The 56,763-nt window shown below is 66.7% G+C and carries 53 protein-coding genes and 1 tRNA gene; 14 read left to right on the forward strand and 40 right to left on the reverse strand.

The features are described 5' to 3' along the window. Positions 1-129: 129 nt before the first annotated feature. The 5 genes from OXU42_03230 to OXU42_03250 form a co-directional block, all read right to left on the reverse strand. Positions 130-1,230, reverse strand: a complete 1,101-nt coding sequence (locus OXU42_03230; protein MDE0028401.1) for a hypothetical protein — start codon at positions 1,228-1,230, stop codon at positions 130-132. A gap of 50 nt (positions 1,231-1,280) precedes the next feature. Continuing rightward, positions 1,281-2,366, reverse strand: coding sequence for a tripartite tricarboxylate transporter substrate-binding protein (locus OXU42_03235; protein ID MDE0028402.1), 1,086 nt, complete (start codon positions 2,364-2,366; stop codon positions 1,281-1,283). A 223-nt stretch (positions 2,367-2,589) separates the two neighbouring features. After that, entirely contained in the window at positions 2,590-2,988 is a 399-nt protein-coding gene (locus OXU42_03240; protein MDE0028403.1) for a hypothetical protein, read from the reverse strand. 108 nt (positions 2,989-3,096) lie between these two features. Continuing rightward, positions 3,097-3,633 (reverse strand): tripartite tricarboxylate transporter TctB family protein, encoded by a 537-nt coding sequence (locus OXU42_03245; GenBank protein MDE0028404.1) that lies wholly within the window; start codon positions 3,631-3,633, stop codon positions 3,097-3,099. Then, positions 3,623-5,134 carry a tripartite tricarboxylate transporter permease gene (locus OXU42_03250; GenBank protein ID MDE0028405.1) on the reverse strand — a complete coding sequence of 504 codons (1,512 nt, stop codon included), beginning with the start codon at positions 5,132-5,134 and terminating at the stop codon, positions 3,623-3,625. The genes OXU42_03245 and OXU42_03250 overlap by 11 nt, the downstream gene beginning before the upstream one ends. Before the next feature lie 201 nt (positions 5,135-5,335). On the opposite strand from OXU42_03250, the gene OXU42_03255 reads away from it, so the two are divergent. Continuing rightward, a complete protein-coding gene (locus tag OXU42_03255) occupies positions 5,336-6,244 on the forward strand; it encodes an LLM class flavin-dependent oxidoreductase (GenBank protein MDE0028406.1) in 909 nt (302 codons plus the stop codon). A gap of 4 nt (positions 6,245-6,248) precedes the next feature. Here OXU42_03255 and leuD read toward each other — a convergent pair whose 3' ends face one another. From leuD to tolQ, 29 genes are all read right to left on the reverse strand, one after another. After that, a complete protein-coding gene (leuD, locus tag OXU42_03260) occupies positions 6,249-6,869 on the reverse strand; it encodes a 3-isopropylmalate dehydratase small subunit (protein MDE0028407.1) in 621 nt (206 codons plus the stop codon). A gap of 19 nt (positions 6,870-6,888) precedes the next feature. Continuing rightward, on the reverse strand, positions 6,889-8,286 hold the full coding sequence (gene leuC / locus OXU42_03265; protein MDE0028408.1) for a 3-isopropylmalate dehydratase large subunit: 1,398 nt from the start codon (positions 8,284-8,286) through the stop codon (positions 6,889-6,891). A gap of 195 nt (positions 8,287-8,481) precedes the next feature. Beyond that, on the reverse strand, positions 8,482-9,216 hold the full coding sequence (gene truA, locus OXU42_03270; protein MDE0028409.1) for a tRNA pseudouridine(38-40) synthase TruA: 735 nt from the start codon (positions 9,214-9,216) through the stop codon (positions 8,482-8,484). Positions 9,217-9,427: 211 nt separating this feature from the next. After that, positions 9,428-10,462, reverse strand: a complete 1,035-nt coding sequence (locus OXU42_03275) for an aspartate-semialdehyde dehydrogenase (GenBank protein ID MDE0028410.1) — start codon at positions 10,460-10,462, stop codon at positions 9,428-9,430. A 173-nt stretch (positions 10,463-10,635) separates the two neighbouring features. Continuing rightward, positions 10,636-11,730: a 3-isopropylmalate dehydrogenase gene (leuB, locus tag OXU42_03280; GenBank protein ID MDE0028411.1), complete on the reverse strand. Its 1,095-nt coding sequence runs from the start codon at positions 11,728-11,730 to the stop codon at positions 10,636-10,638. Then, a complete protein-coding gene (locus OXU42_03285) occupies positions 11,727-13,283 on the reverse strand; it encodes a 2-isopropylmalate synthase (protein MDE0028412.1) in 1,557 nt (518 codons plus the stop codon). Before OXU42_03285 ends, leuB begins: the two co-directional genes overlap by 4 nt. Before the next feature lie 72 nt (positions 13,284-13,355). Continuing rightward, positions 13,356-14,204, reverse strand: a complete 849-nt coding sequence (gene pssA, locus OXU42_03290; GenBank protein MDE0028413.1) for a CDP-diacylglycerol--serine O-phosphatidyltransferase — start codon at positions 14,202-14,204, stop codon at positions 13,356-13,358. 11 nt (positions 14,205-14,215) lie between these two features. Next, positions 14,216-14,854: a phosphatidylserine decarboxylase family protein gene (locus OXU42_03295; GenBank protein ID MDE0028414.1), complete on the reverse strand. Its 639-nt coding sequence runs from the start codon at positions 14,852-14,854 to the stop codon at positions 14,216-14,218. Positions 14,855-14,874: 20 nt separating this feature from the next. After that, positions 14,875-15,891 carry a ketol-acid reductoisomerase gene (gene ilvC / locus OXU42_03300; protein ID MDE0028415.1) on the reverse strand — a complete coding sequence of 339 codons (1,017 nt, stop codon included), beginning with the start codon at positions 15,889-15,891 and terminating at the stop codon, positions 14,875-14,877. A gap of 52 nt (positions 15,892-15,943) precedes the next feature. Next, a complete protein-coding gene (ilvN, locus tag OXU42_03305) occupies positions 15,944-16,426 on the reverse strand; it encodes an acetolactate synthase small subunit (GenBank protein ID MDE0028416.1) in 483 nt (160 codons plus the stop codon). Positions 16,427-16,450: 24 nt separating this feature from the next. Continuing rightward, positions 16,451-18,226, reverse strand: coding sequence for a biosynthetic-type acetolactate synthase large subunit (ilvB, locus tag OXU42_03310; protein ID MDE0028417.1), 1,776 nt, complete (start codon positions 18,224-18,226; stop codon positions 16,451-16,453). A gap of 12 nt (positions 18,227-18,238) precedes the next feature. After that, on the reverse strand, positions 18,239-18,466 hold the full coding sequence (locus OXU42_03315) for a DUF465 domain-containing protein (protein ID MDE0028418.1): 228 nt from the start codon (positions 18,464-18,466) through the stop codon (positions 18,239-18,241). Between the two features lie 93 nt (positions 18,467-18,559). Then, positions 18,560-19,306, reverse strand: a complete 747-nt coding sequence (tsaB, locus tag OXU42_03320; protein MDE0028419.1) for a tRNA (adenosine(37)-N6)-threonylcarbamoyltransferase complex dimerization subunit type 1 TsaB — start codon at positions 19,304-19,306, stop codon at positions 18,560-18,562. A gap of 11 nt (positions 19,307-19,317) precedes the next feature. After that, on the reverse strand, positions 19,318-20,391 hold the full coding sequence (gene rseP, locus OXU42_03325) for an RIP metalloprotease RseP (protein MDE0028420.1): 1,074 nt from the start codon (positions 20,389-20,391) through the stop codon (positions 19,318-19,320). Beyond that, a complete protein-coding gene (locus OXU42_03330; GenBank protein ID MDE0028421.1) occupies positions 20,388-21,554 on the reverse strand; it encodes a 1-deoxy-D-xylulose-5-phosphate reductoisomerase in 1,167 nt (388 codons plus the stop codon). Before OXU42_03330 ends, rseP begins: the two co-directional genes overlap by 4 nt. A gap of 2 nt (positions 21,555-21,556) precedes the next feature. Further along, on the reverse strand, positions 21,557-22,327 hold the full coding sequence (locus OXU42_03335) for a phosphatidate cytidylyltransferase (protein MDE0028422.1): 771 nt from the start codon (positions 22,325-22,327) through the stop codon (positions 21,557-21,559). 28 nt (positions 22,328-22,355) lie between these two features. Continuing rightward, positions 22,356-23,099: a polyprenyl diphosphate synthase gene (gene uppS / locus OXU42_03340; protein ID MDE0028423.1), complete on the reverse strand. Its 744-nt coding sequence runs from the start codon at positions 23,097-23,099 to the stop codon at positions 22,356-22,358. Between the two features lie 52 nt (positions 23,100-23,151). Next, positions 23,152-23,709 carry a ribosome recycling factor gene (gene frr / locus OXU42_03345; GenBank protein ID MDE0028424.1) on the reverse strand — a complete coding sequence of 186 codons (558 nt, stop codon included), beginning with the start codon at positions 23,707-23,709 and terminating at the stop codon, positions 23,152-23,154. A 28-nt stretch (positions 23,710-23,737) separates the two neighbouring features. After that, the gene (pyrH, locus tag OXU42_03350) at positions 23,738-24,469 is read right to left on the reverse strand and encodes a UMP kinase (protein MDE0028425.1); all 732 of its coding nucleotides are present in this window, start codon (positions 24,467-24,469) and stop codon (positions 23,738-23,740) included. Positions 24,470-24,500: 31 nt separating this feature from the next. After that, complete coding sequence (gene tsf, locus OXU42_03355; GenBank protein MDE0028426.1) at positions 24,501-25,106, reverse strand: translation elongation factor Ts; 606 nt, start codon at positions 25,104-25,106, stop codon at positions 24,501-24,503. A 6-nt stretch (positions 25,107-25,112) separates the two neighbouring features. Beyond that, the gene (gene rpsB / locus OXU42_03360) at positions 25,113-26,111 is read right to left on the reverse strand and encodes a 30S ribosomal protein S2 (GenBank protein MDE0028427.1); all 999 of its coding nucleotides are present in this window, start codon (positions 26,109-26,111) and stop codon (positions 25,113-25,115) included. A gap of 178 nt (positions 26,112-26,289) precedes the next feature. After that, on the reverse strand, positions 26,290-27,654 hold the full coding sequence (gene rho / locus OXU42_03365; protein MDE0028428.1) for a transcription termination factor Rho: 1,365 nt from the start codon (positions 27,652-27,654) through the stop codon (positions 26,290-26,292). A 192-nt stretch (positions 27,655-27,846) separates the two neighbouring features. Next, positions 27,847-28,821, reverse strand: a complete 975-nt coding sequence (locus OXU42_03370; GenBank protein ID MDE0028429.1) for a bifunctional riboflavin kinase/FAD synthetase — start codon at positions 28,819-28,821, stop codon at positions 27,847-27,849. An 87-nt stretch (positions 28,822-28,908) separates the two neighbouring features. Next, a complete protein-coding gene (gene ybgF, locus OXU42_03375) occupies positions 28,909-29,790 on the reverse strand; it encodes a tol-pal system protein YbgF (GenBank protein ID MDE0028430.1) in 882 nt (293 codons plus the stop codon). A gap of 104 nt (positions 29,791-29,894) precedes the next feature. Further along, positions 29,895-30,479, reverse strand: a complete 585-nt coding sequence (gene pal / locus OXU42_03380) for a peptidoglycan-associated lipoprotein Pal (protein ID MDE0028431.1) — start codon at positions 30,477-30,479, stop codon at positions 29,895-29,897. A 76-nt stretch (positions 30,480-30,555) separates the two neighbouring features. Further along, complete coding sequence (tolB, locus tag OXU42_03385; protein ID MDE0028432.1) at positions 30,556-31,938, reverse strand: Tol-Pal system beta propeller repeat protein TolB; 1,383 nt, start codon at positions 31,936-31,938, stop codon at positions 30,556-30,558. A 40-nt stretch (positions 31,939-31,978) separates the two neighbouring features. Further along, a complete protein-coding gene (tolA, locus tag OXU42_03390; protein MDE0028433.1) occupies positions 31,979-32,920 on the reverse strand; it encodes a cell envelope integrity protein TolA in 942 nt (313 codons plus the stop codon). Between the two features lie 96 nt (positions 32,921-33,016). Then, positions 33,017-33,436, reverse strand: coding sequence for a protein TolR (tolR, locus tag OXU42_03395; protein ID MDE0028434.1), 420 nt, complete (start codon positions 33,434-33,436; stop codon positions 33,017-33,019). Positions 33,437-33,465: 29 nt separating this feature from the next. Continuing rightward, positions 33,466-34,155, reverse strand: coding sequence for a protein TolQ (gene tolQ, locus OXU42_03400; GenBank protein ID MDE0028435.1), 690 nt, complete (start codon positions 34,153-34,155; stop codon positions 33,466-33,468). 108 nt (positions 34,156-34,263) lie between these two features. Between tolQ and OXU42_03405 the strand changes: the two genes are divergently transcribed. From OXU42_03405 to OXU42_03420, 4 genes are all read left to right on the forward strand, one after another. Next, complete coding sequence (locus OXU42_03405) at positions 34,264-35,451, forward strand: phosphoglycerate kinase (GenBank protein MDE0028436.1); 1,188 nt, start codon at positions 34,264-34,266, stop codon at positions 35,449-35,451. A 14-nt stretch (positions 35,452-35,465) separates the two neighbouring features. After that, the gene (tpiA, locus tag OXU42_03410) at positions 35,466-36,269 is read left to right on the forward strand and encodes a triose-phosphate isomerase (protein ID MDE0028437.1); all 804 of its coding nucleotides are present in this window, start codon (positions 35,466-35,468) and stop codon (positions 36,267-36,269) included. Next, the gene (secG, locus tag OXU42_03415) at positions 36,266-36,595 is read left to right on the forward strand and encodes a preprotein translocase subunit SecG (protein ID MDE0028438.1); all 330 of its coding nucleotides are present in this window, start codon (positions 36,266-36,268) and stop codon (positions 36,593-36,595) included. Before tpiA ends, secG begins: the two co-directional genes overlap by 4 nt. Positions 36,596-36,615: 20 nt before the next feature. Next, a tRNA-Leu gene (locus tag OXU42_03420) sits at positions 36,616-36,702 on the forward strand. A 79-nt stretch (positions 36,703-36,781) separates the two neighbouring features. On the opposite strand, the gene OXU42_03425 is transcribed toward OXU42_03420, so the two are convergent. After that, positions 36,782-37,081 (reverse strand): YggT family protein, encoded by a 300-nt coding sequence (locus OXU42_03425; protein ID MDE0028439.1) that lies wholly within the window; start codon positions 37,079-37,081, stop codon positions 36,782-36,784. A gap of 6 nt (positions 37,082-37,087) precedes the next feature. Then, positions 37,088-37,807, reverse strand: coding sequence for a YggS family pyridoxal phosphate-dependent enzyme (locus OXU42_03430; GenBank protein MDE0028440.1), 720 nt, complete (start codon positions 37,805-37,807; stop codon positions 37,088-37,090). A gap of 178 nt (positions 37,808-37,985) precedes the next feature. Here OXU42_03430 and OXU42_03435 point away from each other — a divergent pair, with 178 nt between their 5' ends. From OXU42_03435 to OXU42_03450, 4 genes are all read left to right on the forward strand, one after another. After that, entirely contained in the window at positions 37,986-40,034 is a 2,049-nt protein-coding gene (locus OXU42_03435; protein MDE0028441.1) for a transglycosylase SLT domain-containing protein, read from the forward strand. A gap of 79 nt (positions 40,035-40,113) precedes the next feature. Beyond that, positions 40,114-41,154, forward strand: a complete 1,041-nt coding sequence (locus OXU42_03440; GenBank protein MDE0028442.1) for an L-histidine N(alpha)-methyltransferase — start codon at positions 40,114-40,116, stop codon at positions 41,152-41,154. Further along, the gene (locus OXU42_03445) at positions 41,151-42,464 is read left to right on the forward strand and encodes an anaerobic glycerol-3-phosphate dehydrogenase subunit C (GenBank protein MDE0028443.1); all 1,314 of its coding nucleotides are present in this window, start codon (positions 41,151-41,153) and stop codon (positions 42,462-42,464) included. The genes OXU42_03440 and OXU42_03445 overlap by 4 nt, the downstream gene beginning before the upstream one ends. Positions 42,465-42,531: 67 nt before the next feature. Then, positions 42,532-44,514: an alpha/beta hydrolase domain-containing protein gene (locus OXU42_03450; GenBank protein ID MDE0028444.1), complete on the forward strand. Its 1,983-nt coding sequence runs from the start codon at positions 42,532-42,534 to the stop codon at positions 44,512-44,514. A 4-nt stretch (positions 44,515-44,518) separates the two neighbouring features. Here OXU42_03450 and OXU42_03455 read toward each other — a convergent pair whose 3' ends face one another. Then, positions 44,519-45,301 carry an alpha/beta hydrolase gene (locus OXU42_03455; protein MDE0028445.1) on the reverse strand — a complete coding sequence of 261 codons (783 nt, stop codon included), beginning with the start codon at positions 45,299-45,301 and terminating at the stop codon, positions 44,519-44,521. A gap of 126 nt (positions 45,302-45,427) precedes the next feature. Between OXU42_03455 and OXU42_03460 the strand changes: the two genes are divergently transcribed. Then, positions 45,428-45,817 carry an RNA-binding S4 domain-containing protein gene (locus OXU42_03460; protein ID MDE0028446.1) on the forward strand — a complete coding sequence of 130 codons (390 nt, stop codon included), beginning with the start codon at positions 45,428-45,430 and terminating at the stop codon, positions 45,815-45,817. Between the two features lie 17 nt (positions 45,818-45,834). Continuing rightward, complete coding sequence (locus tag OXU42_03465; GenBank protein MDE0028447.1) at positions 45,835-46,890, forward strand: RNA ligase (ATP); 1,056 nt, start codon at positions 45,835-45,837, stop codon at positions 46,888-46,890. Positions 46,891-46,971: 81 nt separating this feature from the next. Here the strand turns inward: OXU42_03465 and OXU42_03470 are convergent, their stop codons facing one another. The 3 genes from OXU42_03470 to OXU42_03480 form a co-directional block, all read right to left on the reverse strand. Further along, on the reverse strand, positions 46,972-48,219 hold the full coding sequence (locus tag OXU42_03470; GenBank protein ID MDE0028448.1) for a CinA family nicotinamide mononucleotide deamidase-related protein: 1,248 nt from the start codon (positions 48,217-48,219) through the stop codon (positions 46,972-46,974). A 69-nt stretch (positions 48,220-48,288) separates the two neighbouring features. Next, entirely contained in the window at positions 48,289-51,426 is a 3,138-nt protein-coding gene (locus tag OXU42_03475) for an efflux RND transporter permease subunit (GenBank protein MDE0028449.1), read from the reverse strand. After that, complete coding sequence (locus OXU42_03480) at positions 51,413-52,795, reverse strand: efflux RND transporter periplasmic adaptor subunit (GenBank protein MDE0028450.1); 1,383 nt, start codon at positions 52,793-52,795, stop codon at positions 51,413-51,415. Before OXU42_03480 ends, OXU42_03475 begins: the two co-directional genes overlap by 14 nt. Positions 52,796-53,043: 248 nt before the next feature. Between OXU42_03480 and OXU42_03485 the strand changes: the two genes are divergently transcribed. From OXU42_03485 to senA, 3 genes are read left to right on the forward strand one after another with little or no spacing between them, the layout of a single operon-like run. Further along, the gene (locus OXU42_03485; GenBank protein ID MDE0028451.1) at positions 53,044-54,168 is read left to right on the forward strand and encodes an amidohydrolase family protein; all 1,125 of its coding nucleotides are present in this window, start codon (positions 53,044-53,046) and stop codon (positions 54,166-54,168) included. Next, the gene (locus OXU42_03490; GenBank protein ID MDE0028452.1) at positions 54,165-55,313 is read left to right on the forward strand and encodes a beta-N-acetylglucosaminidase domain-containing protein; all 1,149 of its coding nucleotides are present in this window, start codon (positions 54,165-54,167) and stop codon (positions 55,311-55,313) included. The genes OXU42_03485 and OXU42_03490 overlap by 4 nt, the downstream gene beginning before the upstream one ends. 60 nt (positions 55,314-55,373) lie before the next feature. After that, on the forward strand, positions 55,374-56,678 hold the full coding sequence (gene senA / locus OXU42_03495; protein MDE0028453.1) for a selenoneine synthase SenA: 1,305 nt from the start codon (positions 55,374-55,376) through the stop codon (positions 56,676-56,678). The last annotated feature ends 85 nt before the right edge of the window (positions 56,679-56,763 follow it).

Consider the following 56,763-nt stretch of genomic DNA (forward strand, 5'->3'; position numbering starts at 1 on the left):
CCCCCCCCCCCCCCCCCCCCCCCTCCGCCCCCCTGCCTTGTTTTTTTTTTTTTTTTGGGGGGGCTCGGGGGGGGGGGGCGCCCGCGGCCCGCCCCCCCCCCCCCCCCCCCCCACGACAATGGGGTTGGTCTATTTCTTGCGGGCCAGCAGCGCGGGGATGTACTCGTTCTTGAGCCAATCCCACCCCGGCGACGGCTGGAGCAGGGTCTTGGTGACCTTGTCGGCGTCCGGACCCTTGATGTAGTCCAGCTTGAGCCCGAAGATCTTTTCCCACTCCTTCACGTAAGCCGGATCGGAGTACATCTTGTCGAAGGCGGCCCGGATGATCGCCACGCGGTCCGCCGGCGTGCCCGGAGGCACCACCAGCGTACGGTTCAGGGTGCGCAGGGTCGGACCGGTCAGCTTGTACGCTTCCCAGGCCGCGCCCGAGGGAGCCTTGCCCTGCACCTGTTTGTAGACTTCCTCGAAGGTCGGAATGTCGGTGCCGGGAGAGCGGATGACCTTCCCGTCGGGAGTCAACACGCCACCCTGCCAGATGACGACGGCCACCCCTTCCTGGATGGAGGAATAGTACCGGCCCCCGCTGCCGAGCACGTGATGGAGGCCTGTACCGCCGACGTAGGAAACCTCTCCCGACAGGAACGCCAGGGCCATCTGGGCCGTGCCGGGGTAGCCCACCGCGAAAGTGTAGCCCTTGATGCCCAGCAGGTCGAGGCCGATGGCGTCATTCAGGAAGGACGACCCGGTGATGGAGCGCCCGGAAACCGCGATGGTCTTGGGATCGATCTTGGTCAGCTCGACCCCGGTCTTGACCTTGAGGAAGTCGCGGACGATGGCGGCGGAGGCGCCGCTGGTAGAGAAAATCGACGGCATCTTCGTCAGGTCGAAGTTGGGCTTGGGCTCCTTCAGGACCGAACTGCTCAGGTGGGTGGTGCCCATGATGGACCAGGTGAGGCCGTCCTTCTTGGCCTTGTGGTGGACGTAAGCGCCGTGGATCAGGCCGGAGGCGCCCGGCATGTTGATCTTGACTACCTTCGTGGGCATGCCGGGAAGGTACTTGCCGATCCGTCGGGCGATGAGCCGGCCCTCGGTGTCGTGACCGCCGCCCGGGGAATAGCCGGACAGGATCTGGATTCTCTTGCCTTCGGTGAAGGCCTGCGCGGAGCCGTGGACGAGAATCCCCAGCACCGCACAGGTCACGAACAACAACGACAGTCTGCGTAGGGTCATGGATTTCTCCTTCTCGCGCGGGATGCGTCGCCCCTCCGCTCAACCAACGCCTACTTGGCGGCGACAAACTTGCGGAGGTGGTCCTGCCACTCGGCGGGAGCCATGGTCTCGTCGCGGATCCGGCTCGCATCTTCAGGCGTCACGAGCACCGGCGCAAGCTTCTGGCCGAAGACCCGCTCCCAGTCCTTGACGAAGCCCGGATCCTTGGCCATCTTCCCGACCGCGTCGCGCAACTCCTTGACCTTGGCCGCGGCAATGCCCGGAGGCAGCACCAGGGTACGGGTCAGATTCGAGATGCCCAGACCGATGGCGCGCCACGCTTCCCAATCGGGCCCCGAGGGCTCCTTCTTGTGGACCGCCTTGAACACTTCATACAGCGTGGGGACATCTCCCTTTACCGTGGCGGACCGCGCGATGGTCCCGTCGCCCTTGAGGATACCGCTCTGGTACATGGGGAACACCAAGCCACGTTTGTGCAGGTCCACAAAGGCGCCGCCGCCCACCAGATGCGCGTCGCTGGCCACGAAGTAGCTCACCTCGCTCCGTTCCATGGCGGCCCGGATGGGTGAGGTACCCCCATAGGCGCACACCGCTGTGTACTTCTCGACGCCCAGGAGGCGCAGGGCCAACTGGCCGCGCAGGCACGAGGAACCCTGCTTGGAGCGGCCGGCCACCGCGATCTTCGAGCGGTCGACCTTGGTCAACAGATCGTTGGCGTTCCTGGCCCCGAGAAAGTCCCGCGTCAGATGAACCTGGATGCCGGCAACGGACCAGATGATCGGCATCTTCAGAAGGTCGTACTTGACCATCTCCGGCGGCGCGAGCACGGCCTGGAGCCCGTGGCTGCTGCCGAAAAGGCCGATGGTCCTCCCGTCGGGCTTCGCCCGGTTGTACACGTAGGAGGACATGATCATGCCTCCGGCCCCGGGCATGTTCTGGACGATGACTTTGGGGTTTCCGTCAAGGTACTTCCCCAGGTAGCGCGCCATGACCCGCGCCTCGATGTCGTGGCCGCCGCCGGGCGGGTAACCGATCAGGATGGTAATCGTCTGAGCTGACGCCGCGGTCGTCGTCAACCCGGCGAAGAGCAATAGGAAAAACACGGTGCACCAACTCTTTGCTCTCGATCTCGTCATGATTCGTTCACCTCTCAACTGATGGAGCCATTCGTTCGGGCAAAGCCGACCCCGCCGCGTTCCGCTACGCACGGAAACGCGGCACCAAACGCAAACGGGCCGAGGACTCCAGTACAACCGGGTTCCTCAGCCCGTCTGTCCTTGACGGCCGCCCCTTCCGGAACCGGCCTGCATCGGGAGTGTCCCCGGCGCGGAAACCGGGGGCGCTCCGTCCGCACGAAACCTATTTCTTGGCTGCCGGTATCGTCAGCTTCGCGGTGGCCAGGGTTTTCCCGTCACCGTCCACCAGCATGACCTCGTGGTCGCCAGGCTTCAGCAGGCGCTTGATGGTCCGACCCCGGATACCCCAAGTCGTCGAGACCATGCCCTTGTCGTCGGCCTTCTCAACGGCGGGCTTCACCAGGAAGCTCACGTCCGAAAGGACGCCGCCCATCATCGTCCGGATCCCCACCTCTTGGCCCGCCTTCAGACCCTCAGCGGAGATCTTGACCTGCAGCCGGCCCTTCTTCGTACCACCCACGTCCACCATCAGCTTGGGGCCCATTGCCATGGCAACGGTCGACAACAGGAACAACGCACCCAAGACCGTGGCCAACCCTACTAACCTTTTCTTCGCAACCATATGCTACCTCCCTTTGGTTATTTGCTCCGCTGATCCAGACGGCCCATTTATACGTAAACCCTGCGGCAAATGTCAAGAGTCCCCCCCACCGAACTTTGACCTCCTATATCAGATGGGCACCATGCTCGACAAGTACCGCTCCACCAGTCCCAGAATGAAGGCCTGAGGGGCATCGATCAAGCCCGGAGGCCAGGGGATGTGCAGCACCATCTCGAACACCCCGATCATGAACACCATCATGACCACCATGTAGGTGACGGCCACCTTCCAGGACTCGCCCGCCTGAAGGCGCAGGTAGAGGAGCAGGAAGAGCGGCACGCTCAGGATGAAGCCGATGATCCAGATGCAGGCGTAAAGGCCGAAGATCCACGAGAAGATGTTGACGGCGCGCTGGATCACCACGGACACCGGCACGCTGCGGTCCACCGGCAGGTCCATCACACCGGCCAGGTCCTCATCCTCGTTCCTGTTGCGGAAGAGGTCCATGCCGAGCTGCAGGAAGCACAGCAGCATGGTGGGGATGCCGATGCTCCAAGGGAACAGCCGTGCCTGGAACTGCCACTGCTTGGCGGTCATCACCAGACCCACCATCAGGATGAGGATGAGGACGGTGAACAGCGCGCCCGGGTTGGCCTTAAGCTTCATCGGTATCCCCGCTCTCGTGGTCCACCCGCGTATCCCGCTCCTGCTGCAGCTCGCGCTGCTTGCGCGCGTTGCGCACGCCGTAATACAGGCTGACGACGATGAGCACCGCCACGATCATCACGATGGGACGGGCCATCCACGCGGCGCCGTAACGGCTGACGGAGATGAAGAGGTAGTTCTCGATGATGCCGCTCAGCACAAGCCCGAGGATCAGCGGCGGCCGCGGCCAGCCGAACCGCTTCATGAGCCAGCCCAGCAGCGAGAAGAACAGGAGCGACCAGAGATCGCCGTAGTGCCGAGTGGCCTGGAACGACGCCAGGAAGACGATCACCACCACCAGCGGGGTCAGCAGGTTGATCCGCACCATGGCGATCTTCGCCAGCGTATTGGTCAACAGCATGCACAGGATCGTGCCGAAGATGTTGGCCACGGCCAGGCTCCAGATCATCGTGTAGGTGACCGCCAGGTCCTTGGTGAGCATGGCCGAGCCGGGCGTCAGTCCCTGGATGGTCATGGCGCCGAGCAGCAGCGCCATGGACGCGCTGCCGGGCACGCCGAAGGCGATGGTGGGGATCAGCGCCCCGCCCTCCTTGGCGTTGTTGGCGGCCTCCGGCGCCAGCACGCCGCGCACGTCGCCGGTGCCGAAGGTCTCGTTGGCGCCCTTCTCCGTCTGGATGGCGTGGCCGTAGGCGAACCAGTCCACCACCGACGCGCCCAGCCCCGGAATGGCGCCGACGAACACCCCCACCACGCCGCAACGCAACACCAGGAACCAGTTGCGGAAGGTGTCGCGAATCCCCGAGAGCACCCCTACGAGCCGCTCCTTGGGCACGTCCGCGATGCGTGTCCCCCGGATGGTGAGATCGACGATCTCGGGGATGGCGAAGATGCCCAGGGCCACCGGGACCAGCGGCACGCCGTCCCACAGATAGAGCTGCCCGAAGACCCAACGGAGCACGCCGGTCTGCGGGTCCATCCCGACCATGCCGACGCACAAGCCCAGGGCGCCGGCGATGAGCCCTTTCACGGGCGCGTTGCCGCTCAGCACCGCCACCATGGAGATGCCCAGGAAGCCCAGCATGAAGAACTCGGGGGAGCCGAACGCCAGCACGATGGGGCGCAGCACCGGGATCGACAGCGCCAGCACCAGCGAGCCGAACACGCCGCCGATCAGCGACGCCATGTAGGCGCCGCCGAAGGCGCGCCCGGCTTCGCCCTTCTTGGCCATGGGATGGCCGTCGAGGATGGTGGCCTGGGACGCCGACGTGCCGGGGACGCCGAAGAGAACCGAGGGGATGGTGTCCGAGGTGCTCGTCACCGAGATCAGGCCGATCATGATGGCGAAGGCCTCGAAGGAGTCCATGTCGAACGTGAAGGGCAGCAGGATGGCAAGGCCCACGAGACCACCGAGCCCGGGTATGGCGCCCAGGGCGAGCCCCATGAACACCCCGATGAACAGATACCCCAGCCGGGTCGGAACCAGGAGGTTCTCAAATGCCACGACGGCAGCTTCCCACATAGAAACTCCCTTCTGCCCCCTACGAAATCCACAGGGATATATCTAGGTCCGGGAGGGCTGTCAAGGCTGTGGCGGAGCAACGCAGGATCACTAGGCGCCCGGACGCACCCGTTGCGGGATCGAAAGAAACCGACTAATCTCCCGTAGCCGCAACGCGACACAACCCCGGAAAGGAACGTCACCATGGGAAACATCGGCATGTGCTTCGTCAACCCGGCTCCGCATATCGACGCCGGATTCGTCCCCGCCATGGCGCGGAAGTGCGACGAGGGCGGTTTGCACTCGTTCTGGACCATCGACCGCATCGCCTACGACAACCTGGAACCCTTGACCGTGCTCGCGGCCGCGGCTGGCGCTACGCAACGTGTCCGCCTGGGCACCTCGGTGCTGCTGTCGGCGCTGCGCCATCCCGCGCTCCTGGCCAAGACGGTGGCCACCCTCGACTTCCTGTCCCAGGGCCGCGTGACGCTGGGCATCGGTTTCGGCAGCCGCGAGAACGACTTCACCTCGGTGGAGGTGCCGTGGGAGCACCGCGGAAGCCGGGCGGAGGAGTCCCTCAAGCTCATGAAGCGCCTGTGGACCGAGGAGGTGGTGGAGCACCACGGCCGGTACTTCGACCTCCACAGCACGCACTTCGGCCCCGAGACCGTGCAGTCGCCCCATCCCCCCGTGTGGATGGGGGGCGGTGCCGAGTCCGTCCTGAAGCGCGTGGGCCGGTACGCCGACGGCTATATCTGCGGCAGCAACGCGGTGCACAACTTCGACGCGGTGTGGGAGAAGATCAGCGGGCACGCCCGCGCCGCCGGCCGGAACCCGGACGACATCGAGAAGGCCGGGCTCACCTTCATCGCCATCGACGACGACAAGAGCAAGGCGGTGGAGGCGTGCGAGAACTACCTCATCCGCTACTACGGCAAGGTGCGCATGGACGTGGAGAAGTACATGCTGGTGGGTAGCGCCGGCGCCTGCGCCGACGGCATCAACCGCATCTTCGCCGGCGGCCTGCAGACCCTGATCATCGGCCTCGCCATCTCCGACCTGACGCAACTGGACACTTTCGTGGAGAAGGTAATGCCGCAGGTGGAGGGCTAACCGCCTACAGCGGCGCCGGGCCCTCGAAGTCGCCGATGTAGGGCAGCTTGTCGGCCGTCTGCGCCACCTCGTCCATGTTGCCGAGCAGCAGCGCCGTGGAGTCCCACGTCCCCGTGGTGAGGGCGTTGCGGTGGCCGTCGCTGATGTCGATGTCGATGTCGCCGCCGTCCGGCAGGCGCACCTTGCGGGCTTCGAGATCCACCGTCAGCTCCGCCGTGGGGTCGCTCTCCACCAGCGCCATGAGCCTGCCGACGTCCTCGGACGACGCCATCACCGTAGGCATGCCCAGCAGCACGCTGCTGCCGGCGAAGATGGGGCCGAAGGATTCGCCGATGATGGCGCGGATGCCCCACCGGTACAGTGCCTGGGGCGCGTGCTCCCGCGACGACCCGCAGCCGAAGTTGCGGTTCACCACCAGCACCTCGGCGCCCTGGAAGCGCTCTTCGTTGAACGGGTGGTCGACGAGGTTGCCGCCGGCGTCGTGGCGCTCGTCGAAGAACGGGTACTCGCCCATCCGGTTGAAGGTGATTTCCTTGAGGTAGCGGGCCGGGACGATGCGGTCGGTGTCGATGTCGTGGCCCCGCACCACCACGGCCCTGCCGCCTACCTGCTTGATCTCGTTCATGACGACCTCGTTCCGTTGATCAGTTGTACTGGCGCACGTCCACGACCTTGCCGTTCAAGGCGGCGGCGGCCACCATGGCGGGGCTCATCAGCAGGGTGCGCCCTTCCGGGCTCCCCTGGCGGCCGATGAAGTTGCGGTTGGACGAGGAGGCGCACACCTCCCGGCCGTTGAGCTTGTCCGGGTTCATGGCCAGGCACATGGAACAGCCGGCCTCGCGCCACTGGAAGCCCGCTTCGGTGAAGACCCGGTCGAGGCCGGCGGCCTCGGCCTGTTTCTTGACGTCGGCGGAGCCCGGCACCACCAGGGCCTTGACCCCGTCGGCCACCCTCCGCCCCTCGGCCACCCGCGCCGCGGCGATGAGGTCCGAGAGCCGCGAATTGGTGCACGAACCGATGAACGCCACGTCGATGGGAGTCCCGAGTATGGGCGCGCCCGGCTCCCAACCCATGTGCGTGTAGGCCTTCTCCACGCTCTTGGGGTCGGTCAATTCCTCGGGGCGCGGCAGGTTCTCCAGCACGCCCACCGCCTGGCCGGGATTGATGCCCCAGGTGACCGTGGGCTCGATGGCGGAGCCGTCGATGTCCACGACGTCGTCGTAGGTCGCGTCCGGGTCCGACGCCATGGAGCGCCAGTAGGCCACCGCGCGGTCGTACGCCTCGCCCTTGGGCGCGAACGGCCGGCCCATGACGTAATCGTAAGTGGTCTGATCGGGGTTCACGTAACCCACGAGCGCGCCGCCCTCGATGCTCATGTTGCACACGGTCATGCGCTCGTCCATGTTCATGCGGTCGAGCACTTCGCCCGCGTACTCGTACGCGTAGCCCTTGCCGCCGCCGACGCCGAGCTGCCGGATGATGGTGAGGATCACGTCCTTGGCGTGCACACCCAGGGGAAGCTTGCCGTTGACGTTGATGCGCCGCACCTTGAGCCGGTCCATGGCCAAGGTCTGCGTGGCGAGCACGTCCCGCACCTGGCTGGTGCCGATGCCGAAGGCCAGCGTGCCGAAGGCGCCGTGGGTGCTCGTGTGGCTGTCGCCGCACGCCAGCGTCATCCCCGGCTGGGTGAGGCCCAACTGCGGGCCGATGACGTGGACGATGCCCTGGCGGTCGCTGTCGAGACCGTAGAACTCGATGCCGAAGTCCCGGACGTTCCTTTCCAGCGCGGCCGTCATCGCCTCGGCCTGTTCGTCTGCAAAGGGCCGGACGCGCATGTCCGTGGGGACCACGTGATCGATGGTGGAGAAGGTGCGCTCGGGGTAGGCGATGGGAAGGCCGCGCTCCCGCAGCATGTCGAAAGCCTGCGGCGTGGTGACCTCGTGGACCAGGTGCAGGCCGATGAAGAGCTGGGTCTGCCCGGTGGGGAGCGTGGTCACCGCGTGGGAGTCCCAGACCTTGTCATAGAGTGTACGTTCGGACATGGATTCATGTTCTCCTTTGGCGGGAATTTATAGCCAGCGGCCGGTGCCAATTCAAGCGTCCTTCGACTTCGCTTCGCTACGCTCAGGACGAACGGTGTCATGGATTACAGCACCGATGGAGCCCAACACCGTTCGTCCTGAGCGTAGCGAAGCGAAGTCGAAGGACGCCATCCGGCACCGGTTCACCGCAGATGCCTATTCGTAGTGTACCTCCACCAGGAACAGGCCGCGGGCCGGGGCGGTGGCGCCGGCGACCTTGCGGTCACGGCTGCGGATCAGCGCGGGCAGATCGCCCGCCGCCCGCTCGCCCAGTCCCACCTCCACGAGCGTGCCGACGATGTTGCGCACCATGTGGCGCAGATAGCCCGTGGCCTCGATGCGGTAGACCCAGTGGTCTTCCCATGGGAACAGCGCGTTGTGGTAGACGCGCCGCACCGGCGTGGCCGCGCCGCAACCGGCGGCCCGGAACGACGAGAAGTCGTGCTCTCCTTCCAACGCCGGGAGCGCGGCGCGCATGGCGTCCACGTCCAACGGCCGCATCACGTGCCACGCGTAGCGGTCGTGGAACACCGACCGCCAAGGGTGGTTCCAAAGCCGGTACTCGTAGACGCGCCGGCGCGCGTCCCGGCGGGCTTCGAAGGACGGAGACTCCTCCTCCACCGCCTTGACCGTGATATCATCCGGGGTAAGCGCGTTGAGGCTCCGCCGGAGCCGCCCCAGGTCCCGGTCGTCGGGACAGGAGAAGTTCGCCACCTGGCCCAGCGCGTGCACGCCGGCGTCGGTGCGCCCGGAACCGTGGATGCGCACGGGCTCCTTGAGCAGCACCGCCAGCGCCTCCTCCAGCGCGCCCTGGACCGTCGGCCCCTCGGGCTGGAGTTGCCATCCCCGGTAGCGGGTGCCGTCGTATTCGAGGGTCAGTCGAACGTTCATGGGTAGACACCACCCCCGAGCAAGCCTATCCGTCATTCCCGCGGAAGCGGGAATCCAGGGGCGGTGGCGGGGCACTACAGCGGCGTTTCCCCACCTCCCCCGCCTGGATTCCCGCATTCGCGGGAATGACGTTTCAGGAGATTGTTGCCTTTCTCAGATGGGGTTTGACACAGCCTGTTTCGCGGGAATGACGAATTCGGAGACGGCGGGATCAGTGGTAGTCGCGGATCAGGATCTCGGCGATCTGGACGGCGTTGAGGGCGGCGCCCTTGCGCAGGTTGTCGGCCACGACCCAGAGGTTGATGCCGTTGTCGACGGAGTCGTCCTCGCGGATGCGCCCCACGCAGGTGGCGTCCTTGCCGGCGGCCTCGGTGGCCAGCGGGTACTCGTTGGCCTGGAGATCGTCCTGCAGCAGCACGCCGGGCGCCTCCTTGAGAAGCGCGCGCGCGTCGCCGGCGGTCAGCTTGGTGCGGGTCTCGACGTTGATGGATTCCGAGTGGCTGCAAAAGACGGGTACGCGCACGGCCGTGACGCTGATGCGAATGTCCGGGTCGTCCAGGATCTTGCGCGTCTCCTGGATCATTTTCAGCTCTTCCTTGGTGTGGCCGCCGGGGAGGAACGTATCGATGTGCGGAATACAGTTGAACGCGATCTGGTGCGGGAACTTCTCGCATTCCACGTCCTTGCCGTTGAACAGCGCCGCGGTCTGCCTGCCGAGTTCTTCCATGGCCTGGCGCCCGGCGCCGGACACCGACTGGTAGGTGGACACGACGATGCGGCTGATGCCCGCCACGTCGTACAGCGGCTTCAGCGCCACCACCATCTGGATGGTGGAGCAGTTGGGGTTGGCGATGATGCCGCGCTGGACGTGGTCGGCGATCTTCTCCGGGTTGACCTCCGGCACCACCAACGGGACGTCGTCCTCCATGCGGAAGCAACTGGTGTTGTCGATGACCACCGCGCCCTCGTCCACCGCCGCCTGCGCGTAGCGCGCGCTCACGGACCCGCCGGCGGAGAACAGCGCGATGTCGATGTCGTCGAAGGAGTCCTCGTCCAGCACCTCCACCAGGATCTGCCGGCCGCAAAAGTCGAGGCGCTGCCCCGCCGAGCGCTCGGATGCCAGCAGCCGCAGGGTATCCACCGGGAACTGCCGCTCCTCAAGGATCTTGCGCATTTCCTCGCCCACCGCGCCGGTGGCTCCCACCACCGCCACGTTGTACGTGTCCTTGTCCTTGAAAGCGCCCATGTCTCTCCCTTGCCTGAAACTTTCGGGCTCCGGGCTGCCTCCACAAGAACTGGCGTCCTTCGACTTCGCCGAGGAGCCTGTCCTGAGCTTGTCGAAGGGCTCAGGACGAACGGGCAATGGATCCTACAACCGTTCGTCCTGAGCGTAGCGAAGCGAAGTCGAAGGACGCCAACTTACGCCGCCCGGCTCGCCTCGATCTCCCGGCGCACCCGCTCGCCCATCTCCTTGCAGCCCACCACCGCGGCCTCGCCCTCGGCGATGTCGAGCGTGCGGCAACCCGTCTCCAGCACCCGTTCCACCGCCTGCTCGATGCAGTCGGCGGCGGCGCCCTGGTCGAAGGAGTGGCGCAACATCAGCGCCACGGTGAGGATGGTGGCCAGCGGGTTGGCCTTGTCCTGCCCGGCGATGTCCGGCGCGCTGCCGTGCACCGGCTCGTACATGCCCACCTTGCCGCCGAGGCTCGCCGACGGCAGCATGCCGATGGAACCGGTGAGCATGGCGGCCTCGTCGCTCAGGATGTCGCCGAACATGTTCGTGGTGACGATGACGTCGAACTGCCGGGGATCGCGGATGAGCTGCATGGCGCAATTGTCCACGAGCACGTGCTCCAGCTCCACGTCGCCGTAGCCCTCCTCGTCGCGCACGCGCGTCACGACCTTGCGCCACAGCTCGGTGGACTCCAACACGTTGGCCTTGTCCACCGAAGTCACCCGGCCGCGGCGCCGGCGCGCCGCGTCGAAGGCCACCCGCGCGATGCGTTCGATCTCCGGCGTGGTGTAGACCAGGGTGTTGACCCCGCGCTCGCTGCCGTCGGGCTCCTTCGTGACGCCCTTGGGCTGCCCGAAATAGATGCCCCCGGTCAGCTCCCGCACCACCACGAGGTCCGTGCCTTCCACCACCTCGGGCTTGAGCGTCGAGGCCCGCGCCAGCGGCGCGAACAGTTTCACCGGCCGCAGGTTGGCGAACAACCCCAGTTCCTGGCGCAGCGCCAGCAGCGCCCGTTCCGGCCGGATGGAGTAGTCGAGTCCGTCCCACTTGGGTCCGCCCATGGCACCCAGCACCACCGCGTCGGCGGACTTGGCCAGAGCCAGCACCTCGTCGGTCAGGGGCTTGCCGTGGGCGTCGATGGACGCACCCCCCACCAGTCCTTCTTCCACCTCGACGGTGAATCCGAAGATGTCGCCTGCCTGGCGCAGCACCGTCATCGCCTCGGCCACCACTTCCGGGCCGATGCCGTCGCCCGGAAGCACCGCTACCTTGTGACTCATGGACCCCCCTCGACTGAAGCCTGGCGATGACGCTTGCGGTACTCGAGGCGGTTCAACGCGTTCACGTACGCCAGCGCGCTCGCCATGATGATATCCGTGTGGGAACCTTTCCCGGAGATGTTGATGTCCTTTTCCTGGAGCATGCACGACACCTCGCCCTGGGCGTCGGTGCCGCCGGTGACACTGGAAACCGAGTAGCGCCGCAGCTCGGCGCGGCTGCCGGAGATCTTGGCGATGGCTTTATAGCACGCATCCACCACCCCGTCACCCGTGTCGTGGGCCATCTTCTCTTCGCCGTCCACGCGCATGCGCACGGTGGCCGACGGCACCGCGGCCGAGCTCGACGCGATGTTCATGTACACCAGCTCGTAGCGGTCCGGCTGGCTCGGGATGCGCAGCACCTCGTCCGCCACCAGCGCCTCGATGTCCTCGTCGAAGACCTCTTTCTTCTTGTCCGCCAGCTCCTTGAAGCGCTCGAAGGCACGGTTGATCTCATCCTTGTTGAGGGAGAAGCCGAGCTGCTGCAGCCGCTCGCCGAAGGCGTGGCGGCCGGAATGCTTGCCCATCACCAGCCGGTTGCCCGTAATGCCGACGGTCTCGGGCTTCATGATCTCGTAGTTGAGCTTGTGCTTGAGCACGCCGTCCTGGTGGATACCGGCCTCGTGGGCAAAAGCGTTGTCGCCCACGATGGGCTTGTTGAGCGGCACCGTGATGCCCGTGACCTGGGAGAGCAGGCGCGACGTCGGGTAGATCTGCTCGGTGTGGATGCGCGTGTCGAGACCGAACACCGGCTGGCGTGTCTTGAGCGCCATGACCACCTCTTCCAGCGAGGTGTTGCCGGCGCGCTCGCCGATGCCGTTCACCGTGCACTCCACCTGGCGCGCGCCGTTGGCCACCGCGGCCAGCGAGTTGGCCACGGCCAGGCCCAGGTCGTTGTGACAGTGGGCGCTCCATGTGACCTTGTCCGACCCTTCGGTGTTCTCGATCAGGTAGCGCACCAGTTCGCCGAACTCCGACGGGATCGCGTAGCCCGTGGTGTCGGGAATGTTGAGGGTCTTGGCGCCCGCGCGGATGGCCTCGCTGAACACCTCCACCAGGAAGTCCCGGTCGCTCCGAGAGGCGTCCTCGGCCGAGAACTCGACGTAGTCGAGGTAACGCCGGGCATGGGCCACCGCCGTGCCCACCGATTCCATGACCTCGTCGCGGGACATGCGCAGCTTGTGCTTCATGTGGATGTCGGAGGTGGCGATGAAGGTATGGAGGCCGGGCTTGCGCGCCCCGTCCACCGCCTTGGCCGCCTTGCGGATGTCGCCGAGCTGCGCCCGCGCCAAGCTCAGCACGATGGGCCGCTTGACCGCCTTGCACACCTGCACCACGGACTCGAAGTCCCCGGGCGAGGACGCGGCGAAGCCCGCCTCGATGACGTCCACTCCCAGCTTGTCGAGTTGACGCGCGATGAGGACCTTCTCGTCGATGTTCATGCTCGCCCCGGGCGACTGCTCGCCGTCCCTCAGGGTCGTGTCGAAAATGTTGACAACGTTGTTGGCGCCCATGGTCTTCCTCCTCAAAAAAAAACTCCCGCGGAGGGCGGGAGTTTCGGTGATGCAAGCTGGGATTCGCTCATTTCAGGCTTGTACGAGTACCTGCGTCTCCCTCCGTCGCTTCCGCACGGCGAGTAACCATAGTAAGGGGCCCGATAACGTGTACAGCAACAACGCTACAAACAGCACGATCTGCCACATAGCGATGGTAAGTATAACGACTGCCAACGCGGAAAGCAACAACCAAATGGTGCTGCGCCTCTTGAAGTGGTGCTGCTTCGGGCTCAGGTAGCGGAAGTTGCTGACCATCAGGGCCGCCAACACGCAGGTGACGACGGTGAAGACCACCGGCTTGCCGGCGGCGCCGTCGAGCCCCAGCATCAGGAAGATGAACAGCGTGGCGGCGATCATGGCGGCGGCCGCGGGGATGGGCAGGCCTGTGAAGTAGCTCTTCTCCGCGGTCAGGGTCTGCACGTTGAAACGCGCCAGCCGCAACGCGCCGCACACGGCGAACAGCGCCGGCGCGAGGCCGCCCCAGGGACCCCAGGACTGCAGGGCGAACACGTACACCAGCACCGCTGGAGCCACGCCGAACGAAACCACGTCCGCCAGCGAGTCGAACTCGACGCCGAACTGGCTGGTGGTGTGGGTGAGGCGCGCGACCGCGCCGTCGACCCCGTCCAGCACGTGCGCCGCCAGGATCCACAGGGCTGCCTGGGGGTACTCCCCTCCGATGGCAAAGAAGATGGCGAACACGCCGCAGACGAGATTGCCCGCGGTGAACAGGCTCGGCAGCAGGAAGATTCCCCGCCGCAGCCGGGTGGACGGCCCCCGGCGCTTGAGCCGGCGGCGTTGCATCTTCCCGCGGGGGATCAACCCGACTTTCCGGAGCGGCGTTTCCCTCTTCTCGGCGGTGTTCTTGGAACTCTCCATGCCATTCACGGTCAAAGCCGCGCGACGATGGTCTCGCCGCCGCGAACGCGCTCGCCGGGCCGCACCACGACCGTGGCGTCCGCGGGCAGGTGAAGGTCCACGCGCGAGCCGAACATGATCATGCCAAAACGCTGGCCCCGTTGCAACGAATCGCCGCGTCCGACGTCGCAGACGATGCGGCGCGCGAGAAAGCCGGCGATCTGCACCACGCGGACGGTCCTGCCCGAGGCATCCGTCAACTCGACCGCGTTGCGCTCGTTCTCCTCCGATGCCTTGCCCTTGTACGCGGCCAGGAAACGGCCCGCTTGGTAGCGAATGTCCGCCACCCGTGCGTCCAACGGCGCGCGATTGATATGCACGTCGAGAGGCGAGAGAAAGATACTGACCCTGCGGCCACGGGGGTGCGCACCGTCGTCGTCGACTTCCACGACCTTGCCGTCGGCGGGGGAAACCACCAGCCCTTCACCGCCGGGCGCTACCCGCGCGGGGTCGCGAAAGAACCCCGCCACCGCCGCGGCCACCGCCAGCAGCGCCACCGCGGCCGCCGTCCAGCCTACGACAAAGGCCGCCGCCGCCAGGCCCAGGGCCGGAAAAACGAACCGGTAGCCTTCTCGTGCGATTCCGATGGGAGTGTCCCCGCGCGGCGGCACCGCGCGCCAGGAACGCCGGATCAGTTCCGGCTCTTGTCCACCAGCCGGTTCTCGGCCAGCCAGGGCATCATGGAGCGGAGTTGCTCGCCCACCTTCTCGATGGGATGGCTCCGGGAGGCCTGGCGCAGCTCGTTGAAGTTGGGCGAGCCGGAGCGGTGCTCGTTCATCCACTCGTCGGCGAACTTGCCGGACTGGATGTCCGCCAGAATCTCCTTCATGACCCTGCGCGTGCCGTCGTCGACGATGCGCTTCCCGCGCGTCAGATCGCCGTATTCCGCGGTGTTGCTGACGGAATAGCGCATGTTGGCCAGCCCGCCCTCGTAGATCAGGTCGACGATGAGCTTGACCTCGTGGCAGCACTCGAAATACGCCATCTCGGGCGGGTAGCCCGCCTCCACCAGGGTCTCGTAGCCCGCCTGGATGAGCGCCGTGATGCCGCCGCACAAAACCGTCTGCTCGCCGAAGAGATCGGTTTCCGTCTCGTCCTTGAACGTGGTCTCGATGACCGCCGCGCGGGCGCCGCCGATGGCCGCGGCGTAGGCGAGGCCCACGTCGCGGGTGTCGCCGGACGGATCCTGCTGAATCGCCAGCAGGCACGGCACCCCCCGGCCGCGCTCGAACTCGCTGCGCACCAGGTGGCCGGGGCCCTTGGGCGCCACCATGAAGACGTTCACGTCGGCGGGCGGCACCACGCGCTTGAAGTGGATGTTGAAGCCGTGGCCGAAGGCCATGTAGTTGCCGGGCTTGAGGTTGGGCTGGATCACCTCCTGGTAGACGCCCCCTTGCAACTCGTCCGGCAACAGCACCATCACCACGTCCCCCGCCGCCGTCGCTTCCGCCGTCTCCATCACCGTGAGACCCGCGTCCGCGGCCTTGGCCCAGGAGGCGCTGTCGCGCCGCAGACCCACCACCACGTCGACGCCGGAGTCGCGCAGGTTCGTGGCGTGCGCGTGTCCCTGGCTGCCGTAGCCGAGCACGGTGACCTTGCGGTCGCGGATCCGGCTCAGATCCGCGTCCTGGTCATAATAGACTTGCATGACGAACCTCCCTGGTTGGGGTAATGACGGAGAAGTGGACGGGCTCCACCCTTTACAGGGCGTCGCGCGCGATGGCGATCCGGCCGGTGCGGACGATCTCCTTGATGCCCATGGGCTTCAGGCGATCGATCACCGCCTGGATCTTGCCGGCGTCTCCCGACACCTCGAGCGTGTAGGTCTGCGGGGTCGAATCGACGATGTTGGCGCGGAAGATCTCCGCGATGCGGATGGCTTCGTCCCGCTGTTGTGCCTGCTTGGTGAGGATCTTGATGAGCGCCGTTTCCCGCTCGAGGTGATCCTCCTCGGTCAGGTCGACGACCTTGAGAACCTCGATGACCTTGTTGAGCTGCTTCATGATCTGCTCGATGATGACCTCGTCCCCCGAGGTCACCACCGTGATCATGGACACCGTGGCGTCCGGCGTGGGCGCCACGGAAAGGCTTTCGATGTTGTAGCCACGAGCGCTGAACAGGCCCGCCACGCGCGCGAGCACACCCGGGTTGTTCTCGACCAGGACCGAAATCACATGTTCCATGCACGCAACCCTTACGCCGAACCCTTACGCCGGCAAAACGGCGTCCGCATCCTCTCCCTTTTTCCGCGAGGGCTTGCGCGCGGTCTTCAGTTGCGGCGGGTCCTCCAGCACCATCTCGTGCTGCGCCCCGCCGGCGGGGATCATCGGATAGCAGTTCTCGAACCGGTCGATGACGAAGTCCATCATCACCGGACCCTTGTGCTTCAACCCCTCCTTCAGCACCGCCTCGACGTCCGCCGGCCCCTCGGAGCGGAGCCCGAGAATGCCGTAGGCCTCGGCGAGCTTGACGAAATCGGGAGTGTTGCCCAAGTCGCTGGAGGCGTAGCGCCCTTCGTAGAAGAGGTCCTGCCACTGGCGCACCATCCCGTGGAACTGGTTGTTGAGCAGGATGATCTTCACCGGCAGCTTGTGGATGGCGGCCACCGCCAGCTCCTGGAGATTCATCTGGAAACTGCCTTCGCTGGTAATGCACAGCACGGTCTTGTTGGGATACGCCTTCTGCGCGCCGAGGGCGGCGGGGAACCCGAAGCCCATGGTGCCGAGCCCGCCCGAGGTGAGGAAGGTGCGCTGGAGGCCGCTCTTGAAGTACTGCGCCGCCCACATCTGGTGCTGGCCCACGTCGGTGACCACGATGGCCTTGTGCTTCGTCAGCTCGTACGCCTTGTCGATGACGTACTGCGGCTTGGTCTCCTTCTTGCCCTCCTGCTGGTACGCCAGCGGATGCTGCGCGGACCAGGCGTTCACCTGCTTGAGCCACGGCCGGCGCTGCGCCTTGACGCTGGCGGGATTGCCGTCCATGGAGCTCAGCGCCTGCACCAACTCCTTCAATACCGTCTTGACGTCGCCCACGATGGGGATGTGCGCGTGGACGTTCTTCTTGATCGACGTGGGATCGATGTCGATGTGGATCACACGCGCGCGCGGCGAGAACTCCGACAGCTTGCCGGTCACCCGGTCGTCGAAGCGGGCGCCCACGGCGATGAGGAGATCGGCCTCGTGCATGGCCATGTTGGCGCAATAGGTGCCGTGCATGCCGAGCATGCCCATGCACAGCGGATGGGTGCCGGGGAACGAGCCCAACCCCATCACCGTCATGGTCACCGGGATCTGGGTCAGGTCCGCCAGCTCGCGCACCTCGTTGGCCGCTCCCGAGAACACCGCGCCGCCGCCCACGTACATCACCGGCCGCTTGGCCTTGAGGATCTCCCCGGCCGCCTGCTTGATCTGGTAGCGGTTGCCGGAGACCGTCGGCCGGTAACCCCTGAGCGAGACCTTGTCGGGATAATGGAACTCGGCGGACTCCGTGGTGACGTCCTTGGGGATGTCCACCAGGACCGGGCCGGGGCGGCCGGTGTTGGCGATGTAGAAGGCCTCCTTGATGACCGTGGCGAGGTCCTTGACGTCCTTCACCAGCACGTTGTGCTTGGTACAGGGACGGCTGATGCCGATGTTGTCCGCCTCCTGAAAGGCGTCGTTGCCGATGAGGGCGGTGGGCACCTGGCCGGTGAACGCCACCAGCGGCACCGAATCCATCATGGCGTCCGCCAGCCCGGTGACGATGTTGGTCATGCCCGGTCCCGAGGTCACCAGCGCCACGCCTGCCTTGCCCGTGGCCTTGCCGTAACCCTCGGCCATGTGTATCGCGCCCTGCTCATGCCGGGTCAGGACAACCTCGACGTCGTTCTGCTGGTGCAGGACGTCAAACAGCTTGAGGACCACTCCGCCAGGGATGCCGAAAATGGTTTTCACTCCCTCGCACTTGAGCGACTCCACAAATATTTCCGACCCGGTCAACTTCATCGTTTTCTCCCCTCAGCTCGCCGACTTGTACTTGCCGAGAATCTGCATGATCCGGTCCTTGCCGACGAGCTTCAGTTTCTGGATGCGCTTCTTCTCCATCTCCTCTTCGGGCGACAGGTAACCCTTGTCATGCAAGTCCCCCAGCAGACGCTCGTACTCGAGATGTTCTTCGTAGTATTTGCGCAGTTCCGGGTCCTTGTCCATGACGGAAGCAATCATCTGCTCCTCTCTTTCCTCCATGTCGCGACCTCCTGATCGAAGAATTGGGACAAGCTATCAAACTTATCCAACGGCCGTTTCCTTGTCAACGCGAAACGGTCCGCCGGAGCGTGGTCAGGGCTGTCCCGCGGCGCCGCGGGGGGCGCTCGCCACCGCGTCGGGCGGGCGGATGTAGCGCGGCGCCAGCGAAGCGGCGGCGGTCTCCGGCGCGGCGGCGTACCCGGCTTCGGCGAGGCGCGCCACGGCGGCCGCGACCGAGGCATATTCGGTCCCGTCGCTCACGCGGGCGCGGCCCGCGCCGCACCGGGTGATCACGTCGGCGTAGGCCCGGGCGCCGCTCCCCAGGTAGAGGCACGGACCCGCGGCCACCGACTCCACGCGCCGGACCATGGCCTCGGGTGCCGCCAGGGAATCCTCGATAAGGCACTCGAAGTCCGCCGCCGTGCGCCGGAAGAGGGCGGCGTAGACCTCGCCCTTGCGCGCGTCGATCATGGGGCAGACGTAAACGGGGTCCTTTTCCGCCGGCACCCGGTAGGCCGAGGCCTCCAGGGTGCGCACCCCGAGCACCGGGATCTCCGAGCCGTACACCAGCCCCTTGGCCGTGCTGATGCCGATGCGCAGCCCGGTGAACGAGCCCGGCCCCACCGCCACGCCCAGGAGCGAGAGGCTCGAGAACGCTGCGCCGGCGTCGTCGAGCACCTCCTCGATGAGCGGCAGCAAACCCTCGGCGTGGTTCGAACGGCCCGGCCGCCGCTCGCGCGGGCGCACCGACTCTCGCGCGCGCTCCGCCACCAACGCGCCGCCGTCCAGGACCGCGGCGCTCAGCAGCGCCGTCGAGGTGTCCAGTCCGAGTACTCTCATCGCCGCGCCGGTCAGCCGAAGAGCCGCGCCAGATCGTTGTAGAACGCGTACACCATGACGAAGAGCAACAGCACCAGGCCGAACTGCTGCGCCCGTTCCCGCTGCCTCGCCTCCAGGGGTCTTCCGCGCACGGCCTCGATGAAGAAGAACAGCAGGTGACCGCCGTCCAGCATGGGAATGGGCAGCAGGTTGAGCACGCCGAGGTTGACGCTCAGGAGCGCCACCAGGAACAGGTAGTTGGCAAGGCCCCGTTGGGCCTGCTCCCCCGCCACCTGGGCGATCATCAACGGTCCGCCGAGATTGGCGGAGTCGACCCGGCCCACCACCATCTTGACCAGCACCTCGAAGGTGAGCAGCGTCATCTCCACGGTGCGCGTCACCGCCAGCCACGCCGCGGTCAGCGGGTTGGGCCGGTCCACCTCCACGGTGCCCGCGCTCTGGATGCCGATGAGCCACACGTCCTCGGTCTCGCCCAGGATATTGGGCGCCTGTCCCGCGGTGGGGCGCAAGGAGACCATGAACTCCCGTCCCTCCCGCGCCACCCCCAGCTCCAGTGCGCGGCCGCCGCTCTCCCGAACCGCGTGCGACAACGCGTCCCACGAACGGATGGGGCGGTCGCCCACCATGACAACGCGGTCGCCGGCCTGGAGCCCGGCCGAGGCCGCGGGCGAACCCGGCTGGACACCGCCGATCTCCGCCGTGCGGTAGGGGACGCCGAAAATGACGAAGACCAGCAGGAAGACCGCCACGGCCAGGACGAAGTTCGCCCCCGGGCCGGCCGCGACGATGGCGGTGCGGGCCGCCAGGCTTCGCTGGGAAAAGGACCGGTCCGGGTCCTCGTCGAGCACCTCCTCGCGCGGATCCTCGCCCATCATCCGGACGTAGCCGCCCAACGGAAAGGCGCTGATGCAGTATTCCGTTTCGCCGTAGCGGCGCACCAGGACCTTGGGGCCGAAGCCGATGGAGAAGGTGAGCACGCCCACGCCGGCCTTCTTGGCCACGAGGAAGTGCCCCAGCTCGTGGAGGAACACCAGCACGCCGAACGCCACCACCGCGGCGGCGATCATGAAAACGATATCGATCAATGGGCCGACCCGTTGCGTTGCACGAGGTCCTTGGCGAACGCCCGCGCCCAGCGGTCGGCCTCCAGGACCTGCTCCAGGCGCCGCGGCTTGACCGGCTCGTGAGAGGCGATGGTCTCCCGGCTGATCTCGTGGATGCGGCGAAAGCCGATGCGTCCTTCCAGGAAAGCCGACACCGCCACCTCGTTGGCGGCGTTGAGGACAGGGGGAACGGTGCCTCCCCGGGCGAGCGCGCCGTAAGCGATGTCCAGGGCGGGATAGCGCGGGCCTTCCACGTCCATGAAGGTGAGCTGGCCGCCCTGGGTCAGGTCGAGCGGCGACAGCCCGGTGTCGAGCCGTTCCGGGTAGGAGAGTGCGTAGGCGATGGGGATGCGCATGTCGGGGATCCCGAGCTGCGCCATGACCGCGCCGTCGCGGTAGCGCACCATGGAGTGGACGATGCTCTGGGGATGGATCATCACCTCCACGCGCTCCGCGGGCAGGCCGAAGAGCCAGCGCGCCTCGATGACCTCCAGTCCCTTGTTCATCATGGTGGCGGAATCGATGGTGATCTTGGGACCCATCTTCCACGTGGGATGCTCCAGCGCCTGACCGACGCTGACCTCCGGCAGTTCACCGAGCGGCGTGCGCAGGAACGGACCGCCCGAGGCGGTGAGGATGATCTTGTCCACGTCTTTCCGGCGGTTCCCTTCGAGGCACTGGAACACCGCGCTGTGCTCGCTGTCCACCGGCAGAAGGCGCACGCCGCGCTTGCGCGCCTCGCGCACGAAGAGTTCCCCGGACATCACCAGGGCTTCCTTGTTGGCCAGTCCCACGTCCTTGCCGGCCTGCACCGCGGCGAAGGTCGGCACCAGTCCGGCGCCGCCCACGATGGCCGCGAGCACGAAGTCCGCGCTGGGCTCGGTGGCCGCGGCCACGGCGCCGTCCTCGCCGTACACGATCTCGGTCCGGCGCCGCCCCATGAGCTTGCGCAGCACATCCACGTCACCGCGTTCCGTGACGCTGACGATGCGCGGGGCGAACTCCGCCACCTGCTCCGCCAGCAGTTCCAGGTTGCGTCCGGCCACGAGTCCGCTGACCTTGAACCGGCGCTTGAACGTGCGGATCACGTCCAGGGCATTGACCCCGATGGTCCCGGTGGAACCGAGGATGACGATGCGTTTCATGGTTAAAGCAACCGCAGACAGTAGGTGCTCACGACACCCGGAAAGACGAGGCTGTCAAGCCGGTCCATCAGGCCGCCGTGACCCGGCAGGATGCCGCCGGAGTCCTTGGCGGCGAACCCGCGCTTGATGAGCGACTCGAACAGGTCGCCGACCTGCGCGATGACGGCGATGGCCGGGGAAAGCCAAAGCAAGTGCGCCAACGGCAACGCCAGCAGCCACGCACCCGACACCCATCCGGCCAGCGCGCCCGCGACGGTGGCGGCGATGGCGCCCTCCACCGTCTTTCCCGGACTGATTGAAGGATACAACTTTCTCCGGCCCACGGCCACACCGGCGAAGTAGGCGGCGCTGTCGCTGCAGAACACCACGATCAACACCCACAACACCCACTCGTAGCCGCCGCGGTAAAGGACGATGAAGTGGGGGAACAGGTAGCCCAGGTAGAAGGCGCCGGCCAGGGCCAGGCCGAGGTGGCGGTAACGTTCCTCCGCCGCGCCCCCGACAAAGACGAACGCGGCGAACAGGAGCGCCACGATCAGCGGCAGCAGGCTCGACAGACCGGGCGCGGCCAAGGTGAGGGAAAACAGCATGCCGGCCGCCACTCCCGTGAGACGCACCCCCCGGTGAGCCGGGAAGGCCATGCGGAAGTATTCGCAAAGGGCAACGAGGGCGAGGGCTTCGACGAACAGCGTGAACAGCCAGACGCGGTCCGCGACGACGATTCCGACGACGAAGGGGATTCCGACCAGTGCGGTCAGTACGCGGGCGCGCATCTGCGTAACCCCATTCGAGTGTCCCGGGTCAGCCCCGCAGGATCTGCTCGTCGGTCTTGCCGAATCGACGTTGGCGCCTCTGGAACTCCAGCAACGCCTCGATGTACTGACGCTTGGAGAAGTCAGGCCACAGCGTCGGGGTGATGTAGAGCTCCGTGTAGGGTATCTGCCAAAGGAAGAAATTGCTGATGCGCATCTCTCCGCTGGTGCGGATCAAGAGGTCCGGATCAGGTATGCACCCGGTCTCCGTATGGGCCGCCACCAGGGACTCGTCGATCTCGGGAAGGTCGTACTCCCCTTCCTTCACCTTGCGGGCGATGTCCCGGACCGTCCTGACGATGTCGTCACGGCCGCTGTAGCTCAACGCCAGGATGACGGTGATGGCGGTGTTGTGGCGCGTGAGGTCTATGTTCTGGTCCAGCACCCGGCGCACCGACACGGGCAGGCGTTGGCGGTCGCCGATGGCCATGAGCCGGATGCCCTCGCGCATCATGCGCTCTTGCTCGCACTCCAGGTAGCTCTCCAGCAACGCCATCAACCCCTCCACCTCATCGTGCGGGCGGTTCCAGTTTTCCGAGGAGAACGCGTACAGCGAAAGGTAGCGAATGCCCAGGTCACGGCTCAATTCCACCGTGGCACGCACCGCGGCCGTACCCTCCCGGTGGCCTTCCAGACGACTCTTGCCGCGCAGCCTGGCCCAGCGTCCATTGCCGTCCATGATGATCGCGACATGAGTGGGGAGCCGGCTCTTTTCCAGCCCGTGGAGATTCATTGCGAAGACCCGAAAGGTGGCAGCCCGGGGGCTGCACCAGTGCCGTGGGACACTAGACCTCCATGATCTCCTCTTCCTTGGCCTTGAGGAACCCGTCCACCTTGCCGACGAAATCCGTGGTGATCTTCTGGATGCGGTCCTGGCCGTGCTTGACGTCGTCCTCGGTGATCTCCTTGCCCTTCTGCATCGACTTCAGCTCTTCGATGGCGGCGCGCCGATGGTTGCGCACGGAGACCCGGTATTCCTCCGCGGTCTTGCGCACCTGCTTCACCAAGTCCCTGCGCCGCTCCTCGCTGAGCTCCGGAATCGGCACCCGGATGAGCTGACCGTCGTTGGCGGGGGTGAGGCCCAGGTCCGCCTTGAGAATGGCTCTTTCGATGCCGGCGATGGCGCTGCGATCATAGGCCTGGATCGTCACCAGCCGAGGCTCGGGAACGGCGACGGTGGCGATCTGGTTCAAGGGCGTCTGGGTGCCGTAGTATTCCACCACGACCCCGTCGAAGAGGGAGGCCGAAGCCCTGCCGGTGCGCACCCGTCCCAACTCCCGGCGCATGGCCGCCAGGGTCGTCTCCAGGTCGTCCTGAAAAGCCTGAAAGAAGACATCGTCCATCTGTCACCACCTACGGGCTTGTCTCCGGTTACCCGGTTCCCATGCTCACCAGGGTGCCGATGGGCTGACCGCTGACCACCTTGCGTATGTTGCCCCGCTCCATGACGTTGAAGACGATGATGGGAAGCCGGTTGTCCATGCAGAGCGAGATGGCGGTCGAGTCCATCACCTTGAGCTCCTTGCTGAGCACCTCCATGTGGGTCAACTCGCGGAAGAGCTTCGCCTCGTGGTTCTTCAGCGGATCGGTGTCGTACACGCCGCGCACCTTGGTGGCCTTCAGGATCACCTCGGCGCCCACTTCCATGGCGCGCAGGCTGGCGGTCGTGTCCGTGGTGAAGAAGGGGTTGCCGGTGCCGCCCGCCAGAATCACCACGCGGCCCTTCTCCAGGTGCCGCACGGCGCGCCGGCGAATGTACAACTCGGCCACCTGTCGCATCTCGATCGCCGACATCACCCGCGTGGAGACGCCGATCTTCTCGAGCGCGTCCTGCAGTGCCATGCTGTTGATGACCGTGGCGAGCATGCCCATGTAGTCGGCGCTGGCCCGGTCGATACCGTGTTCGCTCGCCTCGGCGCCACGCAGGATGTTGCCGCCGCCGATAACCAGGGCTATCTCGCAGCCCAGCTCGTGGACCTCCCGAATCTCCTCCACGAACCGCGCGACGGTGGCTGGATCGATGCCGTACTGGCGTTCTCCTGCGAGAACCTCTCCCGTGATCTTCAGAATGACTCGCCTGTATCTCAGCTCCGCGTCCGTCATTCGTTGGGACCCTGGTGAGCGCGGGCGGCCGCTAGTCCTTCATGCCTTCGCCAACCGTGTAGCGGACGAAACGCCGAACGCGGATGTTCTCCCCCAAGCGCGCGACGGCGTCCTGGATCAGGTCCTTCACGCGGCGGGTGGGTTCCTTGATGAAAGCCTGCTCCATGAGGCACGCGTCCTCGTAGAAGCGCTCCATCTTGCCGTCGACGATCTTGTCCAACACCGCCGCGGGCTTGTTGAGCTCCGCGGCCTGCTGCCGGTAAATGGACCGTTCCCGATCCAACTCCTCTTCGCCGACGTCCTCGCGTTGTACGTAACGCGGGTTGGCCGCGGCGATCTGCATCGAGATGTCCTTCACCAGCGCCTGGAACTCCTCCGTCCGGGCCACGAAGTCGGTCTCGCAGTTCACCTCCAGCAGGACCCCGATCTTGCTGCCGCCGTGGATGTACGCACCCACCAGGCCTTCGCTGGCCTCGCGCTCCGACTTGCGCGCCGCCAGCGCGAGCCCCTTCGCCCGCAGATGGTCCACGGACTTCTCGAAGTCACCCTCACATTCGAGGAGGGCCTTCTTGCAGTCCATGAAACCCGCGCCGGTCTTATCTCGCAGCTCCTTGACTAGACTCGCGTCGATGGCCATGCTCTCTCAGCTCCCCACCACGGTAGCGTCCGTGGACTTCTCTGCGTCCGCATTCTCCTGAACTTCCTCGACCGCCGCCGGGGCGCCGGACCCTTCCGCCGGCGCGGCCGGCGCCGATTCGGGGGTCGCCGCCTGTTCGGCCGCGCCCGGTTCGGCGGGTGCTTGCGCCTGCGGCGCTTCCGGAGACGGCTCCGCCACCGCTTCGTCAGCCGCGGATTCGCCGGCCGCTTCGCCTCCGGCCGGCTCGCCTTCCTCCGCTTCCTCGGCCCGGGCGGCTTCCTCGGCCCGGGCGGCTTCGGCCTCCATGCGCGCCTGGTCGCCGAGCGCCTGGCCCTCCCTCACCGCCTCGGCCATCAGGCTGCAGAACAGCCGGATGGCGCGTATGGCGTCGTCGTTGCCGGGTATCTTGTAATCCACCAGATCCGGATCGCAGTCGGTGTCGATGATCGCGATCACCTTGATACCGAGCTTGCGCGCCTCGCGCACCGCGATGGCTTCATGCCCGGGATCGATGATGAACACGGCGTCCGGCAGCTTCTTGATGTCCTTGATGCCGCCCAGGGCGCGCTCCAGCTTGGCGCGCTCGCGGCTGTGGGCGAGCATTTCCTTCTTGGTGAGGGCCTCGACGATCTTGGGATCGTTGGCCATCTCCTCGAGTTTCTTGAGGCGTTCGATGCTTTGACGCACGGTCTGGAAGTTCGTCAACGTGCCGCCCAGCCAACGATGGTGGACATAGGACATGCCGCAGCGTTCGGCTTCTTCCCGCACCGAGTCCTGCGCCTGTTTCTTGGTGCCCACGAACAGGATGTGGCCTCCGGCCGTAATCAAGTCGCGCACCTGGGCGCACACGTCCTTGACCATCTTCACCGTCTGCTGGAGGTCGATGATGTGAATCCCGTTGCGCGCCCCGAAAATGTAGGGCTTCATCTTGGGATTCCAGCGACTGGTCTGGTGCCCGAAATGGACCCCGGCTTCCAGAAGCTGCTTCATGGATATTTCCATCATAGTGCCGAAACCTCGATTGATACGGACCTCAACATACTCTTCTCTCGCGCATTAGTCAGTGGGCTGAGGTGACTGCCCCGGCGGCCCCGCCCAAGCTGCCGGGATGGAGAAAAACTCGAAGGGTATTAACAAAATTGGTACGGCCACGCAAGGGAATGCCGGACGCGCGGACAGGACGCTAGGTGTTCATGGACTCCAGGAATTCCTTGTTGTCCTTGGTCCCGTGGAGCTTGTCGATGAGAAACTCCATGGCCTCCACGACATTGAGCTGCGACAGCACCTTGCGCAGGATCCAGATGCGGTTGAGATCCTCCTTGGGGATCAGCAGCTCTTCCTTGCGGGTGCCGGACTTGTTGATGTCCACGGCCGGGAACACGCGCTTGTCCATCAGCCTGCGGTCTAGGTTGATCTCCATGTTGCCGGTTCCCTTGAACTCCTCGAAGATGACCTCGTCCATGCGGCTTCCCGTATCGATCAGCGCGGTGGCGATGATGGTGAGGCTGCCGCCGTCCTCGATGTTGCGGGCCGCGCCGAAGAACTTCTTCGGCTTGTGCAGCGCGTTGGAGTCGACGCCGCCGGAGAGGATCTTGCCGCTCGGCGGCACCACCGTGTTGTAGGCCCTGGCCAGGCGCGTGATGCTGTCGAGGAGGATGATGACGTCCTTGCCGTGCTCCACGAGCCTCTTGGCCTTCTCGATGACCATTTCCGCCACCTGCACGTGGCGCGTCGCGGGCTCGTCGAAGGTGGAGCTCACCACTTCGCCGATCACCGACCGCTGCATGTCGGTGACCTCCTCGGGGCGTTCATCGATGAGCAGAACGATGAGAACCGCATCCGGATGGTTGTGGGCGATGGCCTTGGCCATGTTCTGCAGCATCATAGTCTTGCCCGTGCGCGGCGCCGCCACCACCAGCCCGCGCTGCCCCATGCCGATGGGCGTCAGCAAGTCGATGAAGCGGGTCGTGTACTCTTCCGGGTCGTGCTCCAGGCTGATGCGCTTGTCGGGATAGAGCGGGGTCAGGTTGTCGAAGAGGATCTTGTCCCGCACCTTGTCCGGATCGCCGTTGTTGATGCTCTCCACCTTCAACAGCGCGAAATACCGCTCGCCGTCCTTCGGCGGACGGATCTGGCCGGAGATGATGTCCCCCGTGCGCAGGCCGAAACGGCGGATCTGGCTCGGCGAGACGTAGATGTCGTCGGGGCCGGGAAGGTAGTTGTAGTCCGGCGCGCGCAGGAAGCCGAAACCGTCGGGCAAGGTCTCCAGCACGCCCTCTCCGTACACGTAACCGTTCTTGTCGGTCTGAGCCTGCAGGATCGCGAAGATCAGATCCTGCCGCCGCATGTTCGCCGCGCTCTCGATGCTGAAGCCTTTGCCGATGTTGGCCAGCTCGGCGATCTTCTTGGACTTGAGCGAGCTCAGGTTCAGGCCGTTCTGATGCACGGGGTCGGGAGCGGGAGCCGGCCGGTTTCTGCGGTGGGTGGGTGCGGAGTCTGCCTTGGTGTCGCTTTCCGCCACTGCGGAGCGCGTCCGAACGTTAGCCATGGAACTTCCTTTCAATTACGCTGCTGGACCATCCGTCGAGGGGGCAAGCATCGCCCGCAAGGCGGGCAAACCAACTCTCTACCGTTCAAAAGGGGCCTGGGATGTAATGTGATAAAAACGGATTGGAACGGAAATGGGTCACTTCAGACTGGGAATCACACCAGACTGGATCACGCCGTTGCCAGACGTTGGCTAGATACTAGGTGATGCAGCAGGCTTTGTCAAGCAGGGCACGGCCGCCCCGTCGGGGCCGGCACGGCCCAACACCCGGCGAGCCAGGACGACGTCGTCCTCGATTTGCCGGACTAGCTGGTCCACCGAAGGAAAGTTGCGCTCTTCCCTGAGCCTTTCCACGAAGAACACACGCAGCCGGCGGCCGTACAAATCCCCGTCGAAATCCAGGATGTAGGTCTCGATGGTCCGGGGTCCGGCGCCGAACGTCGGATTCACCCCGACGCTGGTGACGCTGGGCAACCGCTGTCCGCCCGTCTCGACCACGGTGGCGTAGATCCCGTTGGCCGGCACGATCTCCGTCCGGCTGCGCACGTTGGCGGTGGGAAAGCCGAGTTCCCGGCCCCGCTGATGCCCCCGCTCCACCGTTCCCTCGATGAAATGACTGCGTCCGAGCTGACGCCGGGCGACCTCTACGCGGCCCTCTTCGAGCAATGCGCGTATCCGGCTGCTGCTGACGGCGTGTTCGGACTCCGCGACGGGCCCGATGACCTTCACTTCCATCCCCGCGGCCGGGCCCCACTTCATGAGATCGCCGACGGTGCCGGCCCGGTCCTTGCCGAAGCGGAAATCCTCGCCGACCCAAAGAGCCTCGACCCCGAGCCCGGCCAGGTAGCGGTTCACGAACTCACGCGCCGGCACGGCGCAGAAACTCGGCGTGAAGCGCTGAATCACCACGCAGTCGATGCCCGCGCGCCGGAGGAGCGCCAGCTTGTCCTTGCGCGACAGGATCAACCGCGGAGCGTATTCCGGCGCGAGGAACTTGAGCGGATGGGGCTCGAACGTCAGGACGACGGAGGATCCGCCCCGCGCCCGCGCGTCCGCCATCACCCGCCGGAGCAGGTCCTGGTGGCCGAGATGCACCCCGTCGAAGTTCCCGATGGTCATGACGGGACGGTGAAGGGGTCCCTTGACGTGCCGCAGAATCCGCATCATGCGTGGAGTTTGGAGGGATGACCCGACCCGCGCCCCTGCCCAACGCTGTATACACACACCACGGAAGGGGGAGCCATCCGGTGCGAGTCAAGCGCCCAGGGACTGGAGCTTCTCGCGCGCCTTTCCCGCTTCCTCGGAACTGGGATACCGGTTGATGACTTCCTGGAGAATGAGCCTGGCGTCGACACGATTCCCAAGCTCAGCGAAAGCGTACCCGATCTTGAGCCACGCCGCGGGCGCCTTGTCACCGTCGGGATATTTCTTCCGCACCACGTCGAACTCCAGGATGGCCTCGTCGAACTCCTGGAGCGCGTAATGGCTCTCGCCGATCCAGTATTGTGCGTTGTCGGTCAAGGGGCTGTCCGGATGCTTTTCGACGAACTGCTTGAACTGTTCGATGGCGCCGCGAAAGTCCCTTTCCCGCAGCCGTTTCCATGCGTTCTCGTAGTCCTGTTGAAACGTGGGCGCCTCGGGTTCGGGGCGTGGAGCCGGACGCGCAACCTGCGGAGGCCCGCCCGGGGCGGCCGGCGCCTGGGGGGTTTCGGCCGTCGGTTCGGCCTCGGGAGGGCGCGGGGCGCCCTGGAGAACGGCGTCACGCAGAAGCCGGAGCTCGTCCTCGCGCACCTTCAGGAGATCCCGTTGCGCGCGCACTTCCGACTCGAGCGCCGCCAGCCTGCGATGGAGCTCCGTGGCGTTCCCGGCCGCGCCTCCGCTTCCGTTACGCAGTTCCTGGAGATTCCCCTCGACGGCGTTCATGCGGTTTTGCATGGCCGTGACCTCGGCCCGTGTATCCGCCAACTGGGTGCGCGCCTGGTCGAGCTCCGCCTTCAAGGCATTGATCACCGCCCACTCGCCCTCGGTCAACTGTGCCTGGACGGGAGGCGCCGGCGCCGCGTGATAGTCGACGGTACAACCCCATGCCGACACGAGCGACAGAACGACCAGCCATGTACGGACAACGATTCGCATGGACATTCACTCTCCGGCGGGACAGGGAGCGCGAAAGGTTCCGGTGCCGGGCGCCGCGAACGCGCGAGCATCGTTCGCGACGCGGGGCACGAAGAATTGGGTGATCAGGAAGAAGGCCTTTGCGCCCGAACGACGAAATGCGCACGTCGGTTCTTCTGCCAACATTCCTCCGAGCTCTCGCCGCAGACCGGAAGTTCCTCGCCGTAGCTGATGGTCGAAAAGCGCTCCGGCGCGACCCCCAGGGTCACCAGGTAGTCCTTGACCGCCTGCGCTCTTCTCGAGCCGAGAGCAAGATTGTACTCGTTGGTGCCTCGGTTGTCGGCGTGCCCTTCGATCTCGATCTGAACGCCGGGATTCTCCTTGATCCAGTCCGAGTTGCGCTGCAGGACCTCGCGCGCTTCGGCGGCCAACTCGGAGCGGTCGAATTCGAAGTAGACGTCGGCGAGGACGCCGGTTTGCGGCGTCGTGCCCTCCTTGAGGGCTTCGAGGCTGCCCTGACCGGTCACCCCCGGACCCTGCTGTGCGAGGTCGCCTTCCGTGATGCCGCCGGTATTGCCGTCGGCCGGCACGGCGCCCTCGCCCGGCACGGCCGCGGCCGGCTCTTCGGTCTCGGGGGGCGGCGCGGCGCAGCCGGCGAGGATCATGAGAGTGATGGAGCACAACAGCAGCACGAACGCCCTTCTAATCATCGGCTCGGTCTCTCTTGTCTTCCCCATGTCTGGGTTGCGCGGAGTTGAGATGTGTTGCATGTGTCGCTGCACGGGATCACTGCAGCCGGGGTGACCAGGACGGATTTGTATCACCTGCGGTGGAGCCTGTCAATCTGCGCTGACTCTCACCGTCCCGGCGCATGGTGTAGATTCGGCGCGAACCTGACCGGTTGGAGGTGAACGCCAGAAAGCGTCCATCCGGAGCCCATGACGGATCCTCGTCGTTGGAGCGGTTGGCGGTGAGCATCCGCAGGCCGCTGCCGTCCGGCCGTATGGTGAAGATGTTCATCACGCCGTTGGTTCGTCCCGTGAAGGCGATCAGCTCGCCGGTCGGCGACCAGTCGGGCGACGTATTGTAGGACCCCTTGAACGTGAGCCGCCTGATGGCGCCGGTGGCCACCTCCAGGACGTAGATCTGAAGGGAACCGTGCCGGTCGGACGAGAAAGCGATGCGGTCTCCCTCGGGGGACCACGTGGGCGAGGTATCGATGCCGGGGTGATGGGTCAGCCGCTCCACGACGTGCCCGGAACGGTTCAGCCGGTAGATATCGTGGTTGCCCCGCCGCTCCATGGGCGTGGCGAGATGCTGCCCATCCGGCGACCATTGCCCGCGCCCGTCGCCTCTGGCGATCACCTTTTCGCGCTTGGTGAGGAGATCGAAGCCGAAGACCTGCCACTTGCCGGTCTTCACCGAAAGGTAGACCAGCCCCTTGCCGTCCCGTCTCCACCACGGGAACATGTTGATCGTCCGGTTGTGAGTCACCTTCTTCCTGTCGGTGCCGTCCAGGTGCGAAAAATGGATCTCCTTGATCCGGTCTCTCCCGGTGGACACGTAGGCGATCCTGGTATCGAACACGCCGCGGGTCCCGGTCAGCTTCAGGATGATCTCGTCCACGAAACGGTGCGCCATGCGCCGCGCATCCCGTACTTCTCCGGTGTAGGCCTTGCCCACCACCTGATTCCGCCGGAACGTATCGTAGAGCCAGAACTCGAACCGGATCCTTCCCTTGCCGAAGGTCTGGAAACCGCCCTTGATGAGGCCTTCCGCTCCGATGGTGGTCCAGTCCCGGAAGTCGAAACGACCCAGCCGGATACCGGTCTTCTGCGGGTCTTCGATGTAGGCCGATCGGTCGACGATCTCGAACCAGCCGGAGCGGTCGAGATCGTCGGCCATGACGTCGGCGATCCGTTCCGAGATCTTCTCGGTGTCCGGCCGGCTCCCCAGGTTCTTGAGCGGCGAGACCGCCAGCCGGAATCGCTCGGCCCCCGGTCCGACGATCAGGCCTGTCACCTGAGCGCGCGCCGCACCCGCCGACAGCCCCCACAGCATCAGGCCCGCGACCATCCACGCTGTCACCCGCACAAACGCCCGGGCGGCGGCGTCTTCGGCCCGGCTTGGTCTTCGCCGCAACGACGGCGGCGCGGTCATGCCTCCCATGATTGGACGGTCCTTCTTCGCTTGCGGGCAACAATACCGACTAGCCATCGAGGTCGGCGGGCCGGAAAGTGATCTCGACCTGTGCGAAGTCACGCACGTGACTCGCAGGCGGCGGCGGCAAGGGGCTGGAACGACGCACCGCGCGAACCACCGACTCGTCGAAGGATGAATCTCCCGAGAACCTGAGCAGCTTGAGACCGAAGATTTCCCCGTCGACGCCGACGCCGAACCCGACGGTAACCTCGAGTTTGCCGCGTTTGCCGATCCACGTCCAGCGATCCTTGATGCGGTTGAGCATCTCCTGCCGGTAGGACAGGAAAGCCATTCCTCTCACGACGCCGCCGTTGCCCGACGCCCCGGTCCCGGCGCCGACCGCGCCCCCGCCGGCCTGGCGCTCGGCCCGCCGCAGCCGGGCACGTTCGCGGGCGACGGCCACCGCGTCGTCGATGCGCCGTTTCCGAAGGCGCTCCACCAGCTTGGAATCCGGATTCGCGGCGCTCTTCCGTTTCGGCGCCTTCTTCGCGAGCTTCGGGGTTTTCTTGGCGGGCCGCTTCTTCGATACCTTCTTCTTGGACGCCTTCTTGGCGGCGGTCTTCTTCGGCGCGGGCTTCTCGCGCTTCACCACCTTAGGCTTGGGCGCGGGCTTCTTCTTGGGTTTGGCGACCTTCTTCTTCGGCTTTTCCGGAGGCACGGGCTCGGTCAGCGCCGGCGGCTCCTCCTCCTTGGGTTCCGGCGCCTCCTTCACCAGTTCCTTGGGCGGAGCCTCGACTTCCCGAGGCGCCGCGGCGGGTTCCGGCGGCTCCGGCACCGCCGGAGCCAATGCGGGGGCCGCCTTCGCCACCGGCGCGGGGCCGGGCGCCACGAGATCCACCGTGTACACCGGAGGGGGCGCATCGCGGAGCGCCGTGCTCGGCGGCACCAGCAGCAGCATCGCCAGCAGGACCAGATGAAGGACGCCGGAGAAGCAGACCCACCACCTCAATCGGTGGGACCCGGAGCCGCCGCTCGTCCGTCGGGTGTTACGTGTTCGAAACAAGGCTTTCCACATCGTCCGGCGACCATCCCGCGAGGATGGCCCTCACTGACCGTCCAAAGGCAACGCCATCATGCCGAGCCTTTCGATGCCGGCGTCCTTGATCTCGCCGATGGCGGCGATCACCAAGCCGTAGCGCACGTCCCGGTCCGCCCTCAGGTAGACGGCCTTTTCCGCGTCCAGACGCCGGATGGCTTCCAGCTTCGTCCGCAGCTCTGTGGCGGTGACCTCGTTGTCGTTCAGGTAGACGCGGCCGTCCCCGGAGATGGTGACGATCAGGGGATCTTCCTGCCCCTCCACCGGGACGGCCTTGGCCTGGGGCAGATTCACCTCCACTCCCTGCTGGATGATGGGCGCCGTCACCATGAAAATCACCAGCAGCACCAGCATGACGTCCACGAAGGGGGTCACGTTGATGTTGGACATCGGCAACTTTTCTCGTCCCTGGGTGACCTCGGCCGCCATGGCTCAGCCTTCCTTCGTGAAACCCCTGCCTACGCCTTTTTCGTAAAATGCCGCTCGGCGATATTCAGGAACTCCTGGGTGAAATTTTCCATGTCGGCGGTGAGCACCCGGATCTCCTGGAGGAAGTGGTTGTACGCGATGAGCGCGGGAATCGCCGCCAGCAGACCCGCGGCGGTGGCGATCAACGCCTCGGCGATGCCCGGCGCCACCGCCTGAATGGTGGACGACCGGCTTACGCTCAGGCCGAGGAACGCGTTCATGATGCCCCATACGGTGCCGAAGAGGCCGATGAACGGCGTAGTGCCGGAGGTCGTCGCGAGAAAGGTCAGCGCCTGCTCCAGCTTCGTCAACTCGACCGTGGTGGCGCGCTTCATGGCCCGGGCCACGTTGTCCACGCCGCTCAAGTCGGTGGTCAGGTTATCCGCCTCCGCCGCGTTGCGGCGCGACACCCGCAGCAACTCCTCGTAGCCGGCGATGAACACCTGCGCCACCGGACTGTCGGCCAGTTCCCGACTCGCCTCGTGGATCGACGCCAAGTTGCGGCTTTCCCAGAAGATCTCGATGAACCTGGCCGACTGCCGCTTGGCGGTGCGTACGCGCCTGAACTTGTAAAGGATGATCCCCCAGCTCACCACCGAGAACAGAATCAGGACATACAGGACCGACTGGACGACCGGCCCGGACCCGGTGACCAGGTCGAGGATGCCGTGTTGCTGCATTCCCAAAGTGTCCGGCTGGACCGCAAGCTGGTAAATCGAGAAGTACGGCATCAGCATCCTGCTGTCTTGAAAAGTTATTATAATCGAAGTACGTAGTCAAATTCGCCCATGCTCCGGAGCGTTTCACAACTGGATGTGGCCGGGAAGACCGTGTTCCTCCGTGCGGACTTCAACGTTCCTCTATCGCGCGGGACCATCACCGAAACACATCGCATCGACAGCACGCTGCCCACCATCGAGTTCCTGATGGAACGAGGCGCGCGGGTGCTCGTCGCGTCGCACCTGGGCCGTCCCGGCGGGACCGCCGACCCCCGGTGGAGTCTTGCCCCGGTGGCGCGCTGCCTGGAAGACAGGCTCGGCCGGCCGGTGCCGCTCGCCCCCGACTGCGTGGGACCCGCGGTGGCCCCGTCCCTGGCGGACCCGCGCGCGGCCGGGATCGTGGTGCTGGAGAACCTCCGCTTTCACGCCGGCGAGGAGGCCAACGACCCTGCCTTCGCCGCCGCCCTCGCCGGACTGGCCGACGTCTACGTCAACGATGCGTTCGGCGCGGCGCATCGAGCCCACGCCTCCACCGCGGGGATGGCGGCACACTTCCGGGAAAAGGGCGCGGGGTTCCTGTTCCGGCGGGAGGTCGACTACCTCTCGCGCGTCCTCGAGGCGCCCGAGCGGCCGGTGGTGGCCGTCCTGGGGGGCGCCAAGGTCTCCGACAAGATCGGCATCCTCAAGAACCTGATCCCACGGGTGGACCTGATCCTGGTGGGCGGGGCCATGGCCTACACGTTCCTCGCCGCCCGCGGCGTCGCGGTCGGGCGCTCCCTGCTGGAGAAGGACTTCCTCGACGTGGCGCGGGAGATCCTGGACGCGGCGGCGGCCGCCGGCGTGCCGTTCCTCCTCCCCATCGACCACGTGGTCGCCGAGGACACGGCGGTGGAGGAACCGGCCGTTACCGGCGATGAGAGCGTTCCCGAGGGGCGTATGGCGCTGGACATCGGGCCGAGGACCGCGGCGCTCTTCGCCGAGCGGCTCAAGGACGCGGCCGTGACGCTGTGGAACGGGCCCCTCGGCCTGTTCGAACGGGAGCCGTACCGTCACGGGACCGTGGCCGTGGCCAAGGCATTGGCCGCCTCCGCCGCCACCACCGTCATCGCCGGCGGCGACACCGTGGCGGCGGTGGGGCTCGCGGAGACCGCCGGCGCCATGACCCATCTCTCCACCGGAGGCGGCGCCGCGCTGGAGTTCCTCGAGGGGAAGACTCTTCCCGGGGTCCGGGCGCTGGAAGCCGGAGACCCCGCCTGAACCCGTCTCCACCCATGCCACGGTGCACGGTCATCGCCAACTGGAAAATGCACGGGAACCAGACCCGGGCGTGGGACCTCGCCCGCGCCGTCCGGCGGCTCGTGGGAAACCGTTTCGGCGCCGCCGAAGTCCTCCTGGCGCCCCCCTTCACCTCCCTCGAGGCGGTGCGGCGGGCGCTCGCGGGAAGCCGACTGCGCCTGGCCGCCCAGAACCTCTACTGGCAGCCCCAGGGCGCGTTCACCGGAGAGGTTTCGGCCGACATGCTGCGGGACGCGGGGTGCAGCCACGTCATCGTCGGCCACTCCGAGAGGCGCCGGCTGTTCGGCGAGACCAACCGCGACGTAGGACGCAAGCTGGGCGCCGCCCTGGAAGCCTCTCTGAAACCCATCCTCTGCGTCGGCGAGACGCTGGAGGAGCGCCGCCGCGGCCACACGCACCGCACCCTTTCGGCCCAACTCACGGGCGCATTGAAGGGGGTGCCGAAAAGTGTTATTGAGTCTCTGACGGTGGCTTATGAGCCGGTCTGGGCCATCGGCACCGGCCAGCACGCGACACCGGCGCAGGTGGCCGAGACCCACGCGTGGATACGGCGCGCTCTGGCACGCCGCTTCGGAACGGCGCCCGCGCGGGCGATTCCGATCCTCTACGGCGGCAGCGTCAACCCGGACAACGCCGCTGAACTGGCGCGGGTCGCGGAGGTGGACGGCGTGCTGGTGGGAGGGGCAAGCCTGGATCACCAGAGCTTCGCCGCCATCGTCAAGGTATTTTCGACGGAGTTATCGACAGTGACCGGCAAGACTCGGACAACGGACAAATGATCCTCCTGGTGACCACCGTTCATATTCTCGTTTGCCTGGGGCTCATCGTCGTGGTGCTGCTGCAGACCGGCAAGGGCACCGACATGGGCGCGGCCTTCGGCGGCGGCTCGAGCACGACGGTCTTCGGCAGCAGCGGCGCCGGCAACTTTCTCACGCGGTTGACCACGGGCATGGCGGTGGTGTTCATGCTGACCTCTCTGACGCTGGGCTACTTCTCCGAACAGGGCACGAGCACGAGCGTCTTCGACAGCGTCACGCCGCAAACGCAAACCAGTCCGCAGCCCGGCCCGGCCGGGCCGGGCGCGGAGACGCCGGCTTCTCCCTGAAGACCGGCCCGCCCGGATGTGCGAGGATGGCGGAATAGGCAGACGCGCTAGCTTGAGGGGCTAGTGCCAGCAATGGCGTGGGGGTTCAAGTCCCCCTCCTCGCACCACACTCCTTCCCTTTTTCCCATTCCAACCCCGCCGCCGGGCTCCCTGGCGTGGTGTCCCGCGTCGCGGCGTCCATCGCCGTTACTGCATGGCCCGGGCCATGTCGTAGAGCGATTGCACGAGGAAGGCGCGCAGGAACCACAGGATCAACAGGGCCACGACAGGCGACATGTCGATGCCGCCGAAGGCCATGGGGAGGGTTTGCCTCAGCCGGTACAGCACCGGATCGGTGAGGTTGCAGAGCATGCGCACGATGGGGTTGTAGGGATCGGCGTTGACCCAGGAAATCACCGCGCGCGCGATGATCACCCACACGTAAAGGGTGATCACCACGTTGAGGAGGCCCGCGATGGCCTCGATGAAGTTACCCGCGACGAACATCTTCCATCACCCTCGTTCGTTGTTGTCGGCCCGGTTCCGGCCGCGCGGTCCGAACAGCGCTGTCCCGACCCGTACCAGCGTCGACCCCTCCGCCACCGCCACCTCGTAGTCGTGGGTCATCCCCATGGAAAGCTCGTTCGGGAGCACATGGGGCAGTCCCAAGTCCATGACCGCGTCGCGCAACCCCCGCAGCCGGCGAAAATGGAGCCGGCTCGCCTCCGGGTCCTCCGCCAAGGGCGGCACCGTCATCAACCCCTTGACGCGGACGCGTTCAAGGCGCGACACCTCGCGCAGCAGGGGAACCAGGCCCTCCTCGGACACCCCTGACTTGGTGGCCTCCCCGGCAAGGTTCACTTCCACCATCACGTCGATATCCCCGCCGCGCTCGCGCCCCACCCGGTCGAGCGCCTGCGCGAGCCGGAGGTTGTCCAGAGTTTCAATCACCGCGAACAGGCCGGCGGCGGCGCGCGCCTTGTTGCGCTGAAGGTGTCCGATCAGGTGCCACTCGGCGGCATCCCCGAGGATCTCCTTCTTGGCCTGGGCTTCCTGGACATAGTTCTCGCCCACGAGGCGCACGCCCGCTTCCACCGCGGCGCGCACCGCGGCGGCGCTCTGGGTCTTGGCGGCGGCGAGCAGCCTGACTTCGCTGGGGTCCCTGCCGCTCCGCTCCGCCGCGGCGGCGATGCCGTCCATGACCCGTTTGCAGTTGCCGGCGATGTCCACCATTGGCCCGGTTTTCCCCGGAGACCGTTCCCCGAAGAGCCCTCCGTCTCTCGGCGCAGACCCCGGTCAAGTATACCACAGTGCCGGAGGGAATGAATCGAGACCGGTCGAACCGGTCCTTGGCGGATGGTCTGCTTACCCCAGGGCAAAGGTATTGCTATAATTTGCGAAACATCGTGGCATGAAAATGAAAATCTGCACTTGCGCAGCCGCCTGGTTCCTCCTGTTCGGCCTCTGGGGGTCTTTCGTGCACGGCCGGACGGGTGCGGAAACGGAGTTCGCCCGGGCCTACCGACACTACGCGGGCGGCGCGCACGCCGCCGCCGAACCGCTGTTCCGGAAGGCGCTGTCCGATGACGCGTTCGTGCTCGGGGACTACGCCCTCTACTTCCTCGGACGCATCGCCGCCGACGCGCACCGGCACGGGGAGGCCCGGCGCCGTTTCACCGAGTTGAGGCAAGCGCATCCCCGCAGCGTCTGGGCCATCGAGGCATCCTTCGAACTGATCGACCTCGATCTGGCCCAGGGACGGCACAAGTCGGCCGCGCAGCGGGCCGGCGCCATCCGGAAAAGCGCGCGCGGAAAGGAGACTCGGGCCAGGGCCGCCCACAGCCTCGGGCGCGCGCGCGAAGCCGCGGGCCGGGATTCCGCGGCGTACGCCCTCTACCAGGAGGCGCGCCGGCGCGGGCCGCGCACTCCCTGGAGCAGCCGCGCGAAGCAGCGGGTCCGGGAACTCCGCCGCAAGCACCCGCGTCAACTCGGGTTGAAGAACGGCCAGGAGATGCTGCGGGAAGCCCGGCAGCTCGAGCGCGAACGGGATTACGAAGCGGCGGCCGACCTCTACCGGCGCATCCTGCGCGAAACCAACTACCGCCGGCTGTCCCTCGAAGGCTTGTCCGACGTGTACCGGAAACTGCGCCTGCGGGCGGAGGAAGAAGAGGTCCTGCGCCGGTACGTGCGGCACTATCCGAAGCGCGACCGCGCGGGGGCGGCGCTGACGCGCATCGCCACCATCCAATGGAACCGCAACGACGACGCGGAAGCGTTGAAGACGCTCCGGAAATTCATGAAGAAGTATCCCGGCCATCTTCATCGACGCTACGCGATCTACGTGACCGGGCGCATCCACGAGTCCATGGGCCGGTGGCAGGCGGCGGCCCGCACCTACCGGCAGCTCTTCGCCAAGGAGCACCGCTACAGCCGGTTCCGGAGCGACGCGGCGTGGCGTCTGGCATGGCTCCAGTACCTTCGCACCGACTACAACTCGGCCCGGGAAACCTTCCGTGACATCGCCGGCCGGCGCGGCAACTTCCGGCTGGCGGCCATCTTCTGGGAGGCGCGCACCGCCGAGCGGCTCAAGGACGGCGCCGGCGCCCGGCGGCTGTACCGCCGGGTCGTCAAGAGAGACGCCGAGTCCTACTACGCGATCCTGGCGTCCCGGCGGCTCGCGGAGCTCGGCGAAGCCCTGCCCGAGCCATCCTCCGCCGCACGGCGCGGCCCGGCGGAGCGCGCTCCCGCCCTGGGCGAGCGCGCCAGGATTCACCTTGCGCGCGCACGCGCGCTGGCGCGCATCGGCCTGAACCAGCTCGCGCACGCCGAGATCGACCGGGTCCGCCGGCATTCGAAGCGCACGAAAGGCCTCAGGCTTCTGCTCATGCGCGAGTACGCGCGTACCCACGCTCATCATCGAAGCCTCTCGCTGGCGGTGCGGTCGCCATCGTCCCCCGAGGTGCTGCGGCTCCGGTATCCGCTGGCCCACTGGGACGCGGTGCGGCGGCGGGCGACCGAGAACGGGCTCGACCCTTACCTGGTGTTGTCGCTGATGCGGCAGGAGAGCCTGTTCAGGCCGCGGGCCGTGTCCCCCGCCAACGCGCTGGGGCTCATGCAGATGCTTCACGAAACCGCGCGCGCCGAGGCGTCCAAGATGGGGCTTTCGGAACCCGACGCCCGCGACCTTTTCGATCCGGAGCTGAACATCCGGCTCGGCGCCCACCACCTCAAGGGGTTGCTGGAAGACTACGACCAGAGCCACGCCAAGGCGCTGGCGGCCTACAACGCCGGCAAGGAAGCGGTGGAACGCTGGGCGCGGGATATGGAAGGCACAGACGACATGGAGTTCATCGAGCGCATCTCCTACCGGGAGACGCGCCGCTACGTGAAGGCCGTGCTGCGCAACTACCACGCCTACCGCACCCTCTATGGCGACGCGCCGCCGGCAGACCGTTCCTAGCGGGCTGTCTGGCTGATGCCGGCGGGGCGCTCGGGCGTCCCGCGTTGGACAAATCCCGGCGGTTCTCTATATTGGGCCGATGCACCGCGAACACAAGGAAATCATCTCCGCGGAGGACCGTACCACCTGGGCCGCCACCGCACCGGCGATCCTGACGCCGCGAGAGCGCGGTTCGGACCAAGCCGCCGCCAGCATGGTGCGCACCCTGTTCGACCGCCCGCGCTGGCTCGAACCCTGCCACCTTTACGACGAGAGGGGCTCGCTCCTGTTCGAGGACATCTGCGAACTGCCGGAATACTATCCGACCCGCACCGAAGCCGCGATCCTCGAACGCGAGGCCGGCGCGCTCATGAGCCTGGCGCCGGTGGAGTGCATCGTGGAGCTGGGGGCCGGCTTCTCGAAGAAGACCGTCCACCTGCTGAAGGCGCTCACCAACGCGCGCGGGCGCGGCACCTTCGCCCCGGTGGACGTGAGCAACACCGCGCTCATGGCGTCCAAGCGCATGGCCGAGGAGCTGTTCCCCGAGTTGGCCTTCACCGGGCTCGAGGCCCGCTTCGAGGACGCCATCACCAGCATCACCCGGGAGATCCCCAAGCTCGTGGTGTTCCTGGGCAGCACCATCGGCAACTTCACCCCCACCGACATGCTGCACTTCTTCAGCCACCTGACCGAAAACATGGGGCCTGAAGACTATCTGCTGCTGGGGGTGGACCGGATCAAGGACCGGGCCGTCATCGAGCCCGCCTACGACGACTCCCGCGGCATCACCGGCGCCTTCATCCTCAACGGTTTCCGCAACGTCAACCGCGTCACCGGCGCCAACTTCCAGTTGGACAAGATCGCCTTCCGGAGCCGTTACAACCAAGAGCGCGCCCAGGTGGAGATGTGCGGCGTCGCCCTGGAGACCCACCGTGTGGAGTTTCCGCGCCAGTCCGCGTCGTTCGTCTGGGAGAAGGACGAAACGATCCTGGTGGAGACCAGCCGGAAGTTCGACCCGGAGGACCTGCAGGTGCAGCTCCGCTGCTTCGGGCTCGAGACCCTGGGCCACTGGACCGACCCGCGGCAATGGTTCTCGTTGCTCCTGTTCCGGCGCAACGTAGCGTCCGCGGAGTTGCCATGATGAAGAAAGTCCCGGACAAGACACCCGCCTACGATCTCAGGGACGAGCGCTTCTGGGACCAGCAGGACCTGCGCTCGGAGGTGGAGCGCGTCTTCCACCTGTGCGCCGAGTGCCGGCTGTGCGTGAAATTCTGCGGCAGCTTCCCCAAGCTCTTCGACGCCATCGACTCCTACTGCACCGAAGAGGAGTTCGCCGAAGTGGACTCCTCCAAGCTCAAGGCGGACGACGTGGACGAGGTGGTGGACCTGTGCTTCCAGTGCAAGCTGTGCAACATCAACTGTCCCTACACGCCGGGCGACCACGACTGGGCCATCGACTTCCCGCGGCTCATGGCCCGGGCCAAGGCCCAGCACGTGAAAAAGCACGGGGTGCCCTTCACGGACCGCATGCTGGCGAAGCCCGACCTCGTCGGCAAGCTCGGCTCCGCCACCGCTCCCATGGCCAACTGGGCCAACGAGAACCGCGTGCACCGGCTGTTCATGCAGGGCGCCCTGGGCGTGCACAAGGACAAGAAGCTGCCGCCGTTCGCGTGGAAGACCTTCGCCTCCCGGTACCGCTCCGAGCACAGGAAGCCCGCGGGCGAGCCCGTGGCCAAGGTCGCCTACTTCGCCACCTGTTTCGTCAACTACAACGAGCCCGGCATCGGCATGGACACGCTGGAGGTCATGGCCCGCAACGGCGTCGACGTGGTCCTCGCGTACCAGGAATGCTGCGGCATGCCGTCATGGCACAACGGCGACATGGACCAGGCCCGGGCCCAGGCGCAACGCAACGTCGAGCTGCTGGCGCCGTTCGTAGCCGAGGGGCGGACCGTCGTGGCCACCAACCCCACCTGCTCCATGACCCTGCGCGACGAGTACCCGCGCATGCTGGACACCCGGGCGGCGCGGGACGTGGCCGAGCACACCACCGATCCCACCGCGTTCCTGGCCTCGCTGCACGCGGAGGGAAAGCTCAACCGCGACTTCAAGACCGGCCCCGGGAAGGTCGCCTACCACATGCCGTGCCACCTGCGGGCGCAGCGGCTGGGCAACCGCACCGGCGCGCTGCTGTCGCTCCTTCCGGAGACCGAGGTCCAGACCGTGCAGGCGTGCTCGGGGCACGACGGCACCTGGGCCATGAAGCGGGAGAACTTCGAGGCCTCCATGCGCTGGGGGCGGCAGGCGTTCCGGGGCATCGAGGAGGCGGACGCCGCCGTCGCGTGCTCCGACTGTCCGCTGGCCGCCATCCAGATCGAGCAGGCCACCGGCAAGCACCCGCTCAACCCCATGCAGATCCTGGCCAAGAGCTACCGCGGGGAAGATTTCTGAGACCGAGGAACTTTCTGAGACCAAGGAACGCTCCCGGTGATCCTGATCACCACCGCGAGGCAACCCTATGAGCATCACCCTTGAAATCGAGGAACGCGCACCCTTCGCCGAAGGCGCCGATTTCGGCACCGCCGGTGCCTACGAACGGATAAAGGGACGCGCGCGGTTCGCCATCGACCCGAGCCTGCCCGCCAACCGCGACATCGTGGACCTTGCGCTGGCTCCGGCGGACAGCCGCGGCCTAGTGGAGTACTCGACGGAGTTCTTCATCATCAAGCCGGCGGACATGAACCGCGGCAACCGCCGGCTGCTCTACGACGTCAACAACCGCGGCAACAAGCGCGCGCTGCAGTTCTTCAACGACGCCCCGCCCACCAACGACCCGCGCACCGCCGAGGACGCCGGCCACGGCTTCCTGATGCGCCGGGGCTACACGGTGGTGTGGTGCGGCTGGCAGGGAGACCTGCTTCCGGGGGACGGCCGCCTGACCATGGAGCTGCCCGTCGCCACGGGACCCGACGGCCCGGTCACCGGGCCTTTCCGGGCCGAGTTCATCATCGAGCAGCCCGGCGTGACCACCGTGTCCCTGGGCGGACACGACTACATCCGGCCCTGTCCGGCCGCGGACCCCGGCGCGGAGGGGGCCACCCTTACGCGCCGGCGGCTGGACCCCGATCCACGCGAGCCCGTCCCCGCCGGCGAGTGGCGATTCGCCGCCGCGGACGCCGCCGGCAACGTCTGGCCGTCGGCCACGAACTGCCACCTCGCGGAAGGCTTCCGGCCCGGCTGGATCCACGAGCTCATCTACACCGCGAAGGACCCGCTGGTGCTTGGGCTGGGATTTGCCGGCGTACGCGACCTCGTCGACTTCCTGCGCCATGCCGACGAGGACGCGGCGGGACAGGCCAATCCCCTGCGGGACGGCGCGCCGGGCATCGAGAAAGCCTACGCCTGGGGGCGTTCCCAGAGCGGACGCTTCCTGCGCGCGTTCGTCTACGGCGGTTTCAATGCCTCGGACGGAGGGCGGCGCATCTTCGACGGGATCTTCTCCCACGTGGCCGGGGGCGGGCGGTTGCAGCTCAACTACCGCTTCGCGCAGCCCGACCGCTATCCGCGCCAGCACGAGGACCACCTCTACCCCTCGGAGGAGTTCCCCTTCGCCTACGGCCGGACCGAGGACCCGTTCACCGGAAGGCAGGATGCGATCCTGAAAAGGCCGGAAACCGACCCCGTGGTCATCCACACCCAGACCGCCACCGAGTATTGGCAGCGGCGCGGCTCCCTGGTGCACACCGACCCCCGCGGCAACGACCTCCCGGAGCACGAGAACATCCGCGTCTTCCTGTTGTCGTCCCTGCAGCACAACGACGCGGCCGCAGCCCTCGAAGGCGGCGTGCCGCGATACCCGCTGAACCCGCTGCCGGCCAATCCGGTCCTGCGCGCCCTGCTGGCCGCGCTGGACGAGTGGGCTACCAAGGGAGTGGCGCCTCCGGAAAGCCGCGTGCCGACACGGTCCGCCGGCGACCTCGTCACGGGCGCCGAGTTCCGCGAGGGATTCCCGGCCGTTCCCGGAAGCGCCTGCCCCGAACCTCATGCGCTGTACCACCTGGACCGCGGGGCGGAGTTCGCGAACGGCGTCATTTCCCGGGAACCGCCGGTGGAGGACAAGACCCGCGAGTATCCGGTGCTGGTGCCCGCGGTGGACGCCGACGGCAACGAGACCGCCGGCGTGCGGGTGCCGGAGGTAACCGTGCCCCTAGCCACCTACACGGGCTGGAACCTGCGCAAGGACTCGGAGGTGATGGCGGGCATCGTCGGCAGCGCCCTGCCCTTCGCCCTGACCGAGCGGACGCGCGCCGCGCAGGGAGACCCGCGCCCCTCCATCGAAGCGCGCTATCCGTCGCGGGAAGCCTATCTGGCCGCGGTGCGCGCGGCCGCCGAGGAACTCGTGGAGCAGCGCCTGCTGCTGGCCGAGGACGTGGAGCGGTGCGCGGCGCTGGCGGGCAAGCGCTGGGACGCGCGGCGGGGAAACGGGTCCGGGAGAACGTAGGAACCTATTCCATCAAGCCGTTGTCCCGCAGGAACTCGATGACGAAAGCGTCGAATCCCGCGGGGTCCTCGATGCAGCACGCGTGACCCGTTCCGGGGAGCACCTTGTGAACCGCCCCCGGCGTCAGCGCCGCGGTCTTCCGGCCCCCTTCCAAGGACATGTCGTGCTCGCCGTTGATGACCAAGGTGGGCACCCTCATCTCCCCGAGGCGCGGCGTCATGTCGGTGCCGCCGCGGGCACGGAATATCTGCGCGATGGACGTGCCCGAAAGCCACGGGTTGCGCTCCAGGAAGAGGTCCAGCAGGTACTTGCCGAGCCGGGTGCTCTCGAAACCCGGCGCCACCAGTTCCCTGATGTGCTTCCCGTGGTAGGTGGTCACGTCGTCCGTGTAGCCCTCGATCCGGTCGCCGATGCGCCCGCCCCCGCCGCTGCTTCCGCCTACCAGGATCACCGCCCGGAACGTCTCCGGGTGGTCGAGACCCAGCAGCAAGGCGATGCCCGACCCCACGCTGACGCCGCCGATGACGGCTTCCGTGACGCCCTCCGCCCGGCAGACGGCCAGCACGTCGCCCGCCATGTCCCCCAGCGAGAACGGCGTCTCCGGCTTGTCCGACCGGCCGTAACCCCGGATGTCCAGCGAGATCACCCGGAACCAGGTGGAGAAGTGCGCCACCTGGTACATCAGCAGATTGTGGTCGAACGGGTTGGCGTGCACCCATATGAAGGGCAGACCCTCCCCGGAAACCTCGTAGTAGATGCGGACGCCATTGGAATCCGTGTACGGCATGGAACACCTCGAACGACAGTGTAGAGCGGTTTCGAACGTTGCGTCGTTCCAACCACGAAACCGGACACATGGCAAACAGAGAGGCGAACCGAACCGATCCATCAAGATCATGCTATAATTGGTCCCATGACGACTGCCGAAAGCGTCCGGCTCGACAAGTGGCTGTGGGCGGCGCGGTTCTTCAAGACACGCTCGCTCGCGGCCGAGGCGGCCCAGGGCGGCAAGGTCCACGTCCGCGGCGACCGCGCCAAGCCGGCCCGGCCGGTTCGCATCGGCGACCGGCTGGAGATCCGGCGCGGTCCTTGGGAATGGGTGGTCACGGTCAAGGGTCTGTCAACGAAGCGTGGCCCCGCCAGCGAGGCCGCGCTGCTATACGAAGAAACCGAGGAAAGCGCGCGCAAGCGCGACGCCGCGCGTGCCGAGGCCCGATCCCACGCCGCCCCTCTCCGCGAACGCGGCGGACGGCCCACCAAGAAGGACCGCCGGGACCGCGCGCGCTTCGCGCGTGAGGATTGACGCGGGGGTAATGAGCAATGGCTTCTTTCGAGGTAAAGGTTTACCGGATTCAGGTGGAGGAGCATCCCAATGCGGATGCCCTGGAGTTGGCGCGCGTGGGCGGTTACGTGAGCCTTATCAAGAAGGACTCTTTTTCGACGGGCGACCTTGCGGTCTACATTCCCGAGGCGTCCATCGTCCCCGACGACGTGATTCAGGAACTCGGGCTTGAGGGCCGCCTTGCCGGCAAGGCGAAGAACCGCGTGAAGGCCATCAAGCTGCGTGGGGTCCTGTCTCAGGGACTGATCTACCCCGTCGCGGGGAACCGCCTGAGCGGGGCCGAAGTGGCGGAGGGCGACGACGTGATGGAGGCCCTCGGCGTGGAGAAGTGGGAGCCGCCGATCCCGGTCCACTTGTCCGGCAAGGTGCAGAATTCCCACGGGGCGACGCTTCACTACGACATCGAGGACATCAAGAAGCACCCCGATGTCTTCAAGGCCGGAGAGGACGTGGCCGTCACCGAGAAGATTCACGGGACTTGGTGCTGTCTCGGCTGGAACCGGGAACGCGGCGCCATCGTGTCGTCGAAGGGGTTGTCCTCCCAAGGATTGTCCTTCAAGGTCGACGACCCGGACAACGCGGACAACCTGTACGTGCGGATGTGGAAGACGCATGGCGACCTGGTGAAACAGCGGGCGGAGCAATGCGGCCAGTCCGTGTACGTCCTGGGCGAGATTTTCGGGCGCTCGGTTCAGGACCTCCGGTACGGCGAGAAGGCGCAGGCTTTCGCCGTATTCGACGTGTACGTCGGAGACCCCGGCTCCGGCAGGTACTTGAACTGGTCCGAGATCCTGGAGTTTGCCGGCGCCGACTTCCCCATGGTCCCGGCCCTGTATCGCGGTCCGTTCGATGCCGGTCTTCTTCCCGACTGGACCACCGGCAAGACCCTGTGGGGTGAAGGAGTGGACCAGATTCGAGAGGGCGTCGTCATCCGGGACTGCGCCGAAGGGTCGGACATGGAGATCGGACGCCGAGTCCTCAAGAGCGTGTCCGAGGGTTATCTGCTTCGGAAGGGGGGAACGGAGTTCAACTGAGGCTGGTGACGTGCATCATACATGCGGGTAAAAATACGGCTATTTTACCCACATGCATGAGCGGACGCTTGCGGGACCGCCCTACATCCCCTCCAGCAGCACCGTGCGGATCATGGAGATGGCGTTGAGGCTCATGCGGGTGCGGTCGGGGCCGCCGCGGCCGCCGAGGTTGTAGGTGCGGGTGTTGAACCGGGTGCCGTCGGTGATGGAGATGTAGGTCTGGCCCCTGGCGAGGTTTACGGCGGTGTCGCCGGGGTTCTCCACGGCGTGCAGCGCCAGGCCGAAGTCGCTGCCGGCCTGCTCGCGGACGGTCCAGGCCAGTTCCTCGGTGAGCTGCTCGGGCTGCTCCAGCAGCGCCTCGGCCTCTCCGGGCCGCCGCGAAAGCGCCAGCAGGCGGCGGGTGCCGCGCTCGCCGGGCGCCACCATGCCTTCCACGAAGTGTTCCTTGCTGGCCCGCTGCAGGCGGTCGGCCACGAGGCCGGCGGTCATGTCCTCGAAGACGGCCACGCTCCGGTCGTGCTCCCGGAGCAACCGGCCCACCGCGTCCTCCATGGTCTCGTCGTCCACGGCGAAGACATGGGTGGTGAGAAGCTCGCGCACCTGCGCCTCCACCGGCGCAATCAGCTCCATGGCCTCCTCGCGGCTGGACGCCTTGGCGGTGATGCGCACGTCCACCTGGCCCGGGTGGGCCAGCACTCCCACGGTGGGGTTGCTGGAGTTGGCGATGAGGTCGCCGATCTCATGGTCCACCGAGCTTTCACCCATGTCGGTGACCTTGAGCACCCGGTAGGTGATGGTCTCCGACAGGTTCCACCTGCGCCGGGCGTAGGGGGTCAACTCGTTCTCGAACAGCCACTTCATCTCGTGCGGCACCCCAGGCAGCGCGAAGATGACGCCCTTCTCGTGCTCGACGATGAACGACGGCGCGGTGCCGTTGGGATTCTCCACCGGGATGGCGCCTTCGGGGATGTCCGCCTGCCGCTCGTTGTTGGGAGTCATGATCATGCCGCGGCGGCGGAAGCGCGTGTCGATCTGGTCCAGCAGGCCCGGGTCGCGCACCAGCTCGCGGCCGCACACCTCGGCGATGATCTCCCGGGTGAGGTCGTCCTGGGTCGGGCCGAGGCCGCCGCTGGTGATGACGAAGTCCGCCCGGTCCAGCGCCCGACCGATGACGTCTTTCATGCGCCCCGGGTTGTCGCCCACGATGGTCTTGAAGAAGAGGTTGACCCCGAGGTCCGACAAGCGCTGGGCCATCCACGAGGAGTTGGTATCCACGATCTGACCCAGCAGCAGCTCCGATCCGATGGCGACGATTTCAGCGTTGGGCACGATGCGCTCCTGTTACGTGTTCGTTGAGGACTTACGTGCCAGAAGCCGGCACGGGTTGGCAAGAGGGCTCTACTCCACGCTGGGTGCGGGCATGGCCTCGGCGGGGGTCTCGTCGGGCGCCCTGCGCCGGACCCGCGCCAGCACATCCAGCCACAGGGAGTAGAGCGTGGGCGTGAGCACGAGCGTGAACAGGGTGGATACCGCCAGTCCGCCAAGGACCGCGGAGCCAAGGCCGCGGTAGAGCTCGGAGCCGGCGCCGCGGGACAGCACCAGCGGCAGCATGCCGAACACGGTGGTGGCGGTGGTCATGAAGATGGGGCGGATGCGGGTGCGCACGCTGGCCAGCAGCGCCGCCTGGGGTTCTTCCCCCGCGCGGATGAAGTTGAGGGTCTGGTGCACGATGAGGATGGCGTTGTTCACCACGATGCCGGTCAGGATGATGAACCCCAGCATGGTGACGGTGTCCATCTTGATGGTGGGCTCGGTGGCGTGCCCGAGGCTCACGGCGAGGATGCCGCCGGTGGCCGCCAGGGGCACGCTGAACATGATGATCAGCGGATAGCTCCAGGATTCGAACAGCGAGCACATCACCAGGTAGACCACCACCACGGCCAGCAGGAACGTCCACTTGAAGGCGTCCCAGGTTTCCGCCAGCTTCTGCGCCTGGCCGCTCACCGCGATGGAGTAACCCAGCGGCAGGGTGCGCCGCACCTCCTCCACCGCGCCGTCCTCCACCAGCCGCACGGCTTCCTCCAGCGGCATGGCGTGGTGCATGTTGGCGTTCAGCTTGATGGCGCGGTCGAGGTCCACGTGCTCGACCTTGGTGGGACCGTCGCCCGGGCGGATCTCCGCGATGTCCGAGAGCTGCACCAGCCGGCCCGCGCCGTCGGACAGCATGAGCGCGCCCAGGTCCTGGGTGTGGGCCATCTCGTCCCGCGGCCCCTTGAGGATGATGTCGATCTCCTTGCCGTCTTCGCGGAAACGCCCGGCGCGGGTGCCCTCCACCGCGGTCTCGATGACGTCGCCCACGTCGGAGGCGCGCAGGCCCAGGGCCGAGACACGGTCGCGGTCCAGGTGTACCCGGATCTCGGGATTGCCCCACTCGAAGGACGAGTTGACGAAGTTCACCCCCTCCACCCCACGAATGCTCCCTTCGAGGCCCCTGGCGATGTTCCGGATGGCCTGCAGGTCGTCCCCCTTGACGTCGAGGGCCACGTTGTTGCCGCCGATGAAGCCTCCCCGCTGGCGGAAGAGGGACGCCTGGGTGATGAACACCGCCTGGGTCCCGGGAATGCCGCCGACGGCGCGGCGCATGGTCCCCACCACCCGGCGCATGCCGTTCAGATCGGTATGGGGTTCCTTCACGATGGCCCCCATGATGGGGGTGTCCAGGCGAATGACGGCGAACATGCGCTCGATCTCGGGGATGCCCCGGACGCGCGATTCGATCTCCTTGATGATCGATTCCTTCTGGTCGGTGTTGAAACCCGGCGGCATCTTCACCACGCCGAAGATGAAGTTGCGGTTCCCGCGGGGCAGATAGTCCAGCGGCGGCGCGAACCACCAGGCCAGCGCCACCGACCCGCCCACGATGAAAAGGACCACCGCCACCCGCCGCACGGCGCCGCGCTGGAGCCACGCCAGCAGTCCGAGGACCATCCCGGAGAACCCGGCGCCGGCCCGGTCCAGCACGGACATGACCGCGCGCAGGCGGCGGAACCGCGTCCGCGCCTTCTCGGGCAGGATGTGGGCGGAGAGCATGGGCACCACGGTGAGGGCCACCACCAGGGACAGGGCCACCGCCACGGACACGGCCAGGGCGATGTCCCGGAAAAGCTGTCCGGCCTCTTGCCGGACAAACAGGACCGGAACGAACACGGCCACCGTGGTGAGCGTCGACGCCAGGATCGCGCCCCCCACCTCGCGCGCGCCGTCCAGCGCGGCGCGCACGCGCCCCTTGCCCATGTCGCGGTGGCGGAACACGTTCTCCAGCACCACCACGGCGTTGTCCACCACCATGCCGGTGGCGAAGGCCAGGCCGGCCAGCATGATGACGTTGAGGGACGAGCCGACGATGTTGAGGACCACGAAGGTGGTGACGATGGACACGGGGATCGCTACCCCCACGACGATGATGCTGGCGGGGCTGCGCAGGAACAGCAGCAGCACCAGCACCGCCAGGGTTACCGCGAAGTAGATGTTGCGAGTCACCAGGTCGATGGAGTCGTGGATGTAGTCGGTCTCGTCGTAGACCATCGTCAGATCGATACCCTTTTCGCCGTAGCGCTCCTGCAGCCGGCTCAGGGTCTCCCGGACGCCCTCCATGACCTCCATGGTGTTGGCCCCGGAACGGCGCAGGATGCCCATGCCGAGGGCGAGCCTGCCGTCGATGCGCACGGCGAAGTCCCGGTCCTCGTGGCCGAAGGAGACGGCGGCCACGTCGCGCACGTAGACGGGCCCCTGGGCGTCGTGCCGCACCACCACGTCAGCGATGTGATGGAGTTCCTCGAACTGGCCGAGGGTGCGCACCACGTGCCGGCGCTTGCCCTCGCTCAGGTCACCGCCCTTGACGTTGCGGTTCTCGCGGGTGACGGCCTGCCGCACCTCCGCCACCGTGATGCCGCGGGCCGCCATGGCGCTGGGATCCAGGGTCACGTGCACCTGGCGGTCGCGGCCGCCGAAGCGCCACACCGCGCCGACGCCGGGGACCCGTTCCATCTGCGGCACGATGACGTCCTTCAGCTCCTCCCACACCTCGTTGAGGTCCCGCTCCGTATCCACCATGATCCACGAGATCGGGCTCTCCTCGTCGGTGTTGACCGCGCGGATGCGGGACTCGCCGACGTCGGGCGGCAGGTCCCTGACGGTGTCGAGCTTCTCGGAAACGCCCAGGCGCGCGATGTCCTTGTTGGTGCCCCAGTCGAAGCTGAGGACCACCCGGGAGCGGCCCTCGATGGAACTGGAGGAAACCTGCTTGAGCCGCTCCACGGCGTTGAGCCGCTCTTCCAGCCGGTCGGTCACCTCGCGCTCCACCTCTAAGGGCCCGGCGCCGCCGTACTCGGTCTCCACCGTGATCTCGGGCCGGTCCACGGTGGGTATCATCTGCACGGGCAGGCGGAACAGCGCGATGGTCCCGAAGAGCACCGCCAGGATGATGCCGACGGTCACCGAGACCGGATTGCGCACGCAGAAATCAACGATTCCCATCACGTCTCGAATCGGGGCCGGCGTTCGGACCGCCGGGCCTTCCTCCAGGTCCGCCGGGCCGCGCCCCCGGCCGTCCGCCGGGCCTGCCGCCTCCCGGTCCTCCCCGCGGCCCGGCCCCGTTGCCTAGCTGTACCTTGGCCCCGTCCCGCAACACCTCGTTGCCCAGCGTCACCACCTGCTGGCCGGGCTTGAGGTCGCCGCCGGCGATTTCCAGCAACGCGCGGTAGCCGCGCCCGGTGCTCACCTTCACCGCCTTGGCCTGACCGTTGGACACGACGAAGACCACCTCGTCCGGGCCGCGCCGCACCACCGCGTCCTTGGGCACCAGCACGCTCGGCTCGCCGCTCGAAACGATCACCGTGACGCGCGCCAGCATGCCGGCCTTGAGCCGTCCGCGGGCGTTGGCGAGCCGGACCTTCACCGGGAAGCTGCGGCTGCGCGTATCCGCCTGGGGAACGATGTGCGCGACTTCGCCCGAGAAGACCTCGCCGGGGAAGGCGTCCAGCGTCACGTTGGCTGGGAGACCCGTGCGCAACCGCGCGATCTTGCGCTCCCCCACCGGCCCGGACGCGAACACCGGATCCAGGTCCACCAGGTCCGCCACGGGCTCGCCCGCGTTCACCCAGTCGCCCACGTCCACGTGCTTCCTGACGATGAAACCGGAGATGGGCGCGCGCAGCGTGCTCCTGTCGATCTCGTAGGCCACCGCGTCCATGCGCGCCCGGGCCTCCTCGTGCTCGGCCTCGGCCATGGCGATGTCCTCGGCCCTGGCGCCGGAGCGGGTGAGATCCAAGGCCGCCCGGGCGCTACCGTACTTCTCGCGCGCGGCGAGGTAGTCGCTCTCCACCTTCTGGAACTCCGCCAGGCTGATGAGCCTTCCCTCATGGAGCCGCCGCGCGCGTTCGAGGTCGCGCTCGTGGTGCTGCAGGATCGCCTCCTGCTCCTTGGCCGCGGCGAGCCTCTGCGCCACCTCCTCGGAGCGGGAGCCCTCCCGGACCTTGTCCCACTGCTTCTTCGCCCGGGCCACCGCCGCCGCGCGCTCGCGCAACGCGATCTCGCGCCGCCCCCGGTCCACTTGCAGCAGGACGGTCTTGCCCGCCGCCACCGCGTCGCCTTCCCGGAAGCCGGCCGCGGCCACCCGGCCCGCCACCACCGCCGCCGCCGTGGTGGCGACGTTGGGCTCGATGGTGCCGATGAAGGAGACCTCTTCCGGGATCGCCTTCGATTGCACGGGCGCCGTCTTCACCGCCACCGGGCGCGGCCCCCAGCGCTGCGGCCACGCGTCCACGGCGCACAAGACGAATGCTGCCAGCAGGCATGCGGCCAGGAGGACCGGCCGCGGCACGAGAGACAGGGAATGGAGGGACATGACTTCTTGCCTAAACGGTCCGTTTCGGGGACGCAACTCCACCTGATTGGACGATGCGGGGTTCCGTCCATCCGGCGCGTGTCCCGCGAACATCCGAGGATAGGGGTTTTGCCGGAGAGGGGCAACCGCCACGCCGGCGGGACGCAAGGCCGCTTGACAGGCCATTGGTGACAGCCTACGATTCGGGCATTTCGTGCCGCAAGCCGTCCCGCCTCTCGGGGACAATCACCTTCGCGGAGGAGAATGACATGGCCAAACAAGGCTTCAAGGCAATGGACTCCGACATGCACGTGTTCGAGCCCCACGACCTGTGGCAGCGCTATATCGACCCGGAGTTCAAGGACCGCGCCCCCAAGGGCTTGCAGCGCGATTTCCGCGACCTCGGCGTCGAACTCGACGGCAAGATCCTGCCGATCCCGAGGCGGCCGGAGAACCCGGGGCTGAGGGACTACCGCCTGGCCACCCTCAAGGAGAAATACAGCGACGTGGCCGCGCGCAACTTCGACGGCGTAAGCCAGGTCATGGCCATGGACAAGGAAGGCCTCGACGTGGCGTTCCTGTTCCCCACGCGCGGGCTCTTCGTCCTCGGCATCGACGGGCTCGACCCGGAACTGGCGGCGGCCATCTCCCGAGCCTACAACGACTGGCTCTACGACTTCGCGCAGGCCGACCGCGACCGCATGGTCTGCGTCGCCATGGTGCCGCCCCAGAACGTCGAGGCGGCGGTGGCCGAGACCAGGAGGACGGTGACCGAGATGGGGTTCCGGGGCATCTTCATGCGTCCCAACCAGACCAACGGCAAGTGCTGGAGCGACCCCTACTACGATCCCCTGTGGGAGGTATGCCAGAGCCTGAACGTGCCGGTGGGCTTCCACGAGGCCGGACGGGTCTATCAACCCCAGCCGGCCATCTCGCAGTTCATCCCGTCGTTCTCCATGTTCAACACCCTGAGCTTTCCGCTGGCCAACATGTTCGCGTGCGCGGACATGATCTACGGCGGCGTGATGGAGCGCTTCCCCAAGCTCCGCGTGGCCTTCCTGGAGGGCAACTGCTCCTGGCTCCCGTGGCTCCTGTACCGCATGGGCGACTACATGGAGTCAGTGGGCAAGGCCGAGTACCCGGACTTGAAGCTCGAGCCGCTGGAGTACTTCCAGCGCCAGTGCTTCGGCGCCGTCGAATGCGACGAGGTCACCGCCAAGCACATTCCGGAGTTCGGCCTGGAGGACAACGTGGTGTTCTCCACCGACTATCCGCACCTGGACGTCAAGTATCCCCACTCGCTGGATACCTTCCTGGAGATGCCGTTCTCCGACGAGTCCAAGCGGAAGTACCTCTGGGACAACTGCGCCCGGCTGTACAACATGGGTCAGTGACATCTCCAGTCGGACAGGACACTAACTCCATAGCGACATTCGAGCGGCGGGGGATCGTTGAAGGCTTCTTCGGTCCCCCGTGGAGCATGGTGCACCGCGCGGCGATGTTCGCGTTCGGCGCCGCGCGCGGCATGAACACCTACCTGTACGCGCCCAAGGACGACCCTTACCACCGGGAGCGCTGGCGGCTCCCCTACCCGGAGCCGGAGTGGCGCGAGCTATGCCGCCTCATCGATGCGGCCCAGGGCCACGGCATCGACTTCGTGTACGGCTTTCACCCGGGCAAGGACCTCTGCTTCGCCGCCGCGGAACCCGTGCGCGTCCTGCTCGACAAGGCGGCGCGGCTCTACGACCGGGGAGTGCGCACCTTCGCGGTGTTGTTCGACGACATCCCGTCGCACCTTACCGACCCCGGAGACGTGAAAAAGTACGACAACAGCCTGGCCAAGGCGGAGTCCTTGTGGCTGGAGGCGGTGTTGGAGGCGCAGCCCGCGGACTGGGACGCGGAGTGGTGGTTCTGTCCCTCGTACTACACCCCTGACCCGCTGCTTGCGCGGATGTTCGGCGAGTTCGAGCCGGAGTTCCCGGAGACCGTCGGGCGCTACCTGCCGGAGCCGGTGGCCTGCTTCTGGACCGGGACCAAGGTGGTGCCGGAGAACGTCACCCTCGCCGATATGGAGGAAATCGGCGAGAGGATGGGGCACCGGCTGCTGCTCTGGGACAACTACCCGGTCAACGACCTCACCATGGCCGACGAGATGCACATCGGGCCTCTCACCGGCCGGGACCCGCGGCTGCCGGAGCGGGTGCGCGCGCATCTGACCAACCCGCTGCTGCAGGAGGAACTGAGTTTCGTCCCCATGGCCACCTGCTTCGACTACGCGCGGGACCCCGGAGCCTACGACCCCGAAGCGAGCTGGGAGACGGCGGTGACGGAGCGGTTCGGTGCGGACAACCTGGAGCACTGGCGGGCGCTCCGGCTGTTTTGCGAAAGGGACGCGAAGGCCGCCGGCGCGGCGACGTTCTCGGAGTCGGAGCGGAACGCGCTGGAAACCGCCAACGGCTATCTGCTGGCCCGCCGCGGCGAAGGGTGGTGCCGGGAGTTCGAGCCGTGGCGGGAGAGAATGGAGCGCGCGCTCCGCTAGCGTCCTGTCCGGCAAAGAACCAGCATATGTCGTGTTATTCAAGGACGGAACACGGGCATCATGGAAGAGAAGAACGTATCCACCCGTGAGATACTGGACACCCTGAACGAGGTCCGTTCGCGGACTCTGGCCCTGGTGGAAGACCTTTCCGGCGATCAGCTCACCGTGCCCATGCTGAACATCGTCAATCCGCCGCTCTGGGAGATCGGGCACGTGTCCTGGTTTCACGAACGGTGGGCGTTGCGGCACCTGCGCGGCCACGACCCCATCATTTCCAACGGCGACGAACTCTACGACTCCGCGGCCGTGCACCACGACACTCGCTGGGTGCTGGCGCTGCCGCCGCTGAAAGAGACCCTCGCTTACAAGGAGCGCGTGCTGCGGGAGATCACGGACAAGCTTCCCGCCGAGCGCCTGAGTCCGGAGGAGACCTACTTCCACAAGCTGGTGATCTTCCACGAGGACATGCACGCGGAGGCCATGACCTACACGCGCCAGACCCTGGGCTATCCCCCGCCCCCGTTCGTGACGGGACGCGCGGCGCCGCGGGGCGGCCCCTGCCCCGGCGACGTGGAGATGCCGGGCGGCGAGTTCGTCCTTGGCGGCACGCCCGACCTTCCGTTCGTCTTCGACAACGAGAAATGGGGCCACCCGGTGACCGTGGTCCCCTACCGCATCGCCCGCGCCCCGGTGACCAACGAGGAGTTCGCCGCCTTCGCCGACGACAACGGCTACGAGGATCGGCGGTGGTGGAGTGACGAGGGCTGGAGCTGGCGGCAGGCCGAGGGCGCGACGCATCCCGTATACTGGAAGCGCGAGTCGCCGGGACAGTGGCTGGAGCGGATCTTCGACCGCTGGGGGCCGCTCCAGGCGGAGTTGCCGGTGATCCACGTCAACTGGTACGAGGCCGAGGCCTATTGCCGGTGGGCCGGGCGGAGGCTGGCGACGGAAGCGGAGTGGGAGATGGCGGCGACCGTGGACCCCGCCACCGGCACGGACCCTGAAGCGGCCAAACGCGGCTACCCTTGGGGCGAAGAGGCGCCCGACCCCTCCCACGGCAACCTCGACTGGGCCGCCGGAGGCCGGTTGCCCGTGGACGCGCTCCCAGCGGGCGACAGCGCCGCCGGCTGCCGGCAGATGATCGGAAACGTGTGGGAGTGGACGGCCGACGCCTTCCACCCCTACCCCGGTTTCGTCCGGGACCCGTACAAGGAGTACTCCGAGCCCTGGTTCGGCGACCGCAAGGTGCTGCGCGGCGGCTGTTGGGCCACCCGCTCCCATCTGATCCGCAACACCTGGCGGAACTTCTTCACCCCGGACCGGCGGGACGTGCTGGCGGGTTTCCGGACGTGCGCGATGGACTAGCGGTCCTTCGACTTCGCTCGGCAGACCTCGCTACGCTCAGGACGAACGGGTTGGCGTTATTGTCCGTTCGTCCTGAGCGTAGCGA

The organism is Deltaproteobacteria bacterium, assembly GCA_028818775.1.
In the GTDB taxonomy this organism is placed as follows: domain Bacteria; phylum Desulfobacterota; class Binatia; order UBA9968; family JAJDTQ01; genus JAJDTQ01.

Bases quoted from the DNA above. Each gene is read 5' to 3' on its own strand.
- leuC (MDE0028408.1), bottom strand. From the start codon at position 8,286: ATGTCCGAACGTACACTCTATGACAAGGTCTGGGACTCCCACGCGGTG.
- OXU42_03230 (MDE0028401.1), bottom strand. From the start codon at position 1,230: ATGACCCTACGCAGACTGTCGTTGTTGTTCGTGACCTGTGCGGTGCTG.
- ybgF (MDE0028430.1), bottom strand. From the start codon at position 29,790: ATGCGAATCGTTGTCCGTACATGGCTGGTCGTTCTGTCGCTCGTGTCG.
- OXU42_03240 (MDE0028403.1), bottom strand. From the start codon at position 2,988: ATGGTTGCGAAGAAAAGGTTAGTAGGGTTGGCCACGGTCTTGGGTGCG.
- OXU42_03405 (MDE0028436.1), top strand. From the start codon at position 34,264: ATGCTCCGGAGCGTTTCACAACTGGATGTGGCCGGGAAGACCGTGTTC.
- tsf (MDE0028426.1), bottom strand. From the start codon at position 25,106: ATGGCCATCGACGCGAGTCTAGTCAAGGAGCTGCGAGATAAGACCGGC.
- frr (MDE0028424.1), bottom strand. From the start codon at position 23,709: ATGGACGATGTCTTCTTTCAGGCTTTTCAGGACGACCTGGAGACGACC.
- tolB (MDE0028432.1), bottom strand. From the start codon at position 31,938: ATGGGAGGCATGACCGCGCCGCCGTCGTTGCGGCGAAGACCAAGCCGG.
- OXU42_03455 (MDE0028445.1), bottom strand. From the start codon at position 45,301: ATGCCGTACACGGATTCCAATGGCGTCCGCATCTACTACGAGGTTTCC.
- OXU42_03460 (MDE0028446.1), top strand. From the start codon at position 45,428: ATGACGACTGCCGAAAGCGTCCGGCTCGACAAGTGGCTGTGGGCGGCG.
- pssA (MDE0028413.1), bottom strand. From the start codon at position 14,204: ATGGAGAGTTCCAAGAACACCGCCGAGAAGAGGGAAACGCCGCTCCGG.
- senA (MDE0028453.1), top strand. From the start codon at position 55,374: ATGGAAGAGAAGAACGTATCCACCCGTGAGATACTGGACACCCTGAAC.
- OXU42_03370 (MDE0028429.1), bottom strand. From the start codon at position 28,821: ATGATGCGGATTCTGCGGCACGTCAAGGGACCCCTTCACCGTCCCGTC.
- ilvN (MDE0028416.1), bottom strand. From the start codon at position 16,426: ATGGAACATGTGATTTCGGTCCTGGTCGAGAACAACCCGGGTGTGCTC.
- pal (MDE0028431.1), bottom strand. From the start codon at position 30,479: ATGATTAGAAGGGCGTTCGTGCTGCTGTTGTGCTCCATCACTCTCATG.
- leuD (MDE0028407.1), bottom strand. From the start codon at position 6,869: ATGAACGAGATCAAGCAGGTAGGCGGCAGGGCCGTGGTGGTGCGGGGC.
- truA (MDE0028409.1), bottom strand. From the start codon at position 9,216: ATGAACGTTCGACTGACCCTCGAATACGACGGCACCCGCTACCGGGGA.
- OXU42_03430 (MDE0028440.1), bottom strand. From the start codon at position 37,807: ATGGTGGACATCGCCGGCAACTGCAAACGGGTCATGGACGGCATCGCC.
- OXU42_03480 (MDE0028450.1), bottom strand. From the start codon at position 52,795: ATGTCCCTCCATTCCCTGTCTCTCGTGCCGCGGCCGGTCCTCCTGGCC.
- rho (MDE0028428.1), bottom strand. From the start codon at position 27,654: ATGGCTAACGTTCGGACGCGCTCCGCAGTGGCGGAAAGCGACACCAAG.
- OXU42_03485 (MDE0028451.1), top strand. From the start codon at position 53,044: ATGGCCAAACAAGGCTTCAAGGCAATGGACTCCGACATGCACGTGTTC.
- tpiA (MDE0028437.1), top strand. From the start codon at position 35,466: ATGCCACGGTGCACGGTCATCGCCAACTGGAAAATGCACGGGAACCAG.
- OXU42_03330 (MDE0028421.1), bottom strand. From the start codon at position 21,554: ATGAAACGCATCGTCATCCTCGGTTCCACCGGGACCATCGGGGTCAAT.
- OXU42_03445 (MDE0028443.1), top strand. From the start codon at position 41,151: ATGATGAAGAAAGTCCCGGACAAGACACCCGCCTACGATCTCAGGGAC.
- OXU42_03255 (MDE0028406.1), top strand. From the start codon at position 5,336: ATGGGAAACATCGGCATGTGCTTCGTCAACCCGGCTCCGCATATCGAC.
- OXU42_03335 (MDE0028422.1), bottom strand. From the start codon at position 22,327: ATGCGCGCCCGCGTACTGACCGCACTGGTCGGAATCCCCTTCGTCGTC.
- tsaB (MDE0028419.1), bottom strand. From the start codon at position 19,306: ATGAGAGTACTCGGACTGGACACCTCGACGGCGCTGCTGAGCGCCGCG.
- OXU42_03425 (MDE0028439.1), bottom strand. From the start codon at position 37,081: ATGTTCGTCGCGGGTAACTTCATCGAGGCCATCGCGGGCCTCCTCAAC.
- OXU42_03450 (MDE0028444.1), top strand. From the start codon at position 42,532: ATGAGCATCACCCTTGAAATCGAGGAACGCGCACCCTTCGCCGAAGGC.
- secG (MDE0028438.1), top strand. From the start codon at position 36,266: ATGATCCTCCTGGTGACCACCGTTCATATTCTCGTTTGCCTGGGGCTC.
- pyrH (MDE0028425.1), bottom strand. From the start codon at position 24,469: ATGACGGACGCGGAGCTGAGATACAGGCGAGTCATTCTGAAGATCACG.
- rpsB (MDE0028427.1), bottom strand. From the start codon at position 26,111: ATGATGGAAATATCCATGAAGCAGCTTCTGGAAGCCGGGGTCCATTTC.
- uppS (MDE0028423.1), bottom strand. From the start codon at position 23,099: ATGAATCTCCACGGGCTGGAAAAGAGCCGGCTCCCCACTCATGTCGCG.
- leuB (MDE0028411.1), bottom strand. From the start codon at position 11,730: ATGAGTCACAAGGTAGCGGTGCTTCCGGGCGACGGCATCGGCCCGGAA.
- ilvB (MDE0028417.1), bottom strand. From the start codon at position 18,226: ATGAAGTTGACCGGGTCGGAAATATTTGTGGAGTCGCTCAAGTGCGAG.
- tolQ (MDE0028435.1), bottom strand. From the start codon at position 34,155: ATGCAGCAACACGGCATCCTCGACCTGGTCACCGGGTCCGGGCCGGTC.
- tolR (MDE0028434.1), bottom strand. From the start codon at position 33,436: ATGGCGGCCGAGGTCACCCAGGGACGAGAAAAGTTGCCGATGTCCAAC.
- ilvC (MDE0028415.1), bottom strand. From the start codon at position 15,891: ATGCAAGTCTATTATGACCAGGACGCGGATCTGAGCCGGATCCGCGAC.
- OXU42_03245 (MDE0028404.1), bottom strand. From the start codon at position 3,633: ATGAAGCTTAAGGCCAACCCGGGCGCGCTGTTCACCGTCCTCATCCTC.
- OXU42_03440 (MDE0028442.1), top strand. From the start codon at position 40,114: ATGCACCGCGAACACAAGGAAATCATCTCCGCGGAGGACCGTACCACC.
- OXU42_03435 (MDE0028441.1), top strand. From the start codon at position 37,986: ATGAAAATGAAAATCTGCACTTGCGCAGCCGCCTGGTTCCTCCTGTTC.
- OXU42_03235 (MDE0028402.1), bottom strand. From the start codon at position 2,366: ATGACGAGATCGAGAGCAAAGAGTTGGTGCACCGTGTTTTTCCTATTG.
- OXU42_03275 (MDE0028410.1), bottom strand. From the start codon at position 10,462: ATGGGCGCTTTCAAGGACAAGGACACGTACAACGTGGCGGTGGTGGGA.
- OXU42_03465 (MDE0028447.1), top strand. From the start codon at position 45,835: ATGGCTTCTTTCGAGGTAAAGGTTTACCGGATTCAGGTGGAGGAGCAT.
- OXU42_03315 (MDE0028418.1), bottom strand. From the start codon at position 18,466: ATGGAGGAAAGAGAGGAGCAGATGATTGCTTCCGTCATGGACAAGGAC.
- OXU42_03475 (MDE0028449.1), bottom strand. From the start codon at position 51,426: ATGGGAATCGTTGATTTCTGCGTGCGCAATCCGGTCTCGGTGACCGTC.
- OXU42_03285 (MDE0028412.1), bottom strand. From the start codon at position 13,283: ATGGGCGCCAACAACGTTGTCAACATTTTCGACACGACCCTGAGGGAC.